The sequence below is a fragment of the Neoaquamicrobium sediminum genome, from assembly GCF_013240295.1.
GTDB classification, from domain to species: Bacteria; Pseudomonadota; Alphaproteobacteria; order Rhizobiales; family Rhizobiaceae; genus Aerobium; species Aerobium sediminum.
In genome coordinates, this window is record NZ_JABETK010000001.1 from 2262501 (window position 1) to 2318652 (window position 56152).

A 56152-nucleotide genomic window follows, 5' to 3' on the forward strand; every position below is an offset into this window, starting at 1 on the left:
GATGCGCCGGACGACCTCGGCTTGAGCCTCGTTTATGGTTCGATCGCCTCTGATCGGTTCGCCGTTGCCATCGAGCTTCTTTACGACGTCATAACCGTAGGCATTGCCGCCGCCCGATTTGCCGGCTTCCACGCGCCCGCGCTGACCTCTTCGCGTCTTGTCGGCCAAGTCCTTGAGGAAAAGCGCGTTCATCGTGCCCTTCAGGCCGACATGCAGGTGCGAGACCTCGCCCTCTGACAGGGTGAAGATCTTCACGTCCGAATAGGACATCCGCTTGAATAGACCAGCAATGTCTTCCTGATCGCGCGAGAGGCGATCCATGGCCTCCGCGAGGACGAGATCGAAGCGTCCGCGTGTGGCATCGGAGATCAGCGCCTGTACGCCGGGCCGCAGCAGCGAGGCGCCTGAGATGGCATGATCGGAGTATTCCTCGACGATGATCCAGCCCTGCTTCTCGGCATGGAGGCGGCACATACGGAACTGATCGGCGATGGAAGCGTCGCGCTGATTGTCGGAAGAGTAACGGGCGTAGATGGCGACCTTCAATGTGCGTCTCCCAAGGCGATCAGGAGCCGCGCGAGCCCTGCTTCTTGACTTTCTGCTCGTAGAACTCGCGAGCCGCCTGTCGCGCGAGAAACTCGACCAACCGGACGAGGCGAAGGTCGGGATCGCCCTCCGGCGTGAAGCTCAGCTCCGGCGCCTCGACGAGCAACGCCTCGAGCAGCTCTTCGCGCTCGCTCGGCACAGTCATTGATCTCGGTTGGCTTGCTTTCCGGCTCATAGACGCCAGAATTCACGCCGGATCGGCAATAAACAACTGAAATCACGTTGGAATATTCGGCGGTGTTGGGCTGGTTCATTCGCATCTCTGCGGGCTTCCGCGCATCGTGGCGGGCGCTGGCATAGCGAAATGACCTAGTTCGGCTTAGCGGTTTCGGCGCGTTGGGCATGTGAACTCCCGCCTCGCAACTCCGAGAGTCATGTGCGAACTCGGACACATCGCTCGTTGCGGTAATGATCTCGTACATCGCGCACCTCCAAAATAGCCTACTTGGCGGAGTCGTCCAGCGAAATTATCAGTATGAGATAGTCTCATACGAATTTTTCTTGTTAAAGGCCATGTTTCGACGCATACTGCCCAAATGAAGCATCTGAGCGACATCGCAGAGATTCTTAGCGGCATCCTTCCCCCGAAAGGCGTCGGCCGAGAAGCGGCATACGTACAGATCAAGGATTTGCGCGATTCCGACAGCGAGTTTCTTCGGGGGCGGCGCCAAAAGCAAGGCGGGCGACGCGTATTGCTGTGCGCGATCTTCTTGTGCCGTCACGTGGTGACCAACTCGCTGCGTTTCGTCCAACGCCGAACATGATCGGGGCCTTTGTTGGACTTGATGTCTACTTGGTCCGGCCTGCAACCCGGCGCGTCGATCCTGACTTCCTTTTCATTGCGCTCAACGACATCGCCGCTGTCCGGCAGCTGAAAGCCTCGGCGACGGCTGGCGCTTTGCCCCGCATTCCGAAGCACGCGCTGGAAGATGTCGTCCTACCCCTGCCGGCAATAGAAGAACAACGCCGCATCGCACGGCTCGGCATCCTCGCAGCAGACTGCGAGAGGCTTCAGCGCCAGCGCTTGGCCGCCGAGGCGAAACTCAACGCCGCCCTCATTTCACGATTGCTTAGAACCGCCGCATAGGAATGATCCCATGACCAGACCAGAAGACATCAACAACGCGGTATGGGCGGCGTGCGACACGTTTCGCGGCGTCATCGACGCGGAACAGTACAAGAACTATATCCTCGCGCTGCTCTTCCTGAAATACATCAGCGACGTCTGGAACAAGCATTATCAGGAAATGCTGGAGGAGTTCCGCGACCACCCCCAGCGCGACCTCCGCATCCGTCGCCGCCTTGAGCGCGAGCGCTTCAAGCTCAAGGAGATCGGGTACCGCAATGAAAAGGGCGAGGTCGTCGAGACCTTCCTCTCGAGCTTCGACAGCCTCTACGAGCGCCGCAATCGCGATAATGTCGGTGAACTGATCAACATGGTGCTCGACGCCATAGAACAGGCGAACGAGCCGAAGCTGAACGGCGTCTTCCGTAATATCGATTTCAACTCCGAAATCAGTCTTGGCCAGACCAAGGACCGGAACCGCCGCCTAAAGAACGTACTGGAGGACTTCGCCAAGCCGAGCCTCAATCTCAGCACCGTCAGCGAAGACGCGATCGGTGAAGCCTATATCTATCTCATCGAGCAGTTCGCGGCTGACGCGGGCAAAAAGGCTGGCGAGTTTTTCACCCCGCGCAAGGTTTCAGAAGTCGTCGCCAAGCTCGCAGCGCCGAAAGACGGTGCGCTGATCTGTGACCCGGCCTGTGGCTCGGGCTCGCTCTTGCTGCGCGCTGGCGAAGAGGTCGGGACGAATAACTTCCGGCTCTACGGTCAGGAGGCGAATGGGCAGACCGTCGCGCTCGCCCGCATGAATATGTTCCTGCACGGTCGCGATGCTGCCGACATCCGCTGGTGCGACACGATCAACGGCCCGACGCTGCTCGAAGGCGACCACCTGATGCGGTTTGACACGGTCGTCGCTAATCCCCCGTTCAGTCTCGACAAGTGGGGAGCGGAGAACGCGGAGGACGATCCGTTCCGGCGCTTTGCGCGAGGGGTGCCGCCGAAGTCCAAAGGCGACTACGCCTTCATCCTGCACATGCTGGCAATCGCCCGCCCTGGTGAGGGGCGTGTCGCCGTCGTCGCGCCGCACGGGGTTCTCTTCCGGGGCGGCGCGGAAGGGCGCATCCGTGAGAGCATCGTCCACGACAATCTCCTCGACGTGGTGGTCGGACTGCCCGCACAGCTCTTTCCTACGACAGGCATTCCTGTCTGCGTCATGGTGTTCGACCGGGCGCGCGAAGCCGGCGGCGCGCGCGAGAGCGAGCGCGACGTGCTCTTCATCGACGCCAGCCGCGAATTCGGCTCCGGGAAGCGCCAGAACCAGCTCCGCGACGAGGACGTCGCCAAAATCGTGTCAACCGCACGCGAACGCCGCGAGATCGAGCGCTATTCGCATCGCGCCTCCTTCGAGGAGATCGAGCGCAACAAGTTCAACCTCAACATCCCGCGCTACGTCGACACCTTCGAGCCCGAGCCGGAGATCGATATCCAGGCGGTGCAGAACGAGATCCGCGAGCTAGACCGCCAGCTCGCCGAAACCCGCGCTGAGATGAACCGCTATCTGAAGGAGCTCGGCATTGAAGTCTGACGCTGCAAATTACCGCGCGCGGCGCATCGGACGCACGCTGAAGCTTTTTCTCGTCGACGGATCGCCGACGGGTGTGATCACGGCCGAACTTGGCAACTGGTCAGGCAAGGCTGTTGTCGCGCCGCGAACCGCGCTGCCTGACCTCATCAAGCGCGAGGAAGCCTCGCGCACCGGCGTGTACCTGTTGATGGGTCCGGACCCGGACAATACTGCTCGCACCCTTGTCTATGTCGGTGAAAGCGACAGCGTGCGCACGCGGCTCGCCAGCCATGATTCCGACGATGCCAAGCAGTTCTTCACCCGCGTCTGCCTGATCGTTTCCAAGGACGAGAATCTCACCAAGGCACATGGACGTTATCTCGAAGCGCGCATCATGGCGCTGATCCGGGCAGCCTCGCGCGCCGTTCTTGTCAACGGGACCGAGCCCGAGTTTAAGGGGCTGCCGGAACCCGAAATCGCCGACATGGAAGGATTCCTGTCTGAAATCGAAATCTTGCTGCCTGTGCTTGGTTTCGATGTTCTGCGCCGCGCTGCGGAAAGCGGCGACGCTGACAGTCCGGCGCGCGCGGACGAACCGGTCTTCGCGTTCACTGAAGCCGGCACCGATGCCCGGGCGCGCGAGGCTGGTGGCGAGTTCGTCGTGCTCGCCGGTTCATTGGCGCGGGTGAAGGAAACCAACACCATCCATGATGGTGCAAAGGATCAGCGCCGCCAGCTCGTCGAGGACGGCGTCTTGGTGAGGACCGCCGATGGCCAGCACTATACCTTCGGCCGCGATGTCGCCTTTTCCTCGCCGTCTGGAGCTGCCGCCGTCGTCTACGGAGGAAACATCAGCGGCCCCGCGACCTGGCGGCGCGAGGGCGACGGGCTCACTTACAAGGACTGGCGTCAGCAGCAGCTCGCGCAGGCACAGGGAGGCGAGGAGTGAGTGCCTCCACAACGCTTGGAGACTTCTTCCGGGTTCGGAAGGAGAAGGGAGAGGCAGGTCTGCCCACGCTCTCCGTCACCATGAATGACGGGCTGGTCGACCGTGCCGACCTCGACCGGAAAATGGAGACGAACCTCGCACCCGAAGAACACCTGCGGGTCCGCGAAGGCGACATTGCCTACAACATGATGCGGATGTGGCAGGGCGCCTTCGGTCGGGCGGAGAAAGACGGAATTGTCAGCCCAGCATATGTCGTCGTCGAGCCACGCGAGAACATGGATAGCCGCTTCGCCGCACATTGGTTCAAGTCAGCGCGGATGATCTATCTTTTTTGGGCCTACTCGTACGGCCTCACGCAAGATCGTCTGCGCCTCTATGCCGACGATTTTTGTCACATACCTGCGGGTCCTCCTTCGTTGCCAGAGCAAAAAGAATTGCTGAAGCGCTCGATGCCTATGACCAAGCGATTGCGCGCGAAAACGCTTACGTTGCCGCTAAGAAACGTCAATTTAGCTGGCTCTATAAGGAAATATTTCCCGATTCCAGCGCGACCTTGCCGGATGGCTGGAAGGCTGAGCCGATTACCAGTGTTGCAAAGGTTCGCTTTAGCGGCGTCGACAAGAAATCCGCTCAGGGCGAGATAGAGGTTCGGTTGTGCAACTACATGGACGTTTTTAACAACCGTCGCATCACGGCAGACCTTCCCTTTATGGACGCGACGGCGACTGCCCGCGAGATCGAAGCCTTCGCACTGCAACATGGCGACGTTGTCTTCACGAAAGACTCTGAAACAGCCGAAGATATTGGTGCCAGCGCCGTTGTCGCAGAGCCTTTGGATAATATCATTTGTGGCTATCACCTCGGCATTGCTCGCGCGAAACCGAAACACGTCACTGGCGAATATTTAGCCTACGCCCTTAGACATCCTTGGGTGCGGGAGGAGTTTCGGAAAGCGGCAAATGGCGTCACTCGCTTTGGGCTGAACCTAGATGTCATGGACCAAGTCCATGTACTGGTGCCTTCTCTCGAAAGGCAGAAGGCGATTGCTGCTGCACTACATGCAGTCGAAGACGAAATCGCTATTCTGACAAAGCAAGCAGACGCTCTCCGACTTCAGAAGAAGGGAATCATGCAGCGATTCTTTGGCGAGGAAAGTCTCGTTGCGAACGAGGCCGCTGAATAATGGTGGCGGCCGGCGGCTACATCCTTCAGGTGCCGAAGGACAGACGTAAGCTGCTTCTCGACGAAGCCGAACACGGCGGTTCGTTCTATTCGCCGAAACCCTTTGTCTCGGAACCTGTTCCGCGCTTCGACCACAGCCGTCGCGCCCCGCTTGCCGTCTTCGCGTCCTTCGAGGATGGCTTCATCACGCACATCGCCGGCGGACGAAAAGGACAGTCAGCGGGCACAGGCCTCGTCCGTCTGAATCTCGAAGAACTCCAACCGCTGAAGCGGCCCGTGAGCTTCGATGAGATCCTTGCTGGTATCGACATACGCGTTGCCCGGCACGTCAAGCAGCGCCTGGAAACAGGCGGCCTGCTCCCGCCGAAGTCGCTCGGCGCATTTGTTGATCGTATCACGCAACTCGATGAGACCGTCAGCCCACGCCTTGCGCGCTATTCCGAGCGTCGCGCCCAAGCGCTGCGGCGGCTCGAGCCCCGTGCCCGCGAAAACCTCGCCTACCAGAAGGAAACGCTCGGCCTCGCACTCGAGATTGCTGGAATGTCGCGAGACGACCTTTTGGCGTGGACCCCGACGGACGCTCGACAGCAATCCTTCCTTGACGGACTTCCGGGCGCACAGGTTCGGGAAGATGCTATGCTTTTGTCCGACTTCTCGACCGTGCCGGGTTTTGAAGCTGTGGGCGAAACCACCCACTACGGCTCGAAGGTTTTCGCGAGCGAAGGGGACTCGTCGAAGCGGTTGACGGTGATCATGGCCAACCGTCTGCCCCTCGAACAACAGACCGGCGCCGACCTCATCTACTTCAACGAAGCCTACCGCAGCTTCGTGATGGTCCAATACAAGGCGATGGAGAAGCGCGAAGACGAGGTGGAATTTCGTTGGCAGGCGAAGGATCAGTTCTGCGACGAAGTTGAGCGGATGGAGAGCCTGTTGGAGGAGCTCAGGAAGCTCCCGAGCGGCGAGCACCCTGACGGGTTCCGTTTCTCGGACAACCCGTTTTTTCTGAAGTTTTGTCCGCGCGTTGTCTTCAACCCCGACGACAAAGGGCTCTTCAAGGGCATCTATCTACCTCTCGATTTATGGAAGCGGGCGGATGCCGCTGGTTTGTTCACGGGGCCGCGCGGCGGCAAGGTTCTGACCTTCAAGAACGTCGGTCGTCGAATCAACAATTCGGAGTTTGTCGGGCTCGTGGCCGGTTCGTGGGTAGGCACGTCGATAGAGCAATCCGCTGTACTCAGCGAGATTGTCCGGCAGGTGCTGGAAACCGGGAAGACCGTCACGATCGCAATCAAGCACACCCCGCCTCCTCATGCGCCCGAAATGGAGGCCGCCGGATGAGCAACACACAGAAGCTTTCAGTTCGCCTTTTGCGAGATGGCCTCGCCCCGGCCGACGCGGTCCGAGATGGCGTGGACCTGACGCCATGGGACAAGCTGGAAGGCGCACTCATTTCATTGGCAACGCTCGGCGGTGGCGCGCCGAAATGGGCGCGCTTCCTCGATCTGTCTGAAGACGAGAAAAAGAAGGTTTTCAACCACACAGCCTTCGGACTCGTGTTCGTCCAGGCGTCTGGACGCTGGTTCGCGGTGTCTTTTGGCATGGGTCACGTGAAGCTCGATCCTGCGGCGTTCGAGCAGGATTTTGGGCTGCGGGTTGTCCTCAACGCCGTTGACCCGAAGCAGTTGAAGAGCGCGGACGTGCGGACACCGGATGAGAATACCCTGTCCCGCCGTACGCAAACCAGCCGGGGCTCCGATCAGACTGCCTTCGCCATCGACATCGAGCGCGACCTTGTTCGTGGACTGGCAGGGACGCCCAAAGATGCAGGGTTCGGCTCCTATGTGGCCGGGACGGATGGCCTTACGCTCAACCGAAAGCTTGAGATCGCGGAGCTGGCCCAGGCCTGTGCGGACGCGTATGCGATCTACCAGAAGACCGACTACAAGACCGACTTCGGCTGGATCGATCAGATCCGCCACATCCGTGAGCAAGAATTGATCGACAAGCTGGACGCCAAGCTGGTCGAAGCTTTGGGGAAGGCGGTCGACGAAGGCGAGACCGACGGAATTCACCTCGCATTTCCGGTCATCTATGACCCTGAGAAATCAAGCCTCATCCGCTACAAGGGGTTTCGCAGCTGGCAGCTTTATGCCGACCTCGACTTGCCGGGTTACCTCGACGCATTGAAGGAGCGCGAGAAAGCCGGCTACTCGGACGAGGACCTCCGCAATCACACCGTCCACGAAGTCGATGATGATGGCCACGACTGTGGTGGGAAGTGGAAGTTGCGGGAATGCATCGTGTTCGAAACAGAACTCGATGGCTCGACCTACGTCTTCTCTGGAGGCCGCTGGTACCAGATCGACCAGAACCTCGCCAAAGAGGTACAGGATTTTTTCGACGCGACTAGCAAGGTCGGCATGCCTGCCGCTGAGGCTGACGAAACAGAAGAGACCTACAATAAGCGCGTCGCCGGTCTGGATGCGGACATGATCTGCTTAGACCGTCGGCTCATCAAGCCGACCGGTGCTGCGAGCAAGATCGAGGCCTGCGACTTTCTCGGCCGTGAGCGTCAATTGATCCACGTTAAGGACAAGACGTCCTCGTCACGACTCAGTCACCTTTTCAGCCAGGGGACCGTCTCCGCACGCGTCCTCGCGACCGACCCGCCGTCGCGCGACAGCGTCCGGAACGAAGTGATCGCGGTCCAGGCTGAAACCGGACAGACCGGCTACGAGGACATCATTCCGAATTCCGCAAATGACTTCACCCGTGGCGATTTCACTGTCGTCTACAGCGTCATTGCCGCATCGGATAAGCCGAAACTTCCCTTTTTCAGCTTGGTGTCGTTCCGCCAGGCTGCGCGCGAATTGCATGCTCTCGGCTACAAATGGGCTTTCGCCTGGATCGAGAAGCCAAAGTCTGGCGCGAAAGCGAAAGCTAAACGATCCACGAAGGGCACTGGAGAGGATGCGGAGGTCATAGAATGACCGAAAGCCCAAAATTCTCCCTTTCCGAAGCTGGTCGCGAGCAGCTTCAGGCGCTCATGACGCTGTCGGCGCTCGGCTGGCACTATGTCACGCGCGCGGAGGTCGATCGACAACGGCGGCACCGTCGCACTGGCGTCCTGCTTGAGGACACGCTGCGCACTCAGCTTGCAGCGCTTAACCGCATCCGCGCCAGCGGCCGCACGCATGCCTTCTCGGAGGGGAACATCGAGACGGCCGTCGAACGTCTCAAGGATGTCCGCTTCGATGGGCTGATGCGCACCAACGAGCGCCAGACCGACCTGATCCACCTTGGCGTCGCGCTGCCGCAGACGGTGGATGGACAGTCGCGCGAATGGCCGTTCCGCTACATCAATTGGGGCCTCGACGCGGACAGTATACGGGCGAACGCCTTCCATATGACGAGTGAGTTTCCGGTGGACTGGCCGGAGGGCGCGAGCATCCGCCCCGACATCGCTCTGTTCGTGAACGGCATTCCGTTCGCGGTCATCGAGGTGAAGCGGAGCCAGGAAAAGGTCGCGCAAGGCATCAGCCAGCATCTGCGCAATCAGAAGCCCGATCTCGGTGCGCCAAACCTGTTCTTCACGGCGCAGCTGCTCATCGCCGCGAATTCGCATGAGCCCCGCTACGCGACTGTCGGCACGCCGGCGAAGTTCTGGTCGGCCTGGCGCGAGCGCGAAGACGCGCCCGGTTACGTCGCCGAGGTCGTCAACCGCGCGATCGACACAACAGATCAAGACGCGATCTTCCAGGACTTCGGACTCCACCGCCGCAAGCATGACGGTCTGCGTGAGGCGGGGGACCGCTTCGTCACACCGCTCGACGAAATGCTGGTAAGTCTCTGCCGCCCAGAGCGCATCCTCGATCTCGCGCGCCGCTTCACGCTCTTCGACGGAGGTGTGAAGAAGGTGGCGCGCCATCAGCAATTTTTCGCGGTGAAGGACCTGCTGAAGCGTGTCGAGGCACGCGACGACGGCGGACGACGCGCAGGCGGCGTTGTCTGGCATACGCAGGGATCTGGCAAGTCGCTGACCATGGTGATGCTCGCGAAGTCTCTCGCGATGAGTGTTCCCACGGCGCGTGTCGTGCTGGTGACCGACCGAACCGATCTCGACGACCAGATCGATAAGACCTTCGCGGCGACTGGCCTGTCGCCCGAACGCGCCAAGACGGGCGAACACCTAGTCGAACTCATCGAAGCTAGGACGCCGGTCATCACGACCCTCGTTCACAAGTTCAAGGCCGGGCTAAACAAGCGCCGCGTGGTCGATGCAAGCACGGACATCTTCCTGCTCGTCGATGAGAGCCACCGCAGCCAGTACGGCGACATGGAAAGCCTGCACCAGAAGATGCGCGACGTGCTGCCGGGCGCTTGCTTAATCGGCTTCACCGGAACGCCGATTGCGAAGAAAGAGCGCAATACCTTCACCAAGTTCGGACCGCTCGTGCAGCCGGTCTATTCTATGAAGGATGCCGTCGCGGACGGTGCTGTCGTGCCGCTGCTCTATGAGGGCCGTCACGTCGAGGAGGATATCGACGAAGACGCGGTCGATGCCTGGTTCGACCGTGTGACCGTCGGCCTCAGCGAAACACAGAAAGCCGATCTCAAACGCAAGATGAGCCGCCCTCGGACGCTCATGGGCGTGTCAGCACGTCTGCGCTGCATCGCGTTCGACGTCAGTCGGCATTTCGCGGACAACTTCCAGTCTGACAGGCTGAAAGGTCAGCTCGTCGCGCCGTCCAAACGCGACGCGATCGCTCTGAAGAAGCTGCTTGACGAGTTCGGCGAGGTGTCCTCCGAGGTCATCATCTCCGGGCCGGATCAGCGCGAGGGCGAACACGCCATAGACGAGGAATCTGACGATGAGGTGGTGAAGTTCTGGCGCCGGATGATGGAGCGACACGGCGGCGAGGAGGGCTACAACAAGACCATAATATCAAAGTTCAAGGGGCCCGGCGAACCGGACATCCTGATCGTCGTCGACAAGCTGCTCACCGGCTTCGATGCGCCGCGCAACACAGTGCTCTACATGGCTAGACCGCTCCGCGAGCACGGCCTTTTGCAGGCCATTGCGCGCGTCAATCGTGTTTTCGACGAGGATGGCGCGCCTGAAAAACCCTTTGGCTTTATCATAGATTACTGCGGTGTGCTTCGTCACCTCGGCGAGGCATTGACCGCTAACGACGCGCTGCGGGACTTTGACGAAGCCGACCTGCAGCAGTCGGTCAGCGCAATCGCTGATGAAGCGCGTACGCTTCCCCAGAAGCACGCTGCACTCCTAGATCTCTTCGTTGGCGTTTCGAACGTCTACGACGAGGAAGCCTATGCACGAGAACTCGCAGACGATGCACTGCGCGATGACTTCTACCGCCGCCTCTCAGAGTTCTCCCGCACGCTGACCGTCGCTGTCAGCTCCCGCGTATTCATTGAGGAAACACCTGCGGACCGGCTGCAACGCTGGCGAACCGATGAAAAGCGCTTTCTCGCGCTGCGCGCCCATGTGAAGGCTCGTTACGCGGACGCGGTGGACTGGAGCGACTACGAGCGACGTGTGCGCAGTTTGCTCGACCAGCACGTCACCGCGCACGAGGTCACGACGATCGTGGAGCCCTTAGCCGTCTTCGACGATGGGGCAATCGAAGCGGCACGGAGCGAGAAAAAGCGCTCGGATGCGTCGATTGCGGACGAGATTGCGCACCGGACGCTCCGGACGATTGAGGAGAAGTGGGACGAGGACCCTGTCTTCTTCGAGAAGTTTTCCAAACTCATCCGCCAGACCATCGATGACTTCCGTCGCGGTCGCCTGGACGAGAAGGCCTATCTCGAACGCATCCGAACGCAGCGCGACAAGCTCGACGCCCGTGACGATGAAGACGATCCCACGCCGCATCAGCTGCGGGGCAAGGGCAACGAAACCGCATTCTGGGGGATTGCCAGAAAGGAACTGCGCCGCGTGGGGATCGATGATCCCCGCCTTTCAGTGCGTATTTCGCTGTCGCTAACCGAGATCATCGAGAAGCGTCGGCGCGTTGGATGGCAACATGACCGTGACATTCAGAATGACATGCGCAATGCGATCGATGACTTCTTTTTCGATGAGGTGATGGGCCCCGGCGGCGTGGACCTCGACGCAGCCGTGATGGACAGTATCGTCAATGAGGTGCTCTCGGCCGCACGGGTCCGCATGCAGGACGATGGCCGTGTCCGCTGATGCTTGTTTCCAATGGGGGCGACGACGGGTTACCTACCGCGTCAGTCGGGATGAGCGAAGACGTCTGAAGATCACCGTCGCGCCGTCCGGCATGGTGGATGTAACTGCGCCGGTCGATGCAACGGATGAGGAGGTCCATGATCGAGTTCGCCGCAAGGGTGGGTGGATCGCTGCGCAAATCGCTGACTTCGAGCAATACCGTCCGAGAACGCCACCTCGGCAATATATCAGTGGCGAAACGCACCTTCTGAGAGGCGTTCAATACAGACTTCGCGTTCGACAAGGGGCTGCATCCCGCATCTCTCTGAGTGGCGACAGGATTGTCCTTGAAACCCCGCACACCGAGAGCCTTATTCACAAGGCGGCGCTGCTGCACCATTTCTATCTTGAAGCACACCAAGAATTTCCGCTTCGCCTACTGCAACTGGCCCCGCTGTTTTCATCCGAAGGGATGGAGGTGCCGAAGTTGATAATCCGTCCGATGACAAAACGGTGGGGGAGTTTTACACCGAAAGGCAGCTTGGTGCTCAATCTAGATCTTATCCGAGCGCCGATACAGTGCATCGACTATGTCATTGTTCATGAGTTGGCACACGCTTTTGAGCCCGACCATGGGCCGCGCTGGCGCCGCCTGATGGACAAGGCGATGCCGGACTGGCGCGATCGCAAGCAAAGACTCGAGACAAAGCTCGTGTAGTTTCTCTTTCAGCGATGCCGCCCGCGCGATCAGCACAGTCTTGTGATATAACCTCTGCAGTTCTGCGAATGCGGTGAGGAATTGTCACACGAGTGCTGGGTGCGCTGCCTTCAACAATGAGATTTGAGGAGTTGCTAGCGATGTGATAAAACCTCTGCACTTCTCTATAAGAGCAGAGCAAATGTCATCCCGCAATAAGACACAGCGCGACACGGCCTGCGACCTCTTCCGCCAGACGGGGCTTGTCCGCATGCGCGATCTGCGCGAGGCCGGTGTCGGGGCCGAGACCGTTGCCCGCCTGGTTCGCGAAGGCGTTGTCATGCACGTGGCGCGCGGCCTCTATCAACTTGCCGACGCGATGCCGGATCCCCGGCGCAGCTTCGCCGAGGCCTCGGCCCTCGTGCCCAGGGGCGTGATCTGCCTCACATCCGCGCTGCAGTTTCATGAACTGACGCTGCAGATGCCCTCTGCCGTGTGGATCGCCATCGATCGCACCGGATGGAAGCCCAAGGTCGAATATCCCCCGATCCGCTTCGTGCGGTTCGGCAGTCAGGCCCTCAGGGAAGGCGTGAAACGGCATCTCATCGAGGGCATCGAGGTCCCGATCTTCGAGCCCGCCAAGACGATCGTCGACTGCTTCCGGTATCGCAACAAGATCGGGCTCGACATCGCGCTGGAAGGCCTTCGCGAAGGGCTGCACACCAAACGCGCCACGCCGGACCAGCTATGGGAATTCGCGCGCTCCGCCCGTGTCTGGTCAGTGATGCGGCCCTATGTCGAAGCGATGGTCGCCGATGGCGCGTGAGGTCCACAATATCGGCGCCTCGGTGCGCGCCCGGCTTCTGGACCGCGCCCGTGCGCAGAAGACGGATTTTCAGATACTCCTCACGCGCTACGCGCTTGAGCGGCTGCTCTACCGTCTCAGCGTCTCCGACCAACGCGAGCGGTTTGTCCTGAAGGGAGCGATGCTCTTCGCCGTCTGGCGAGACGATCCGTTCCGTCCCACTCGCGATCTCGATCTGCTCGGCCACGGCGACCCCGAACCCGCCGCAATTGCCGAGAGCGTCCGGTCCATCTGCTCGATGGCCGTGCCTGACGACGGCGTCGTCTTCGACGTTGCCGGTATCGAAGCCGCGCCTATCCGCGACGAAGCCGAATACGCTGGCGTGCGCGTCAAAACCAGTGCAACGATCGCAGGAGCGCGCGTGCCCATCCAGATCGATGTCGGATTTGGCGACGCGATCACACCCGGCGCACTCGAGATCGAATATCCCGCCCTCTTGGACGCGCCGGCGCCAGCGCTGCGCGCCTATCCGCCCGAAACCGTCGTCGCCGAAAAGACCGAAGCGCTTGTCTCGCTCGGTGTCGCCAACAGCCGCATGAAGGACTTCTATGATCTCTGGGTGATTGCACAGACGTTCACGTTTGAAGGCGGGGTCCTTGCGAAGGCCATCCAGCGCACCTTCGAACGGCGCCGGGCATCCTGGCCGGAACAGCTGCCCGCCGGCCTCAGCGACGCCTTTGCCCACGAAAAGGATACCCAGTGGCGGGCCTTCCTGGCGCGCGACCGGCTCGGAGCGGCGCCCGCTTCGCTCGTCGAAGTCAATGGCGATCTGCGTGCCTTCCTGCAGCCTGTGCTAGCTCGAGAGGAGCTGACTACATGGCCCTCCGGCGGCCCTTGGACGCACAAGGAGGCCGTCTCATGACGTCGCAGTTACCCCGCACACTACAGGAGGCAGAGGGAGAGCCGCGCGAGGCCGTCTTCATCAGTCACGCTGCGCCAGAGGACAATGCGTTCACGATCTGGCTGGGCGCCAAGCTTGCCGCCATGGGCTACGAAGTCTGGGCAGACGTGCTCAAGCTCAAGGGTGGTGACGACTGGCAACGCAAGCTCGAAAACGCGCTGCGCCACCGTGCCGGCAAGATGCTGCTCGTCGCCAATCCCCGAGCGGTGGACAAGCAAGGCGTGCGCAACGAGATTCAGATCGCCTCCGAGGTCGCGCGCAAGCTCGGCGACGCCGCCTTCATAATCCCTCTGCGTATGGAGCCATTCGAGGCACCCTTCCTGATCGCACATGCCCAATACATCGACTTCACCCGCGGCTGGGCGCACGGGCTTTCGGAGCTGCTAGAGACGCTGCAAGAAACCTATCGTGTCCCGCCCAATGCCGGGGGTGAGGAGAAGATCTGGCGCGAAATCCAACTCATTCACGGCAAGACGCTTGTCGCCGAACCAGAGCGGCTGATCTCAAACTGGCTCTCGATCGATCAACTGCCGACAAAGATCCGCTATTACGAATTCAAGGGGCAGGTGTCCGAGCGTCGAGCCCAGGCCCAGATGACCGAAGCGCCGTGGCCGTTGAAGCCGTTTCGCCGGGGCTTCCTCACCTTCGCTCGCATCCACGATCTGCAAGACCATTTCGGACCAAACCTTCCGATCAGGCCGAAAGAGGAGCGGCGCGTCGCGGGCTTTCTGGATAGTGGCTGGTCCAAGCTCGATATCGGACGGCTCGACGCCCGCAACCATTTCAGCGATCTCGCCCGCCAGGCGTTTGAAAAGCTGTTCGCTGAGCGCGGCCTTCTCCAATACGCGCTGTCAGGTACCCAGTCGGCATGGTGGCCTCCTGTCGATATCGCGCCGACGACGAAGATTGGCTTCCGCTGGGGGATGTCGCCGGTCTGCGCCAGATCCAAGGCGTATCGCTCAAGCGGCAGATGAACTGGCATTTTGCTGTGAGCGTCGCCGCGCGCTCAGCGCCTGTGCACCATGTTCGAATTGTCAGCCGCCTTGTCTTCACAGAAAATGGCCACAAGCCATTCGACGATCCCGCAAAAATGCATCGGCTCCGGCGCTCCTTTGCCAAAACCTGGCGCAACGCCCGCTGGCGCGACATGCTCCTCGCCTTCCTGCATTGGCTCGCCGAAGGGCGGAACTCGCTCTCCGTACCCGTCAGTTCCGAAGAAGGCATTGTTCTCGGATTGCCGCCGATGTCCTGGCAGGTGCCGGTCAGCCTACCAGTCGAGGACGAAGCCCCCGAGCCGGACGATGACGATCCCAGCGACGACGACGAGCCGGACGAAGCCGACGGTCCCAGCACGGCCGATGGCCCCGAGGAGGCGGGCGATGACGCCTAGGCCGCAACCATTCACGCCTCGGATGCTGTATCTTGAGGAACCGCAGTTGGAATTCCGCCACGGGCAGCGCCTCGTCTATCCCCGTGACGGTCTTTATCTCTACGGACCCGTCGGGGACACAAAGGAATTGCCGACCATCCGTTACGGGGTGATCGGCACACCGGACGGCGTGCGCCGCTTGAAGGCCTGGGCGAAGACCATGGCGGGCTTCATCGACATCCCGGTCCCGGGGCCGCGGTCGCGGGCCGTCGAACCGCAGCACGTGCCTTTCCCTGGCTTCGCCGAAGCCTTCCATGCCGACTGGCCGGTCGAACCGCCCTGTGTCGTTGACAATCTGGATCCCGAGGAGATCGAGCGAACCCTCCGGATCGCCAACCGCCATGAGGCCGTGCGCGGTACTGTTGATATGTTCGTGTCCCGCCTCGTCGCGGAGAACAACCGGCTAGAGAGCGCGCCGCAATTCTGGTTCGTCGTCATTCCTGAAAAAGTCTACGAACTCGGCCGACCGAAATCGACGGTGAGACGCGATGAGCGGGTCGCCGGTGCGGTGACCATCTCGCAACGCCGCGCGCGGGCGTTGCAAAGTCAACCGACCCTGTTCGGCGACGACGAGCGCGAGGCCGAGGTCTATCAATATGCAACGCATTTCCGCCGGCAGTTGAAGGCGCGACTCCTCAAGGAGCGGATCGTCACGCAGATCGTGCGCGAAACGACCCTGGCACCGGGCGATTTCCGCCGCGAGAGCGGAATGCCCATCCGGCGCGTCGAGGACCCTGCGACGATCGCCTGGAAACTCGGGACCGGCGCCTATTACAAGGCAGGCGGAAAGCCGTGGCAGCTGGCCGATGTCCGCCCCGGCGTCTGTTATGTCGGCCTGGTCTACAAGCGCAGCGAATTGACCAGCGACAAGCGGCATGCCTGCTGTGCGGCGCAGATGTTCCTGTCGGACGGCGAAGGCGTCGTCTTTCGCGGCGCTCTCGGCCCCTGGTTCCAGACCGACACGAAACAGTTCCACCTCGATAAAGACGCCGCCCAGAACCTCATCAAGATGGTGGTGGGCGAGTACACACGTCTGCACGACGGCCCCCCACCGAGCTCTTCATCCACGCAAAGTCCGCCTTTACGGATGACGAGTGGCGCGGCTTCTCATCCGCTTGCGGCAATGAAACGAACCTCGTCGGCGTTCAGATCGGTGACACCCGCGATGACCTGAAGCTCTACCGGCCCGGCGAGTATCCGGTTATCCGCGGCACGGCACTTCAGATCGGGGAACGTCACGCGCTGCTCTGGACGTCCGGCTACGTCCCGCGCCTCGATACCTATATGGGACCGGAAACCCCGAACCCGATCTCCGTGCGCGTTCTTCGGGGCGATTGCGCTTTGACGACCGTACTCGCCGACGTGCTCGGCCTCACCAAGATCAACTTCAATTCCTGCCTGCACAACGACCGGCTGCCGGTGACGATCCGATTCGCCAACGCCGTGGGTGATGTCCTGATCTCAGCGCCGATGGATGGAGAACCGAAGCTGCCGTTCAAATTCTACATCTAGTGCCGCATGGCAGCGCCAAGTTGATGACGCGACAGAACCGAGAACAAAAGATGGCTTTCTTCACACAGGACCAACTGGAGGCGATAGCAGGAGCGCTTGGCGACACAGATGCCGGCCTGACCGGCAGTGAAATTCAATACCTGCTTGCATCTAGCAGGATGGCGGATCCCGGTCCCATTACGAAGCGTGTCCGCATTTACAACGCCTTCGTCGAAAGCCAGAACAGCAAGAAGAATCGCACAAACATTCTCGAATTCATCCGCCTTGCGATGAAGCCGGCGCGCTACAGCCGTGAGCCGGAACGCTATGAACCCATGCGCGCGCTTCTGAACCAGGCCCTGGCTTTTGCCGGCCTTGTCGTTGACGACGCAGGCAATCTGACAAAAACCGATGCCGCGCATACGTTGCCGGAGGCACAGCGCCGTGCCCGAGATTTGAGGGCCGATCTGGAAGGACGGGGAGTCCATCCGGACGTTCTGAAATTTTGTCGGGCCGAGCTCCTTGCCGACAACTACTTCCACGCCGTTCAGGAAGCCGTGAAAAGCGTCGCGGACAAGATGCGCAACTGGACCGGATTGACCGATGACGGTGCCGCGCTCGTCGATCGGGCCCTCGGCGGTGATCCTCCGCTGCTGGCGATCAATTCGCGCACCACCGCGAGCGAACACAGTGAACAAAAGGGCTTTGCCAACCTGGTGCGCGGGACCTTCGGGATGTTTCGGAATCCCACGGCGCACGAGGCCCGCATTCGCTGGGTCATGACAAAAGAGGACGCAGAAGATCTGCTGACAATCGTTTCGCTGATCCACCGCCGCCTCGACCAGACTCGCATGCCGCCGCGGGTGTAGTTTGGCCTCTGCCGGCACATACGAGATCGCCTCACGCCATCAGATTGTCGTTCGCGAACCGCCTTAAGCCGAGGCCTCAGGATCCCTGCTTGACCGGATCATGGCGGCGCGCCAAGACACCTGGTACCCGCTCTTCGATCCAACCCGCGAGCTTCTCCACCTCTGTGATCGCCGCACCCAGATCCTCCTCGGTGATCTCGAGCCTGGGGGCAAGCAGAGTTTCGGGGTCGGCACCATCGTCGACCCACATCCTGAGCTCGCCTTCGCTCGCGAAAATCAGGTCGCGATGCCTCGTCAGGGTCTTGGGATCATGCCGGGCACCGAGCATTGACAGGTGCTCGCCATGCTGCGCGCGATTGCGCGCCAGCACGATCTGCTCAATGACGTCGAAACGTACCGGGCAATCTGCCCAGTCGGTTTCGAGCAGTTCGCCAAGCGCACCTTTGTACGCCGACAGGAAGCCCTCTTTCTTCGCGATCGCCCTGCCCTCCGCACTCAGGCGGAAGCCCAGCTGCTGTTCCAGTGCTTTGAAGTACAGCTTGAGGGCATCGGACAGAAGCGAAACCGCGGACCGTCCGACAACCTGTGACGCCTCATCGGCTTCGATCCACTCCTCGAGGTAGGCCGGTTCGCCGTACTCGGGATCAAAGGATGGCGGCGGCTCATCATAGGGGCTCTCCTCGGCGTCGATCTTCCGCTGAACCTCACGGAACGGTTTGACCCCCGTGGAATAGTAGCGCCCGATGAAGCGTGTCCGCAGACGCAGAAAGAACGCCGCGTCCACGTTCAGTCTTCCACTTTGACGGCCGCTTCGGAAATCGCGGCAACCTCGGCGCCCGGCTCATCCAAGCCCATATCTTCGGCCAACACCTCGTCAATCGCCTCTCGTTTCAGCCAATCGATCCATTGCTGCAGGAAAGCCCGGTAGTCGACCATTTTGATCCGGAGGAAGTGGAGCTTCGTCGGGTTGTACGACCTGTCCGTACTCACAAAGGCGAAGCGCCGCACTGGAGCCCCCGAATTCGAGCGGCCATGCTGATCCAGGTACAAGACACCGCCATGGGCCAAGGCGTTGCGGAGGATACGGCAGAAAGTGTCGGCGGAAAGGGATTTCGCATGTTCAATCGCCTCTGGTTTATCGAGTTGTGCCGCGACGGCATCAGGCAATCCCGCGACCGCGAGGTTCGGAAAGCTCGCCCCTTTTTCCAGCGACGCGTATTGCCACGGGCCGGTGAAGAACTTCGCCTCGTGAACCTCTCCCTTGAGGTCGATGGCACGATCGATGGCGTCTGCGAGTCTTGTGTTCAAGACCGCGTCATTCATGTGACCCTCGGCGTGCTTCTGCTTGTATTTCAGGATGCGTTCGATGGGCAGGATTACGATGGGCATGGAGACGGACAACAGAAATGTCGCCTTCAGTGGCAGCCTCGTTCCGTCTGAGTCGGTTAGCTGCTCGTACAGGTCGCGAAGGAGTTGATGCGCCCGCTTCGGCACCTCGAGACTGAAATGTGTAGGACTCCCCATGGGCTGACCCTCCGTTCGAACAGAATATGCCAGCATGGCACAGAACCGCGAAGACTTCAGATTGCCGAAAGACTGGGAAAGCTCGAAGCGGTTGGAGGGTTTCACAGTACTCACGTGTCCTGCCTTTGGATACGCACATCGTCTGCCCATCCAGAATGTCCTGGAGGGGGAAGGCCTTCCCCTGCGTCCGAGCCTGTAGTCTCGCCCGACCCCTTCTGCGGGGACACCCCGCAACGCCCCGAGAGTGAGAGTGCGGACCGGTTTATCGTGACGGGTTGAAAGCCGAGGGAGAGGCCCTTGGCGCCCGTCGCGGAGAACCGCGATGTCCAGACACAAGCGAAACGCCGGCGCCAGGCGCGACCGGTCCAATCTCTATTCCGAGATCACCGACAAGATCATCACCGAGCTGGAGGCCGGCCGGGTGCCCTGGGTCCAGCCATGGGGCACGGCGGCGGCGAAAGCGCAGCTCGGCCTTCCGAAGAACGCCTCGACCGGCCGAACCTATTCCGGGATCAACGTGCTTCTCCTGTGGGGCGCGGTAATCGAACGTGGCTTCACGGGCCAGAGCTGGCTCACCTTCCGCCAGGCGCTGTCGCTCGGCGGCAATGTCAAGAAGGGCGAGCGCGGCACCACTGTCGTCTATGCCGACCGCTTCGTGCCCGAAGACGAGAAGCGGCGCGCGCGCGAGACCGGCGAGGAAGTCCAGGCTATCCCGTTCCTGAAGCGCTTCACGGTCTTCAACACCGACCAGTGCGAGAACCTACCCGAGGATGTCGCGACCGCAGCGCCGCCGGTCCCGACGGGGCTGATCGAACCGCGCGTCGAGGCGCTGATCGAAGCCACCGGTATCGATTTCCGGATCGGCGGCGACCGCGCCTTCTACGTGCCGGCGCACGACTACGTGCAGGTGCCACCGCCGCAGGCCTATTTCGAGCCGATCAACTGGCATCGCACGGCGCTGCACGAACTCGGGCATGCCAGCGGCGCTCCCCACCGGCTCAACCGTGATCTCTCCGGCTCCTTCGGGTCGAAGAAATACGCCTTCGAAGAGCTCATCGCCGAGATCAACGCCGCCTTCTGCTGCGCCTCGCTCGGCATCGAGCCGACGGTCCGGCATGCCGATTACATCGGATCCTGGCTGGAGGTTCTGCGCGAAGACAATCGCGCCATCGTCCGTGCCGCCAGTCAGGCGAGCAAGGCTGCCGACTGGCTTCTGAGCTTCCTGCCTGAACATGACCAGCAGCGCGATGAGGAAGAACGCCCCCTTGACAGGAGGGTGGCATGATCCTCCTGACCGACGACCTGCGCGATCTCCTGCTCGCCAATGGTCGGCAGCGCGATGTCGACCATGTGCCGGTGGTCAAGTTCTTCGACCCGCTCGGCGCCGGCACCTGGCTCGCCACGGAGCTGGATGCCGACAACGATACCCTGTTCGGTCTCGCCGATCTCGGCTTCGGCTGTCCGGAGCTCGGCAGCTTCAGCCTGTCCGAGCTGACCTCGGTGCGCCTGCCCTTCGGCATGGGCATCGAGCGGGACATCCTGTTCGAAGCCGCATTCCCGCTATCGGTCTATGCCGAGGCGGCGCGTCAGGCGGGGAGCATCGTGGAGAGCGAACGGCTGCTCACGATCAGTGCCGCGCCCCTGCGGGGCGGACATTGACGTTCGTTCCGCTCCGTCGGTTCGGTCTTCTCGCTGTCGCGACGGCATCACGCTGGAGCAACTCACGGCCTTACCGTCTCGTCCGACCATTCGCGGAAGGAGCGGGTCCGGGAGGCGATCTAGCACAGCTGGTCGATGGAACCCAACCAGATCCGGAGAGGCTGGCCCTCACTCGCCCGCTTTCCTCTCATAGTGACGTCGTGACTTGGCGGCGTTGCCGCAGGTCGCCATATCGCACCATCGGCGGCGCCCCGCCTTCGACCTGTCGATAAAGAGCCAGCCGCAGTTGGCGCCGTCGCAGATGCGCAGCCGGTCGGTGTCTACTGTCCTGGCCAGTTCGAAAGCCTGATACGCGAGCCGGTCGGTGATGACGCCAAGCAGGAGCGCTTTCCTTTTCGGTTCAAGAACGAGACGTCCCTCTTTTATATTGGGCGCATGGCTATCGGCCGCCTTGCGCCAGCGCGAGAAGAGGCTCTCGATCACACGGCTATCCGGTGTGGTTTCGCGAGCGATGGCACAGAAATACTCATGAATGTCTTCGCGCAGAGACCGCGCCTGCCGAAGCGCCATGCCCGCCGCCTTCGGCTCGATTTCTGCTTGTCGCCTGAGGGCGGCACTTAATTCATCCGGAATCACGCCGGCCTGCCGCGCCCAGCCGGCGAGGCTATCATAGCCATCGAGCCAGTCGCGGGGGTTGCCGTTCCATCCAGCAATGGTGTTCGCAAAGTCTAGCGCCGGCTCGCCGCCGACGAAATCGGCGGGCGAGAAGGCATGAGATTCAATGCACACCGGTAAAACATGCTTCAACGGTTGACGACTTTCCAGTGCCTTATATAACCTTTATAATGAAGTTTACCGGTTGTATCGAAGGTTTCACAGATGGTCAATCGACGCCCCATTGTCGCCGCAGCCGCCGCACAGTTTCGCCTGATCACGGCGCCGACCAGTCTGGGACTGCGCCCTCCCGCACCGGGTGTTGAACCCGGCACATGGCGGGCGCCCGAAGTCCTGTTGAAAGCAGGACTTGAAGGCGCTCTCGGCAATCCGGATGTCACAGCGCTGTCGAAGCCCGCCTATCATGAAGAGGGTGAAGATGGTACGCGCATTCGAAACGGCCGCGCTATTCGCGAATATATGTTCGCCATCGCCGAGGCCGTAGGCGACGCGCTGTGCGTCGGCTCATTCCCCGTAGTCATAGGCGGCGACTGCACTGTCGTGCTTGGCGCCCTAATCGCGCAACGCCGCGCAGGAGGAAAAGGCTTGGTCCACGTCGACGGACACAGCGACTTCTTTCATCCTGGCAACTACGACACGACCTCACGCCTTGGCGCGGCGGCGGGTATGGACCTCGCCCTTGCCACGGGACGCGGCGAAAAGCTGTTAACCGAGTGGGACGACGTCGACGGACCACTCGTCGCGGAAGAAGACGTCATTCAGATAGGCGAACGCGAAGCAGTCCTGCCTGATTACGCCTTCCATGACATGGATGGCACAAGAATTTCCCGCATAATGATCGAAGACGTCCTGTTGGCGGGCGTGGACGATACCGCCGATCGTGTCGATGCGCATCTGGCGGAACGCGGGCTCGAAAAGGCCTGGCTGCATGTGGATCTCGATGTCCTCGATATGAAATTCATGCCAGCGGTCGATTGTCCGGGGTCACCGGGCCTCGATTTCGATCAACTGGCGTCGCTTGTTTCCGGCCTCGCGGAAAGCGACCGCATTGTTGGCGCTGACTTCACGATTTACGACCCCGACCGCGATCCGGAGGGAGCCTACGCCGGCTCAATCGTCGATGTCATTGCCAGAGGCCTCGCGCCCATCGCTCGGAAAAGCTTCGTCGAGAACCCTCCGCCTTCGATCTGAACCGCCGGGCGGCCCTGCGTCACGTTGAAATTCACCGCACCAGCCCCGTTTGCGGCCGAAGCTCCAGGCGGCCCTGTCTCTGAGTTTTCAAACGAGAGTGAGAGGGCTGCGCCCTGTTTCCGTGACGGGTTGGAAGCCGAGAGAGAGGCTCTCGGCGCCCGTCGCGGAGTAACTCACCATGGCAACCGCAAGCCAGAAGATCACGCTCAGCGCCTCGCGCGACATCCCCTTCAACAAGCTGGTGCTCAGCCAGTCCAACGTCCGGCGGGTCAAGGCCGGTGTCTCGATCGAGGAACTCGCAGAGGACATCGCTCGCCGCGGTCTCCTGCAGAGTCTCAACGTCCGCCCGGTCGTGGATAGCGACGGCTGCGAGACCGGCATGTTCGAGATTCCCGCCGGCGGCCGCCGCTACCGGGCGCTCGAACTTCTCGCCAGGAAGAAGCGCCTCGCCAAAACCACGCCGGTGCCCTGCATCGTGCGCGAGGTCGGCGGCGACATCTCCGCCGAGGAGGACTCCCTGGCCGAGAACGTCCAGCGCGCTCCGCTGCATCCGCTCGACCAGTTCCGCGCTTTCCGGACCCTCCGCGAGCAGGGTCTGAACGAGGAGGAGATCGCCGCACGCTTCTTCGTCTCGGTCAACATCGTCAAGCAGCGGCTCAAGCTCGTCTCGGTGTCGGAGAAGCTGCTCGACATCTATGCCGAGGACGGCATGACGCTGGATCAGCTCATGGCCTTCACCGTCTCGTCGGACCATGCGCGGCAGGAGCAGGTCTGGGAGGCGATCGAACATAACTGGTCGAAGGAACCTTATCAGATCCGCCGCATGCTGACGGAGAACACCGTCCGCGCGTCCGATCGGCGCGTGCGCTTCGTCACCGTCGATGCCTATGAAAAGGCCGGCGGCGCCGTCATGCGCGACCTGTTCCAGGACGACGACGGTGGCTGGATTGAGGACGTGCCGCTGCTCGAACGGCTCGTCGCCGACAAGCTCAAGGCCGAGGCGGAGACCATCGCCGAGGAAGGCTGGAAGTGGATCGAGGTCGCGGCCGATTTCCCTTACGGCCATACGCACGGGCTGCGGCAGCTCGTCGGCACGCCGGTCGTTCTGACCGACGAGGAGCGCGCGAGCCGCGAGGCCCTGCGCGAGGAGTTCGACCGGCTCGAAGCCGAATATGCCGAGGCCGACGAGTTGCCCGACGAGGTGGATGAACGGTTCGGCGAGATCGAGACGGCGCTGGAGGCCTTTGAGGATCGGCCCATGCGCTACGACCCTGCCGAGATCGGTCGTGCCGGCGTGTTCGTCGGCATCGGTCATGATGGCAGGCTGTCCGTCGATCGCGGCTATGTCCGTCCCGAGGACGAGGCGCCCGAGACCGATGATGACACCGGCGCGGGCGTCGATCGCAACACGGTGACCGGTTCTAGCGGCGCCGTGCAGGGCACGGTGATCATCGTGGGCGGTGAGGCTGAGAACTCTGATGAGGAGGAAGATTCGGTCAAGCCGCTGCCCGAGCGGCTCGTGACCGAACTCACGGCGCATCGCACGCTCGCCCTGCGGGACGCGCTGGCGAACAATCCGCATGTCGCGATGACGGCGCTCCTTCACAAGCTGGTGCGCGATACCTTCCGGCATGTCTCCTCGACCGGTTGCCTCGACGCCTCCGTCCGCCAGGTCTTCTTCCCCGTTCAGGCCGACGATCTGAAGGACAGCCCGTCCGCCAAATCCGTCGAGGAGCGGCAGGAGGGGTGGCAGGCAGACCTGCCGAGCGATGACGACGCGCTCTGGGTGAAAATCGACGGGCTCGACCAAGCAAGCCGCCTGGCGCTGCTCGCCCATTGCGTCTCGTTCGGCGTGAACGCGCTCTATGAGAAGGCCAGTCCCTACGGTGCGGGTCCGACGTCCCAAGGCATGCAGCAGCGCATCAACGCGGCGGATCGGCTCGCCCGTGCCGTGGGGCTCGACATGGTGGAGATCGGCTGGCGGCCGACGGTCGACAACTATTTCGGCCGCGTGACCAAGCCCCGCATCCTCGAAGCGGTGCGCGAGGCCAAGGGCGAAGAGACCGCGCAGCTCATCGACCATTTGAAGAAGCCGGACATGGCTAAGGAGGCCGAACGCCTTCTCGCCGACAGCGGCTGGCTCCCCGAACCGCTGCGCCTCTCCACGCCCGATGACGTGAACACCGACAATGACGGCGCCGAGTCCGATGCGCTTCCGGCCTTCCTCGCCGACGACGAGGACGCTGACGCCGACGGCGCCGACGATCCACAGCCGGTCGCGGCCGAATGAACCAAGGGCGGGGCGGCTCCGGCCGTCCCGCCGTGCATTCCCACCAATCTCCATCGCCCGGCCATCGCGCCGGGTTTTCTCGTTTCAAGAGGCCGCTATGGCTGACTATTTCACGCACTTCTCGTGCCTGCTCGATGTTGGCACGCCCGACGACACCGCCCGCGCGCTGGATTTGTACAACGACCTTTGTGCGGAAGGCGCCGCGGAAGACCCGCCCTCCGATGGCTTTCTCCTGTCGCTCGATCCCGCCCACGGAGGCTTGAACCTCTGGATGCGGGACGACGGCACCGGCGATCCGCAACGCGTCATCGACTTCGTCCTGCGCTGCGCGGACGCCTTCGCGCTCACCGGTCGCTGGGGATTTCAGTGGGCGAACACATGCTCGCATCCACGGGTGAACACCTTCGGCGGCGGCGCGCATGTACTCGATCTCGGACGCCGCGACACGGTCGCCTGGATCGGCACGCATGGCTGGCTCGACGAAACGATCAAGGGAGGCCGGCCATGAGCATTCCCGATCATGCCCGCGCCAATTTCCAGACGCTGCTGCGTGCGGCCGCCGATGGCAATCTCGCCCTGCTCGAGTGCACCGACGCCGCGACCGGCGCTCCGCGCTACGTCGTCTGCGCTGTCGGCCGGAACGGCGAGGATTTTCTCTTCACGCCGTTCGGGCATCTCGCCGAGGGCAACCCCTACGACGCCTACATCCCACCGGAGTCGGATGCGCCGTGAGAGGGAGAGACAGGCCGGGACGGGTTTGAGCCGATGCGGTCCGAGAGAGAGCGCCGGCCGGCTCGTCCCGTTCCCGCTCTCCTGAGGTTCCCTCCATGACACAGATCGCTTCAACGGCGGCTCGCGCCAGCGCCGGCAAACCGCTCTTCCCGGTCAATTCCATGCCCGTCCTGGCCGAGCCCGCCCGCCTTCTCCTGCCGCGTCTCGAACAGGGTCGCCGCATCGATGCGCCGGCCCTGCGCACCGCGATGGACGCCGCCTTCGGCGGCTCCGACACCGATGGCGTATGGGACTGGAAGACAGCTTACGATGCCTGTGAGGGCGCGGCGGTCCTGTTCCTGCGTAAATACGGAAAGGCGCTTTTGCGCAAAGCCGGGTCTCCGGCCGCCGCGCTCCCGCTGCTCGCAAAGATCGCCGATCTTCTGCCCTCGCACACGCGCCGCTCCGAGGAGAGCGAAGTCTTTCAGCAATTCTCGACGCCGCTCGCGCTGGGCCTTGCCGCAGCGACCGCCGCCGCCATCACGGCCGACGACATTGTGCTGGAGCCGTCTGCCGGCACCGGCCTGCTCGCCATTCTCGCCGAGATCGCCGGGGGCACCCTCCGCCTCAACGAAATCGCCCAGACGCGCGGCGACCTCCTGTCTTCTCTCTTTCCGGCTCTATCCGTTACGCGCTTCGACGCGGCCCAGATCGATGACCATCTGGACGCCAATATCGTGCCCAGCGTCGTGCTGATGAACCCGCCATTCTCGGCAATGGCAAACGTGTCGGGACGCATGGCCGACGCCGCCTATCGCCATGTCGCCTCGGCGCTGGCGCGCCTGGCGCCTGGCGGACGGCTCGTCGCCATCACCGGCGCCAGCTTCGCGCCCGGTGCGCCCAGATGGCGGGACGCCTTCGTCCGGCTGCAGGAGCACGGCCGCGTCGTCTTCACTGCCGCCATCGATGGCACCGTTTATGCGCGGCACGGCACGACCATCGACACGCGACTGACGGTGATCGACAAGATCGCGGCCGAGGATCCGGCCGTGTTTCCCGAATCGCCGGGTATCGCGGCCGATGCGGCCACGATGCTCGCCTGGGTCCAGGCGCTCGTGCCGCCGCGTTCGCCCGTAGCGCTGCCGACAGGCTCCCCGCATGTGAACCGCCCGGCTCTCCTGAACGAAGCAATCTCCAGGCGGGTCGATACCACGCGGGCGCCGATCCTGTCCGCGCCGGAGGGTGCAGTGCTCGACTACGAGACCATCGACTGGACACCGCCGCTGGGCGCGCGGCTCACAGATGCGCTTTATGAAAGATACGCGCTTCAGTCGATCCGTATTCCCGGGTCTCAGGCGCATCCGACCAGGCTCGTGCAATCCGCGGCCATGGCCTCGGTCGCCCCGCCAAAGCCGAGCTATCGTCCGCATCTGCCGGCAGATTTCGTCGAGACCGGCGTTCTGTCCGACGCCCAGCTCGAAAGCGTGATCTATGCAGGCGAAGCCCACAGTCAGCACCTCGCCGGCGCCTGGACCGTCGATGAGACCTGCGATGTCGTCACCGCGGCCGCGGATGATCAGGACGGCGCTGTCCGCTTCCGGCGCGGCTGGTTTCTCGGCGATGGCACCGGCGCCGGCAAGGGCCGCCAGGTCGCCGGCATCCTGCTCGACAACTGGCTCAAAGGCCGCCGCCGCGCCGTCTGGGTCTCCAAGTCCGACAAGCTGATCGAGGACGCGCAGCGCGACTGGACGGCGCTCGGCCAGGAGCGACTCCTGGTCACGCCGCTGTCGCGCTTTCGCCAGGGCACGCCGATCCGCCTCTCGCAGGGCATCCTTTTTACAACCTACGCCACGCTGCGCTCCGACGAGCGCGGATCGAAGGTTTCGCGGGTCCGGCAGATCGTCGATTGGTTGGGCAAGGACTTCGATGGAGTGATCGTTTTCGACGAGAGCCACGCCATGCAGAACGCCGCCGGATCGAAGGGCGAACGCGGCGACCAGGCCGCCTCGCAACAAGGCCGTGCCGGGCTGCGTCTGCAGCACGCATTGCCCGATGCGCGCGTGGTCTATGTCTCGGCGACCGGTGCCACCGCGGTCCACAATCTCGCCTATGCCCAGCGGCTCGGCCTATGGGGCGGCGAGGATTTCCCCTTCGCCACCCGCGCCGAATTCGTCGAGGCGATCGAGGATGGCGGGGTCGCGGCGATGGAGGTGCTGGCGCGCGATTTGAAGGCGCTCGGCCTCTATCAGGCCCGCTCGCTCTCCTACGAAGGCGTCGAATATGAGCTGCTCGAGCACCAGCTCACCGACGAGCAGCGCCGCATCTATGACGCCTATGCTGGCGCCTTCGCGATCATTCATGGGCATCTCGACGCCGCCATGCAGGCGACCAATGTCACCGGCAGCCCAGAAAGCGGTGGAGCCACGCTGAATGCGCAGGCGAAATCCGCCGCGCGGTCCGCCTTCGAAAGCGCCAAGCAGCGCTTCTTCAATCACCTCATCACGGCGATGAAAACGCCGTCGCTGATCGCTTCCATCAACACCGACCTCGCCGCCGGCCATGCCGCCGTCATCCAGATCGTCTCGACCGGCGAGGCCCTGATGGAACGGCGTCTCGCCGAGATCCCGACCGAGGACTGGAACGACGTCCAGGTCGACATCACGCCGCGCGAATATGTGCTCGACTATCTGGCGCACTCCTTCCCGGTGCAGCTCTACGAGCCCTTCACCGACAGCGAAGGCAATCTGTGCTCGCGGCCGGTGTTCCGCGACGGCCAGCCCGTCGAAAGCCGCGAGGCCGTCGCCCGGCGCGACCGGCTGATCGAAAAGCTTGCTTCGCTGCCGCCCGTGCCCGGCGCGCTCGACCAGATCGTCCAGCGCTTCGGCACCGATGAGGTGGCCGAGGTGACTGGCCGCTCTCGCCGCATCGTCCGCAAGGGTGATCGCCTCGCCGTGGAAGGCCGCGCCGTCGCCGCCAACCTCGCCGAGACCACGGCCTTCATGGACGACGCCAAGCGTATCCTGGTTTTCTCGGATGCCGGCGGCACCGGGCGGTCCTATCATGCCGACCTCGCAGCGAAGAACCGGCGGCTGCGCGTGCACTATCTGCTTTTGACGTATTCCTCGTTGGATATCCTTAGCGCGGTACGGCCGCAGAGTCGACGGTTACGGGAGACTTGGCCGCGACACTTACGGCCGGGATCGGCTGCTGCTGTGTTGGCGGAGGGCGTAGCCCGGAGCCAACACAGCAGCAGCCGATGGCCTTTCAAATTCTGGGGTGCAGGGGGTTGCGGGAGCGAGCCTTATGGAGATCCTCAACTTGTCGCGGGCCGGACGGCGCGGTTGAGAGCAGCATAGTTTCGAGCCGCCCTGTTGAGATAGTATCGCAAGCTACGCCAGTCGGAATGCCCAAGTTCTTCTGCGGCGTCGATCAAGATCTGGTGGTCATCGAACAGGATGTCGGAACTCCCCTTTGCCAATGCATACAGCCGGAAGACGACTTCCTCCGCAAAGCAGGCACGCAATCGATGGCCGCTACCCCGAACGTCAGCCACGACGAAGGCATCCTTGACGATATCTCCGACTGCCTTGGCGGTTAATCCATCTTTGGTTTTCAGCGACAGCCACAAATATCCGTGAAACACCGGCCCGGAAGACTGCACCTTGGCGCGTTCCGACCATATAAAGTCGAGGGTCTGGTGGAGTAGTTGAAACGGCACCTTGATTTCGCGGGTCTTTCCGCCCTTCTCTATGATCTCTGCGGTGACGAATGTGCGGCCGCTCTGACGGAAGCGTTCCACCGCGCCGCGCATCTCCGTACGAGATTTCGATGATGTGCCTGCGCGCGTAAAATGTTCGTTGGGCGCGAGAATGCCCTCGGCGACCAGCGACGCCCGCAAGCGTTCGATCGTCAACGAGGCAACGCCCGCACGACGTAAGCCCACGTCTCGCATCCAGCGTGCGATCAGCCAGTTCCTCGCGGCGAGATAGGGATTATCCGGACTGGAAAGCACATCCAGCACCTGTTCGACCGCATCATCCGACGGCGTCGGGCGGCCACCGTTTTTGGCTTTTGCGCTATAACCGAACGTCACCTTGCCTGTGCTGGGGTCAGATAAACGGGCATCCAGACGCGCAACATAGTTTGCCGCGCGCCATTCCTCATGGCCCTGCGAGTAGCTGTGTTCCTGAAGCAGGTAACGATGGAAGCGTGAGATTACGTCGAGGCAGCGCGACAGGCGGCGACGCGTTCTGGCTCCCGGGTTTCCGAGCCTCAGACGTTCGAGTTCCGTTCCTGTCCAGCTGACAATCGAGTCGAGGCTTATGCTGCTCGTCGCGGGTTGCCCGAGTACGAAGTCCCACCAGGCGCAGAGAATATAAGCCTCATCTTCAATACTTCCCGGCGCCAGATGGCGCTGAACGGCCTGGGCGCGCAAATAGTCGAAGATCGGTTCGACCAACGCCCCGCCAGGATCGAGAACGAGCGGGAATCGCGGTAGACGATGCTTTTGCAGCACAAAGTCTTCGGATGCCCGCACGATCCTGGTACGGCCTAAGCTGGCCTTCATCGGATCGGCACAATGCGGGCGAGCTCGGATCGCGCTTCCGCAAGTTGGGCCTGGGCGATCTCCTTCAACTGTCGCTCACGGGTCAGAGCTTGTCCCATAAGTCGGTGCTCGCTGGAGAGGACAGCCATTTGCTGGGCGAGCGCCTGGACCTCTCGTTTCAGAGACTGAAGTTCCGTGCCCGGTCGTTGTACGGGTTTCAAGAGCTTGGCCGCAACCGTATCAAAACGCGCGCGCAATTCTGGATAATGACCGGACGGGGCCGGAGCTGCCAAATTGGGATTCGACCAGGCGGTGAGCCCCCGTTCCATATCGACCCAACGGGCAAGTTCTGCTGGCCCGCGTGGGCAATATTCTCCCTCCGGAAGGCCTCCCTTCGCAGCCCAGGATTCGAGCAATTCAACTTTGCGCTGAAAGGATTCCCTGGCAGCAGATGGTTTCATTTCTGATCGACTCCATGGAAACGGGCCAGGTGATCTTCGGCCGCTTGCCGTCTTTCGGCCATCCTGGCTGCCAGCACTGTTCCCGGGCACATGAGGCAAGCGCTATTGGCGCTTTCTATCACCTTTTCCCAGTATCTCCTGTTCTCGGCCAACTGCACATTGTGCGGGCATCCGGCGCAGATCAGATCTTCAGCGTACCGTAAATCGGGACCTTGGCGTCGTTGTGCCTCCGGATTCTTTCTTCGGGCCGCAATCACACAGCCCGCCACGCTGAGGTCCTTTTCCGAGTTACCACACGCGCAATAGGAATGGCCCTGGCCATTCGGTTCCAGACTTTGCGCCCCCGCAAACTCAATGAGCAGTCGATCGAATGTCGGCCCGTCTGCACCGTAGTCGCCGACCTCGGCGCGTGCTTGCCAATCAGCCTTGAGACGTTGAAGGTCGTTCAGGATCCTTGTCCCGGCCCTGCCGCTGAGTTGCTCATGACCATCGAGTGCCCGACGATAGATCTCGAGACGGAAGTCGAGGCCGACCTCCTCGAATGTTCGCAGCCTCAGGTCTTCGCGTGCAAGCGCACGCCTGGCCTGTTCAAGGTCTGCTCGGGCATGGTCGACAAGCTTGAAGAAACCTCCGAACCGCGCTTCGGTGATGTACGAACGGGTGCTGTCCGGATCATAGTGGCAAAGATATTGGGATAGGGCGGTCAGCGAGCGGTCCCGATACCGATAATAATAGACGACCGCGAAAAACCGACGGAACTGGTGTGGAGCGAAGGACCAATAAGTGCCGTCGGGAAGCGCAGGCACCTTCATCTCCTCGGCAAAGGCCAGCAAGCCGCGGCTGATGTTGGGGGTCTGGACCGACGGGGCCCTGGCGAATGGGTTGTGTAACTGTAGCAGCCACCGTGATCCGGATTCCTTGCGTGCGGTTGCACTCAGCCACATCAATATCTCCACGGCTTTTGCTACCGCCGCCGGGGCCGGAATCCGCTCCCGACCGCGGACGCTTTTGGCGATGAAGGTCTTGAGCCAAAGCTCACCGCCATCATCCTCCAGGCAATCATCTCGTAAGCTGAGAATTTCCTCGATCCTTCTTGCCGAGAAGGCCGCGATGACGATCACGCACGCAGTGGGAAGCAGGCGCAGGAAGATATGGTGGAGGCTGGTCGTGACATTGTTGATAGCCGCGCCATCGAAATGGCCGATGCTGGGAATGCCCAGTGCTCCATCCTCGCGCACATGCTTGAGCGCCGGACTGTTCCAGATGTCGTGGACCAGTTTTGCACGACGCCATTTGCCAGGCTCGTTCCTGAACCCTCGCTCGGCATGACGGACGTCATCGACAAGTGTCTTCAGATCGTCGGCGTAAAACAATACCCATCGAAGTGCGCGATCAATGAGAAAACAGGTTTGGGTTGCCGGCGCGGTCGGGGTTTTGGAAAGCGGTGCACCGAGCTTCCTGGCTAACCGGGCGGAGTCGATCCTTCTGTTGAATGGTCTATATCCAATCGGATCATGTGTGAGTTCTTCCTGGAGGCGGCCAAGTCGTTCCCAAACGCGCATATAGCGATCTAAGGATTGCCCACAGAATGTCTGATCTCTCTTGCGATTGTTTACCCGGTTATGAAGACAGGGGGTGATTTTGAGGCCGTTCTCAACGGCCCAATCAGCAAAAATCTTCGCCGCATTGTCCGATAGCTGTTTGCTATATTCGAAACCGGCCAGCCTGCTGGCCGCTTCGACGGAGAAAGTATTCGGGTCACTTTGTTGAACAGGCGGAGCGCGGCCGGCATGACGACATCTTTTAACGGCTTCTCGCGCCGCAGCTTCAGATCGGATCAGTCCTTCCATGCCGGCGTGCTTCAGGCTGTCGCAAAACTCCTCGAACCAGGCCTGTGTCAGATCCGACATGCCAGGAAGCCCACACGCGGTGCGCCAACGAAGGAATGCAACGAACCCCGCATATTCCTCCCGGATGGTCGAGGCAGAGCGGACCCAGGCATTCGGCCCGGTAAGCGCGTAATAGACGTATTTCTTGGCGGTAAGGAGATCTCGCCATTCGGCGTAGTCCGTCAGGCGTCGGTCTGGTGCGATCAAGATGTCGAACCGGATCGTCGTGCTCGCGTGCCGGCGTATCGTCGGGTTGTCGAGCTCAACCAACCAGGCATTATCCTCGAGAGTGCCGTCCTTGAGCCAGAGCGGCCTCGGGTTTTGCAGGAACTCGCAAAAGGCGGCAGCACCTGCCTCGCGGGCGTGTCGTGGCGGTTGATGGACCCGGCTCACCATAACTCGATGGCCCGCACAGTGCCCGCCGTCAGGCCGGCATCGACTTCGGCCTCCATCATCCTGAGAGCGCGACGGTGATGGGAGGACCGCAACCGATCAAGAATGACTTCGCAGAGAGCCTGGAAATTCAGCCAGACCTCGGCCCATCTTGCAGGATTGTTCGCCTTGAACGCTTCCTCCTGCCGGCCAAGAGATCGTTGGAAAAGGACAAGCGCCCGGATGCTATCGTTGCTCGGCCGGAACTGCCGGAAATGACAAGTCGCGCATTTGTCGATGGCCATGCAGGGTCCTGTATCCTCGTTGTTGGACGTCTTGGGGGCCGTGCAGAGAAAGCCCAGGCCCGTGGTTCTGGCGTGGTCCAAGGCGCTCTCGTGCGTCATCGATGTTCCAAGGGTATCGGCCGCTCCTTCGATGGGTTCGATGAGGCCCGCTTCTAATGCGGCTAGGAATGTCCGCATTTTTGAGGCAAGAAGGGCTTTGAACCACGGACGGCTCAGATACCGCATGGTGGTGGCTGAGTTCTTGTGCTGAGCCAATCGCGCCGCGACCGTATGTTCGAAATTGGCGCGCGCCGCTTCCAGTTGAAGGACCGTGGGCCGGATCATCTGGCGACGTAGCGGTAGCCGGCCAATGACGGGGTGCTCGAAATTCTCGGCCAGCATCGCCTGCCAGTGGTGATCGATGGCAGCGGTTGTCATCGGACCGATACGGTTGCGGTCGGATTTATATCCAGGCACGATCCAGAGCTTATCGGCAGTGGGCAATTCGAGGTATCGGGCCGTTGCCCGAATGCGCTCCGACAGCTTCTGCCAGGCGCGGATCGCTTCGGCACCGCTGAGATCGCCGTCGTTGTGGCGGACGTCAATGTCGGCGCCTTCCCAAAGGGTGCCTTCCTGGATTTCGCCACGGGCGCGCAATTTTGCCGCGGCGACGGTGATGATCCGGACTTTGCCCCGGTGAATATCACCGATGAAGGGATCTGCGGCGAGCCGGTCACAGGTCGATACATTGAATGCGGTGTCGATCATGACGATGGTTTGCGCAGCGAGCAGCAACCGAACGTTGCCCTCAACGTGACTGACGGCTTCCGTCCAGCCACCGAGCGCCGTGCCATGGCAGCCCAGCATCGTATTCTTCCAGTCGTTGAAACTCCGTCGATGCGGTTCCGCCAGCGCGAGATAGCGCACCATGATGGCCATGCCTCGCTGTCTGGCATTGGCACGATTCTCGTCGGAGAGCGTGGCTCTTCGGACGTGAAGCGCGCTCAAATCCTGGAGGAGGTCCTCTGGTGTCCGCGGTGTCGGTAGATCCCGCGCTGCTGTGAAAGCCTGACCAGTTTCCCACTTGGCTATTCCGGCGCGCAGAGTACGCACGCAGATTGCCCGCAGCGCATAAAGTCGTTCATCGTTGAGACGGATGACTTCGCGCCAGTCGAGCTGGTCGTATTTCGGTCGTACCCACCCTTGTAGATCCGTCGGCAGTTCGACCTTGTTGAGTTCGCCGAATGATGGAATGTTCCGTCCCGTCAGTTGCCCCCGGGCAACGGGTGTAAATCTACCGGGATCGCTCCAGAGGCCGGCGCGGGACAGCCGCCGCAGGCAACTGACAACGGCTTCGAGGAGAGCTTTCCTGGAAAGCAGGTTGGTGTTGTTGATGATTTCGAAGCACTCGATGTCGCGTAACCGTGACGCCCAAGCCTCGCCCACCTCGTACATGAGCATTTTCGTCAAGCGCTCTGACCGCCCGAGCTGGATCGAATTGAAGAATAGGGCCTCTGCAGATTCTGCGCATATTTCGGCCCTCAGAGCCACCCAGCGGAGAAAGCGGACGAACGCCCGAAAATAACCCGCAGTTGTCGACGCGGTACAGCCGATGAATTGCTGCTCCCACGCAGACGCGAGGCGCTTGGCCGCCGCGGTGCCATAGAGCGGAACCACCACGGCGAAATCGAAAATCCTGCCGTCGACCTTGACTTCGAAGCTGTCCAACGTACCCTCCAATCAAGCCTGTGAGGATACATATCGAGTCGAGCAGATTCGCTAAGCGGCTGTGTTGATAGCGAAAATCTGATTCGATATCGATCGCAAAACGCCAAAAATCTGCTGGAGCCGGGCTGGAAAGCTGACGCCGCGATCCAGGGCCTGGGGCGCACCAACCGCACCAATCAGGCACAGCCGCCGCTCTTCCGGCCGGTCGCCACTGACGTGAAGGCGGAGAAACGCTTTCTCTCCACGATCGCCCGCCGCCTCGATACCCTGGGCGCCATCACGCGCGGCCAGCGCCAGACCGGCGGTCAGGGCCTGTTCCGCGCCGAGGACAATCTCGAAAGCGCCTATGCGCGCGCCGCGCTGCGACGGCTCTATCTCCTGATCGTCGCGGGCAAGGTCCAGGGTTGTTCGCTCCAGACCTTCGAGGAGTCGACCGGCCTCAAGCTCACCGACGCCAATGGCATCAAGGACGAGCTGCCGCCGATCACCACCTTTTTGAACCGGCTCCTGGCGCTCACCATCGATCTGCAGAACATCCTGTTCGCGCGTTTCGAGCAGCTTCTCGCGGCGCGGATCGAAGGCGCAATCGCCAGCGGCACCTATGACGTTGGACTGGAGACGCTGCGCGCCGAACGCTTCACCGTTCTCGATCGCCAGGCCATCCACACCCATGCCGCGACGGGCGCGGTGACGACGCTGCTGACCATTGCCCAGCGCGAGCGCAACCGCCCGGTCACGCTCGATGACGCGCTCGACCATCTGGCCGATCCGCGCGCCGCGTCGCTGGTCAACGAGCGCTCCGGGCGCGCGGCGGTGCGCGTACCCACCACCAGCCTCATCAATGATGACGGCTCGGTCGAACGGCGTGTGCGGCTGATCCAGCCGATGGAGACGACCAATGTGCCCGTTGCGATGATGGGCGATACCCATTGGGTGGAGGCAGATCGCGCCACGTTCACCAAAGCCTGGGAGGCGGAGGTCGCTTCGGTGCCCGAGTTCACCGACAGCACCATCCACATGGTCGCCGGCCTCCTGTTGCCGATCTGGAAGCGCCTGCCGAACGAGTCGACGCGCGTCTACCGGCTGCAGACCGACACCGGCGAGCGGATCATCGGCCGGCGTGTCTCGCCCGCCTGGGCCGCGACCGCCACCACAACCGGTACGACGGCGCTCGCCCCGGACGATGCCTTCGCCGCGCTGATGGACGGCCGCACGATCCTCGACCTCGTCGAGGGACTGCAACTTCGCCGCGCCCGCGTCATGGGCGCGAACCGCATCGAGCTCACCGGCTTCACCGACACCATGCGCGACCGCCTCAAGACCTACGGCCTGTTCGGCGAGATCATCTCCTGGAAGCTGCGCCTGTTCGTTCCGACCGACATCTCCGGCACCGCGATCCTTGCCAGGCTTCTGGAGCGCTTTCCGATCGAGCGCGTCGCCGAGCGGGAGGCTGCATGATGACCCGCGACGCATCCGAACTCGCACACCGTCTCGGCCAGCAGGCCGAGGCCGTGTGCCGCGAATACCTGTCTGCCGGACGGCGCGAGGGCCGCTACTGGATGGTCGGCGACGTTCGCAATACGCCAGGGCGCTCGATGTTTGTGCGCCTCGTCGGTCCGGGATCCGGCAAGGGCGCGGTGGGCAAATGGACCGATGCCGCCACCGGCGAGCATGGCGATCTTCTAGACGTCATTCGCGAGAGCTGCGGCCTTGTCGAATTCAAGGACGTTGCCGACGAAGCACGGCGCTTCCTCGCTCTGCCACATGCGGTACCGGAACCGGCATCATCATATCGACGGAAGACGCCCGTACCGACGGGTTCGCCACTCGCAGCGAAGCGGCTGTTTTCGATGGCTCGGCCGATCACGGGCACACTTGCTGAATCGTATTTCCGTAATCGCGGCATTACGGCTTTGCACGGAACCGAAGCGTTGCGATTCCATCCGCGCTGCTATTACCGGTCCGACGAGCATGCGCCGACGGAGATCTGGCCGGCACTGATCGCCTCCGTCACCGATCTCGATGGACACCAGACGGGCGCACATCGTACCTGGCTCGATCCGAACGGGTTTAGCGAGGCGAGGCTCGGCAAGGCGCCGATCGACACGCCGCGACGGGCAATGGGCGACCTCCTCGGCAATGCGGTGCGCTTCGGCGGGGCGGGCGAGATCATGGCCGCCGGCGAAGGCATCGAGACAATGCTGTCGCTACGATGCGTCCTGCCCGACATGCCGATGGCGGCCGCGCTCTCCGCAGCCCATCTCGCCGCCATCCTGTTTCCGGACACGCTACGCCGGCTCTACATCGTGCGCGACGACGATCCGGCGGGCGACGGCGCGCGGGATACCCTCGTCCAACGGGCAGATGCGCTCGGCATCGAGGCACGGCCGCTCTCACCGATGCTGGGCGATCTCAACGAGGATCTGCGCATGCGCGGGCTGGATGCGCTCACGGCATCGGTTCGGGTCCAACTCGCCCCGCAGGATGTCGCACGCTTTCTGAAGACCGCTCAGTTGGCCTGAACAGGAAACGGCGTGGCGGGGCCGGTGTCGCCGCCGTCACGCGCGGGCTCTCCCATCGATGTCGCAGAGGGCCGCGCCCCGGCCTTCTTCAGAGGGCGACCGGACGGCAGGCGGGCCGGTCCGGCAACGGCTGCGGCCGACGATTTTCCGGCGCGGCCTCTCGGCCGCTTTCCATCGCGAGGCAAAATCGCCGGCCTCCGCCATCCTCCGCTCACGCTCCGGCCCGTCCGCTGCCGCTCCCGGGTGCAGGACCGGACCGCCCGCCGTCTTCCGGCGCCATGAAGGCCGCGGCGGGCGCGGCCAACCGACAAGGGAGCATCACCATGGCACATGAAGACGACGATATCTTCGAGCCGCACCACCAAGCCTCTCCGACCGAGCATGCACTGAGCGAACTGCAGCTCTACGGCTACCGCCACGACGGGCACGGCCCGGACCCGCGCCTCGTCCCGGAGGACAACGTTATCGCAGGCGCTGTCTCCGACATCTTCGACGCCCTCATCGCAACCATGGCTGACACGGCACTCGATGGCGAACTCGACGATCTGCTCTGGTCGACCGTCAACATGTTCCACCGTGCCGCCGACCGGATTGAGCGCAAGCTCGACGACAACGAACAGGCGCAGAAGCGCGGGCAGCGCGAACAGGACGGCTCCGAAATCAAGGCGGTCGAACTGGAACGCCTCATCGAGACCGGACAAGGCCTAATCCAACGCCGCGACAGTCTGGAAGTTTTCCGCGACAGCGCCGCCGAACTGTATCTGCGCACGACCGGCTCCCCCTGGTCGCCACGCACCGGCTCGCAGGTGAACCATCGTGCACTGACGTCGGCGATGATCGACAGTCGCGATTTCATCGCCGAGCGCAAACGGGCCAAGCGTGAAGTGCTGTTGCCCGCAGGGCCGAAGGTCGCTGTTTCAGGTGGAGCCGACTTCAATGATCACAAGCTGATCTGGGACAAGCTCGACCAGGTCCGTGCCAAGCATCCCGACATGGTACTGATGCACGGTAAATCGCCGAAAGGCGCCGAGAAGATTGCCGCCCGGTGGGCCGATCACCGCAATGTCACCCAGATTGGTTTCGCGCCGGACTGGACGAAGCACGGCCGCGCCGCACCGTTCAAGCGCAATGACCAAATGCTTGACGTCCTGCCGATCGGGGTCATGGTCTTCCCTGGCACTGGCATTCAGGAGAACCTCGCCGACAAGGCCCGCAAGCTCGGCATTCCGGTTTGGTGGTTCGGATGATTCGTGGCCTATGCACGCTTGGCGGACAAATTTGCCAATACTTGCATTCGAAATCGAAGACTCCGTCTGTTTGTCTGATATGTTCCTACTTTTTCACTGAGCGGAAATGCGGATGCACAGTACAAATTATCATGACACCCTCATTACCGTATCGGCGGATTGTCCCGTGACGGCGGCATCACCTCCGGCGAAACCTGGAACAATTGCGGGACGCCAATTCGCCCTGCTGAACGCTGCTCCTTACGAGATGACTTCGGATGAATTGCTTCTCGCTGTTGAGAACGAGCGCAAGGGTCCGGTGAGCGCTGCCACGTTCTTCTCAACGCCAAAGGCTTGCCTCCGCGCCTCGCCACTGGTGAAGAAGCATGGCTATGGCCTGCATCACGACCGGGACGGAAGGATTGCACTAGTCCCGATGGAAAGCGAAGAATACGCACGACTCTTGGCAGCAACTTCAGTAGAAAAACTCGCCGGAATGCGCAGTTCGCGAGCCTGACATCGCGCGGGGACGATCAGAGCTTCCGACTATCCCAGAGCATGCGGATGCTGGCCTCACGATCTGAGCAGACCTTCCTCTCGCAGCTCAACAGCGAGCGTGGTATTATTCTGAGTTGTGCCATGGTGGTGGTGGAGGCGCGACCGTTTGAATCTCATCTTACGGAGACGCCACCATGATTATTGCGATTCTCGGATCCATCGCTGCAATCGGCGCCATCTGCTGGCTGCTGTTCACGCTCGCCACCTATGCCTTGCCTGCGCTCGGTGGCGTGGCGGCCGGAATGTGGGCCTATCAGACCGGCGCAGGCCTGCCCGGCAGCGTCCTTGTCGGACTCGTCGGTGCGGCCCTTGTGTTCGGCATCGGGCAATACCTCATCCTGTTCGCCCGGCCCGTGTGGCTGAAACTCGCCACCGCGCTCGCCTTCGTCGCGCCGGCGGCGATTGCCGGCTTCCACGCCACCCACGGCATCGTCAAACATCTCATGCCATCGGAGACCTGGCAGACCATCTTCTCCGTGATCGGCGCGGTGGCGGTCGGGATCACAGCCTTCGTTCGCGTGACCTCCATGGCCTCGACCGGACCTGGCGGGCAGACTGCGGCCAGCGTCTGAACGCCATCGCAGGCAGGGACGGGAGGTAAGCTCTTCCACCGCGCCCCATATCGAAGCCTGAGGGAGTCGGACATGCGGTATGCGGGACGGATCTTCAGTTTCAGTCCCGGATCGGCGCCTGCGGACGGCATGGCATAAGCTGTCCCGACTGGCGCAGCCAGAGATGCACGGGAGATGCTTGTGGAACCGTATCCGGCGGCAGCGCCGGATACGAAGCGAACTGCCTGCAGGGCAGCAGACGATTTGTGTCCCTTCGCCGGCCAAGAGAGTGAGCGCACGGTGTCGCCACTGTCTCCTTGAACGATCCCCGAGAGCCGACCGCTCCAAACGGCCTCTTCAATGGGCTGATCTGGCCGAAGACCGGCTGCGCCTCGATCGCCTATGGCACAATGGCGCCCGTCGGGTTTCTTCCCCTGCCGGCTGCGCCGCCATTCCTCGCGAGACAAGAAACCCGCCGGATCGCCATCCTCCGCTGACGCTGCGGTCGCACGCGATGCGCCGTCGATCGCCTCCGGCCTCTCCGATCGCCATCGAGGCCGCAATGGTGCGGGCTCGAAACCAGCGATCAAGGAGAACTACCATGGCAACCATCGGCACCTTCAAGAAGTCCGGCAACGAATACACCGGCGAAATCGTCACCCTCAATGTGCAGGCCAAGAACGTCCGCATCGTCCCCGAAACCAACCACACCAGCGAGAACGCTCCCAGCCACCGCGTCCTGGTCGGCCGCGCCGAAATCGGGGCCGCCTGGTCCAAGCAGTCGAACGAGGGCCGCGACTATCTCGGCCTCAAGCTCGACGATCCGAGCTTCACCGCCCCGATCTACGCCAACCTCTTCGACGACGAGGACGGCGACGGCTACAGCCTCATCTGGTCCCGCCCCAGCCGCCGCAATGGCGACTGAACCCGCGCGAGTCCCGCCCGGCAACACCGGGCGGGGCCAACGCCGCCGAGAACGACTAGAATAGATGGGGTATTTGGCATGCTCTTTCAGGCTGCCTTTGAACGGGCGGACCTTGTAAAAGGGCCGGCGATTTCGCGAAACTTCTGCCGCTGCGCCTCTGGATCGCTTGAGGATGGCTTCCGCGACACAGTCATCGGCACGATTCTGCAGGATAAGTACCTCCACTTGGGCCAAAGCGGAGTGCGGTTTCGGTCTTCAAGGCGGTCTACATCGAAAAGCGCGATGCGCCGGGTCGGCGGATCGAGCAACGTGCCGCTCGGCTTCTTCTCCCTGACCGAGAACCTGATTATGATCGCCATGACGATCTGGATCGCTCTGCCTAGGGTAGCTCGGCGGTCAAGGCGAGAGTCAGTTCGCCTGCGACACGTTCTCCTGGTAGGCCCGTTCGCGTTCCGGCCATGTGCTCTTGATGAAGTCGAGAACGGCGCGGATCTCCGCGTCGCTCAACACGTCTGCGAAGCCGGGCATGTCACTCTCGTATCCGCCACCGACGATGGCGGCGGTGCCCTCCTTGACGATGCGGAAGAGGACCTCGTCGGAATGGTGCCACGTATGGCCGGTCTCGTCATGCGGCGGTGCGGGCGATCGGCCGGAGGGAAGCTGTGTGCGCCAGTCGGGCTGGCCCTCCAGATCAGCGCCGTGGCAGGCGGCGCACTGATCCGCATAGATCTGCCGTCCTTGCGCGATGACCTCTGCCGACGCGACGGAGTTGGATGCGGTACCGGCATGATGCCAACCGGTAAAGATCGCGAGGATCACGCCTCCGACAACCAGGCCGATCCCGACAGTATTTCGGAGAGTTTTTCCCAAGACGTCTGTCCCCGATCATTGCGAAATATCAGTCGCGTCCCGCCGAGACCACGTTGTGCCAGCGGTGAGGCGCGCCACGGCAATAGACATTCTCGTGAGCAATGCCTATCTTTGAATGATGATCGCCCGTCTCGTCTCCATGCTAGCCATACTTGCGATCACCGTGGTGACAACGGTGGCCCCTGTGCATGCGGCGCGCATGAACATGAAATTTAGTCCGGAGCACGCGATCCACGTCGGCGAGATGATGCACTCTCCCGGCCTTGCCCAGCCGGTTTGTGAAGGTAAACAGCACTGTGGATCGGCCGATGCCGGGATGTGCGAGTTCGTCTGCGCAGGTCTTTCGGCCTTCCTGACATCGCCAGTCGGAGAATCCGGACACGCCTACGGTCCCGTCAGCCATGACTTCCCGTTCGAGGCAAGCCACGTCGGCCATCCGCCAGGACTGAACGAACGACCTCCCAAGTTCCGTCTCCTCTGATCGCGCCCGGGCCGACGCCCGCGGCGTCCCATCGGCATTGATGAACGGGACGGATGTCCCGAGGAGACGACCATGAACACCCTATCGCGCCGCGGCTTTCTTGCCGCAAGTGCTGCCGCCATTGGTGCGGCGCACATGCCCCGTCTTGCCTTCGCGCAGACCGTGGCCCCAATCAGCCTCTCCGCTGCAACCCGGACGCTCGACATTAACGGGCGCGCGGCCACGGTCTTCGGTCTTGCCGGTCCCGGCGGTCAGGGGCTTGTCCTCGACCCCGGCCAGAAGTTCCGTGTCGATCTGACCAACGATCTCGACGTGGGCACGATAATCCACTGGCACGGCCAGATTCCGCCAAATGCTCAGGATGGTGTGCCCGACATGCCGATGCCGCTACTCGCGGCGGGCGAGACTCGATCCTATGATTTCGAGGCGCGGCCGGGCACACACTGGATGCACAGCCACGTACCTACCCAGGAAATGCAGCTGCTGGCCGCGCCGCTGATCGTGCGCTCGGCCGAGGACGTCGCCGCCGACCGGCAGGAGGTCGTGATGTTCCTGCATGACTTCTCCTTCAGGGCCCCCGAGGAGGTTCTGGCGGAGATCAACGGCGGTCATGGTGGCGGGCACGGCGCAGACCATGGCGCCGGTGCAGTGCCCGATCAAGGCGCGCCCATGGAAGGCATGGGGGCGATGCAGGGCATGAATCATGGCGCCATGGGCGGCATGCCGATGGGCAACATGTCCGGTATGGGCGGGATGATGGGCATGGGCCGCCAGATGGGCGGCATGGCCATGGACCTGAACGATTACGACTGGGACGCCTATCTCGCCAACGACCGGACCCTGTCGGACCCCGAGGTGGTGCAGGTCGAGCGTGGCGGGCGCATCCGGCTCCGGGTCATCAACGCCGCAGCGGCGACCGTGTTCTGGATCGACACCGGCGGTGCCGAGGCGCGACTGGTCGCGGTGGACGGGCACGCCGTCCAGCCTGTCCCGGGTACGCGGTTCGGGCTGGCGATGGGCCAGCGGCTGGATATCGAGATCGACCTGCCGAACGAAGGTGGCGCCTGGCCGATCCTCGCCCTGCGCGAAGGCGCGCGGGAGCGCACCGGCCTGATCCTCGCCACGCAGGGTGCCGAGGTCCGGCGCCTGGATGCCGTGGCTGAAACCGAGGCACCCGCGTTCGACACCGATCTTGCGCAGGAGGCGCGCCTCATCGCCCGCGATGCCTTGCCGGACCGGCAGGTGGACCGCGGCCATATGCTGATGCTGGGCGGCTCGATGCAGCCCTATGTCTGGACGATCAACGGCGCCGTCTGGGGCCAGCACCAGCCGATCATCGCGCGCAGCGGCGAGCGGGTCGTTCTGTCGTTCCACAACATGTCGATGATGGCCCACCCGATGCATCTGCACGGGCATGTGTTCCAGGTCGTCGGCCTGAACGGGCGCCGCGTCGCCGGGGCCCTGCGCGACACGGTTCACGTGCCGCCGATGGCGATGGTCGATGTCGCCCTCGACGCCGGCGAGGCTGCGCGCTGGATGCTGCATTGCCATCACATGCCGCACCTTGCGACCGGCATGATGACCGAGTTCGCGGTCACGGCATCAGCCTGACCCAGGTGGGGCGTCCGGACAGGGCGCCCCGACGTGCCGGAACCGACCCCAGCTGTCCTGCCCCATGTTGTCGTGAGGGCCGGTCAAAGGCGTACCCTACGGGTGAAAATCAGGAGGATGAGATGATGAACTGGAACGACATGGGCTCCGGAATGGGTTTCGGAATGGGATTTGGCTGGCTCTTCGGCCTGCTGATCCTCGCGCTGGTGGTTTTGGCCATAGCGGCGCTGATCAAATATCTTCGAAAATAAGAGAAAGGACTTCTCAATGGCTTACACAATCAATCGCATGATCCCGGACACCGGTATCGACGATGTCGACGCCCGCACGCGCAAGGCGCTGGCGGACCATGGCTTCGGTGTCCTGACCGAGATCGACGTCAAGGCGACGATGAAGAACAAGCTCGATGCCGAGATGCCCGCCTATCGCATCCTCGGCGCCTGCAATCCGAAGATGGCGCATCAGGCCATCGGGATCGAGCCGCGTGTGGGCGCGATGCTGCCCTGCAACGTGATCTTGCGCGAAGTCGAGGGCGGCGTGGAGGTCAGCGCCATCGACCCGGTGGCATCGATGCAGGCGATCGACAACGCCGAACTGACGGCGGTCGCCGGTGAGGTGCGCGACCTTCTGGCGAAGGCCGTCGCGGCCGTCTGAGATGGGCCTGCGCGCAATCATTCTCGTGGCGATGGCGATCCTCGGGATCGCCATGCTCGGTATCTGGCAGTTCGCGCCTGCAGTATTCGCCGATCTGCACAGCCTGATGGACGGCGAGCGCCTGGAGATGCTTGTCGCGCGCGCGGGTCTCTGGGGGCCGATCCTTGTCGTCGCGCTCATGACCCTGGCGGTCGTCGCCAGCCCAATCCCGAGCGCGCCCATCGCGTTGGCCGCCGGGGCGGCCTACGGGCATCTATGGGGGACGGTGCAGGTCGTGATCGGCGCGGAACTCGGTGCGCTGATCGCCTTCGGTCTCGCGCGGGTTCTGGGGCACGACGTCTTGCGGCGCGTATTCGGTGATCGTGTCGATGCCGGCCTGCTCGGATCGCAGACCGCATTGACCGCGACGGTGTTCGCCAGTCGCCTGATGCCCTTCGTGTCCTTCGACATGATCAGCTACGCCGCCGGGCTCAGCCGCCTGCACGCGTGGCGGTTCGCCCTCGCGACACTGGCCGGCATTGTCCCGGCAAGCTTCCTGCTCGCCCATTTCGGAGGGGAAGCGGTGAGCGGAGACCTCGGCCGGGCGACTTGGGCAGTTCTCGGCCTCGGCCTTGTGACGGGCTTGCCGCTGCTCTGGGTGGCGATGAGGAAAAGGCCGGAAAAGGAAAATCCATGACGAAAAGCGATTACGAGAGGAACAGCATTACCCTTCCTGGCGCGGTGGCCATGGGAACGGGTGTGATGATCGGCGCGGGCATCTTCGCCTTGACCGGACAGATCGCCGAACTCGCCGGACCGTTCTTCCCGCTCTCGTTCGTCGTGGGCGCCATCGTGACCGCCTTCAGCGCCTATACCTACATCAAGATGTCGAACGCCTATCCCTCTGCCGGCGGCATCGGGATGATCCTGAAGAAGGCCTACGGACCGACGACGGTCGCGGCGGGCGCCGCCCTACTGATGGCGCTGTCGATGGTCATCAACGAAAGCCTCGTCGCGCGTACCTTCGGCACCTACACGCTGCGGGCGTTCGGCGGCGATCCGGACAGCGTGCTGGTGCCAATCCTCGGCGTCGGGCTGATCGTCCTCGCCTGGCTCGTGAACGTCTCGGGCAGCCGGTCGGTCGGGCTGTTCTCCATCGTTATGGCTGTTCTCAAGGTGGGCGGCATCGCGCTGTTCGGGGCGGCCGGTCTGTGGGCCAGCGGCATCTCGTTCGAGGCGTCGGCCGGAGATTCTAGCGCAAGCGGGTTCGTCGCGTCGCTCGCGCTGTCCATCCTCGCCTTCAAGGGGTTCACGACCATCACCAACAGCGGCGCCGAGGTCACCGATCCGCACCGCAATGTGGGCCGGGCCATCGTCCTCGCCATCGCCATCTGCGTCGTCGTCTATCTGCTGGTCGCCTTCGCCGTCGGCTCCAGCCTGCCGCTCGACCGCATCGTGGCGGCGAAGGACTATGCGCTGGCTGAAGCGGCCCAGCCCGCCCTCGGGCAGACCGGCTTCTACCTGACGGTGGCGCTGGCGCTGGTGGCCACTGCCTCGGGTCTGATCGCCAGCGTGTTCGCAGTCTCGCGGATGCTGGCGATGCTGACGGACATGAAGATGATCCCGCACAGCCATTTCGGGATGCCGGGCACTATCAAGGACCACACGCTCGTCTACACCGTCGTGATCGCGGGCTTCCTGACGGTCTTCTTCGACCTCAGCCGCATCGCCTCGCTCGGGGCCTTCTTCTATCTGGTGATGGACATCATCATCCACTTCGGCGTGTTCCGGCATCTGCGCGAGGAAATCGGCGCTCGGGGTTGGGTGTTGCTGACGGCGATCGCCCTCGATGCCGTGGTGCTGTCCGCCTTCGCCGCGATGAAGTGGCAGTCCGACCCCCTCATCGTCGTCCTTGGCGCGATCGGCATGGCGCTGGTGTTCCTTTTCGTGGGGGTGTTCCTGGCGCACAATCCGGTCCGGGAAGGCGCTCACGACCATCACTAAAATGGGCTTGAGCTTCCAACCGCCGGAAGCCGCATGCTGAAACGAGATATCGAAAGGTAGGCAGAACATGGAGCACGATCATCATTACCCGGCGCCCGACATTCCGGCGGGGATCGAGACGGCAAAGGACCCGGTCTGCGGGATGACGGTCGCAGTCAAGCCCGACGGGCGTCGCGCGGAGTTCCAAGGCGAGACATTCCATTTCTGCTCGGAGAAATGCCAGACGAAGTTCAAGGCGGATCCGTGGTTCTACGCCTCGGGCCGGGCTGCCGGACAGAAGAAGGCGGTTCCGGCCAACGTCCAGTACACCTGTCCGATGCATCCCGAGATCGTCCGCGACGCGCCGGGTGCCTGCCCGATCTGCGGCATGGCGCTCGAGCCGATGGTACCCTCCGACGAACCCAGCGAGGAACTGACCGACTTCACCCGCCGGATGTGGATCTCGGCGGCGGCAGCAGTACCGCTCATCGTTCTGACGATGGGCGAGTTGGTGGCGCTGCCGGTGCGCGACTGGATCGGGCACCAGACAGCGAGCTATCTCGAATTCGTTCTCGCGACGCCGATCATCCTGTGGGCGGCGCTGCCGTTCTTCCGGCGCGGCTGGGATTCGGTTGTGAACCGCAGCCCCAACATGTGGACGCTGATCAGTCTCGGCGTGGCGGCGGCATATCTCTACTCGATCGTCGCGACCTTCCTGCCGGGCGTGTTTCCGGAACAGTACCGGATGGGCCACGGCGTCGGCACCTACTACGAGGCGGCGGTCGTGATCGTGGCCCTGGTTTTCGTGGGCCAGGTGCTCGAACTGCGCGCGCGCGAACGCACCGGAGACGCGATCCGCGCGCTCCTGGATCTGGCGCCCAAGACCGCGCGGCGCATCCTGCCGGATGGGTCGGAATACGACGCGCCCCTCGAAAACATCATAGAGGGCGACCGGCTCCGGGTGCGTCCCGGCGATGCGGTTCCGGTCGATGGAACGGTGATCGAAGGCCGCTCGTCGCTGGATGAAAGCATGCTGACCGGCGAGTCGATGCCGGTCGAAAAAGGTCCGGGCGACACTGTGACCGGGGCCACGATCAACAAGAACGGCAGTCTCGTGATCGAGGCGGGCAAGGTCGGGTCCGACACGGTGCTCGCACAGATCGTGGCCATGGTGTCGAACGCGCGGCGGTCGCGCGCGCCGATCCAGGGGCTGGCCGACCGGGTTTCGGCGGTCTTCGTGCCGACCGTGGTGGCCATCGCCATTGTCGCCTTCGTCGTCTGGCTGATCTTCGGCCCGGAACCCGCGCTGGTCTTCGCCATCGCGTCGGCGGTGTCCGTCTTGATCATCGCCTGTCCCTGCGCGCTTGGGCTGGCGACACCGATCTCGATCACCACGGCGGCCGGGCGCGGCGCACAAGCGGGTGTGCTGATCAAGGACGCCGAGGCGCTGGAACGCATGGCGGGGGTCGACACGCTGATCGTGGACAAGACCGGCACACTGACCATGGGCAAGCCGAAACTGACGGATACGGTCGCGCTTGGAGATCTGACCGAGACGGATCTGCTGTCGCTGGCCGCAGCTCTGGAGCGCGGCTCTGAACACCCGCTCGCCGAGGCGATCGTCGAGGGCGCCGAGGCGCAGGGTGCGCCGCGTCAAGAGGCCAAGGACTTCGAAGCAGTCACAGGCAAGGGCGTGCGCGGAAAGGTCGGCGAACGCGCGGTGACGCTCGGCAATGCCGCGATGATGCAGGAAATGGGTCTTGAAACCGGTGAGGCTGAAGCCAGGGCCGATACTCTGCGCGCCGAAGGGAAGACGGCCATGTTCATAGCCGTCGATGAGGCGCTTGTCGGAATCGTGGCTGTGGCCGACCCGATCAAGGACTCGACGGCTCAGGCGATCCGCGAACTGCACGCGCAGGGACTACGGGTGATCATGGCGACGGGCGACAACGAACGTACGGCGCAGGCGGTGGCGGGCAAGCTCGGGATAGACGAAGTGCGGGCGGGCATCCTGCCCGAGGCCAAGAAGGACCTGATCGACCGGCTGCGCCGCGACGGCCACAAGATCGCCATGGCGGGCGACGGGGTGAACGACGCGCCCGCGCTGGCCGCCGCCGATGTCGGCATCGCCATGGGCACCGGGGCCGATGTTGCGATGGAAAGCGCAGGCATCACCCTGCTGGGCGGTGACCTGATGGGCATCGTCCGGGCGCGCAAGCTCGCTCGCGCCACCCTGCGCAACATCAAGCAGAACCTCTTCTTCGCCTTCGCTTACAACGCTCTTGGCGTCCCTATCGCAGCAGGACTGCTCTACCCCGTCACCGGCCTTCTGCTATCGCCGATGATCGCGGCGGCGGCGATGAGCCTGTCCTCCGTCTCGGTGATCACCAACGCCTTGCGGCTCAGACGGGTCGATCTCTGACCTGCCAGTACACAACAACCTCGAAAGGAAATCAGATGATCCAAGACCGTTTTTCCCGCCGCACGCTCCTGATCGGCGGAGCTACACTGCTGGCTGCATCGCCCTTGGGGGCGCTGGCGCAAGACGCCGGACCGGCGATCCATGTGATGAAGGATCCGAATTGCGGCTGCTGCTCGGCCTGGATCGAGATCCTGGAAAACGACGGTTTCGCGGTCACGACCGAGCAGAGTGCCGGGACCGCGCTCATGCGCTACAAGCTGGACAGTGGCATCCCGCAGGAGATGGCCTCCTGCCATACTGCGCGGGTCGAGGGCTACATGATCGAGGGTCACGTCCCTGTGGCCGACATTCGCCGCCTGCTGGGCAAGCGCCCTGACGCAGTGGGCCTCGCGGTGCCCGGCATGCCCTATGGATCGCCCGGCATGGGGCCCGAGAACGAGCGCGAGGCCTACGACGTGTTCCTGATCCATCGGAATGGCAGCACGGACGTCTTCTCCCACTACGCCGCCGCTTGAGTCCTGGGTCCGCCGGCTGGCCAGCGAAGGTTGCACAACGGCACAATGTCGTCGTTGTGCAACGAAGAACGACTGAAAGAGTCAACAATCCTGCGAAGTTGATCGCAACGGACGGATCTCGGGGCGCCGAGGCCACAAGAAGGCGATCACCGCGTTGGCGCGCAAAATCGCCGTGATCCTCCATCGCATGTGGGTCGACGAAACGGACTTCGACTGGGTTCAATTCAGGTCGAGGCACCTCCCCGCAAGGGGACGGGGAACGGCGAGCGCGCATATACGACTTGACCGCCGAGGCCGAGGCCGAGGTGATGTCGCAAGTTAAATTGTCCCGCCGCTTCCGCTGATCCCATCCTGTGGCGGTCTTGTGCCGACACGAAGAGAAGCTGATCCTCGCGGGTGTGCCGCTCAAACCTTGTCGTCGGGCTCGACCAAATCGACGTGGCTGACGCCGAGGGCTTGGGCCAGTTCGTATAACGTGATCACAGTCGGATTCCTACGGCCGCGTTCCAGGCTGCTCAGGTACTGCTGGCTGAAACCGGAACGTGCTTCGACATCTTCCTGGGTCAGGCCTTTCTCCCGACGCAGGCGGGCGAAGTTCCGGCCGACCAGTTTGCGCATATCCATGCGCAGGAAGATCGCGATTTACATACTTTGAGTTTATCAACTATAGTATGTAAATGAACCACTGGGGAGTGTGGGAAACCACGCTATCCGGTTGGTCCGAATAGAGAAGTCGTAGTTCTGGCGTGCGTATTCGTGACTGTAGGAGGTGATGATGCATGATCACCGCCCGACAGTCGCGGGCCGCGCGCGCTACTGGGTTGGACGCAGGAGACGCTCGCTGACAAGGCCCGAGTATCGCTGACCGCTCCCAAGCGCCTCGAATCGGAAAACGATCTGAGGGTGTACGAGAGCACGCGTGATCAGGTCCGCCGGGCCCTCGAAGCCAATGGCGTCGTTCTCCTCAACTCCGCCCGGGGCGAAGGGGTGATGATCGTTCATGCCGCGGCGAAGCAGGATCAGGAAACGACGGCCTGAAAAGAACCTGCCGAATGGTGTGGCGCCTGTCCCTCACAGCGATTTCGCGGTGCCTCTGCACAATCCTGGTGAGTTTGCGTTAACCATAGCCGGTTGCGGCGCCGCGCCGAGACACGGGAGTGCACATGGGCAAAGTCGATTTCCTGGATGAGCCACCGAAGAGTGAGCACGTGACCGACTATGATCGCGACCATGTCGTGACCTACCTGCGATTGCTCGACGCCGAAGCGGACGCTGCACACTGGCGTGAAGTCGTTCGCGTCGTCTTCGGTCTCGACCCCGACAACCAACCCGAACGCGCTCTGCGAGTTCACGAATCCCATCTCGCTCGTGCGCGGTGGATGACGGAGAACGGTTACCGCGACCTCCTGCGGTCTGCCTACCACTAGACGCCCGAGGTGATGCACAGAGCGCATCGCCATATGCCGGTTGCCCCGCTATCCAGACGTCAACTTTGCCGCGATCTTCCAAGGGCATGCGGATCCACTGCACAGGCTCGAGGAGGCAAATCGGGATGGTGGCGCAGGACAATTGGCGAGACGCCGAGACATATCGATACCTGAATGACCTGAACTCGGCGGAACTCGCCTGGGAATTCCTCCGGCGCAATTCTGACTATCAGCGAGAAGTCGCGGCTTCGGATCCATCGGATGATCATGCCATAGCGGCGCTGAGCGCGCACTGGGGGTTGCGCTTTCCCGATACCTCCGATCCTGCCCGCCACAAACGCCGACATCTTCTGGAGCCCCGCTGTCGATCCGGCCGCAATCATTCTGACGCCAATAGTCGTTCCAGGCTTGATCACGGCAACGATCGCCGTCGATCCGATCAGCGCCAGGTCGGCTGAGGAAGGCCTCTATCTCCGCTTTGTCGTGGCCGGCGAGCGCTTCGCTGCCATTGCGCTCGACGGCAAAGCACCTCGCGGCCCCGTAGCCGTCCTCACGCCCGTCGATCCGCTTCTGCATGATCGCGTCGATGCGCTGTTCCGCTTCCGGGACGCTCTCGTTCATCATCGGGCGGCACCTGACGATCGCCTCACCGCCCAGCGCAAGCGCCATCTCATCGAAATGCTCCGGGCGATCGATGGCCGGCGGGCCGGCGCCACATATCAGGACATCGCGGAGGCCGTGTTCGCCGCAGAGCGCGACACCGCGATTTCGTGGAAGTCGATGCCGCTGCGCGACGTCGTGATGCGCCGGGTACGCACCGGCTTCGACCTTGTGGCTGGCGGCTATCGCACACTGCTCCACAAGCACCGAGCCCGATGACGCCAAAGTCCGGCGTAGCTTCCCGATAGGTCGAGCCTCGCCCCCGTTCCCTCCGACTTGATGCGACGTTCGAGAGGGTGTGATTCTTTTTCGACATCGTCGCACTCCCTCGCGCCGTTCCTCCTCCGCCACCGTAATCGCCATTCGCCGCTGAACCGCAGCGGTCACCGACTACACCACGGAGGCCTTGTCCATGCGAACCAATCACGCCGCACTGCCGCCGCGCTTCCTGCGCACCAAGGAAGCTGCTCAATTTCTCAGCCTCTCCGCCCGCACCCTGGAAAAGCACCGCACCTACGGAACCGGTCCAGCGTACCGAAAACTCGGTGGCCGCGTCGTCTATTCGGTCGATGACCTCGAAGCCTGGGCGGCGCGCGGCGCCGTGACGTCCACATCGGACCCGCGCGGGCGCGTGCTGCCCGCCAAGCCCCAGACGCTCCCCGACAGTCCGCAACCCGGCCGCCACGCGCGCTGAGCGCGAGCAGGTTCGTGAATGATGGCGCGACGCCGATCCCTGTCGGAGCGTGGACAGCTCGATCTGTTTCGGGCGCTTCCAGGCGACTTCGCGCCACGAGACGCGCAGGATCTCATGGCCTATCCCTTCTTCTCTCTGTGCAAGTCCCATCGCATCGCGCCGATCGATTTCTCCGCCGGCGGCGTCTCGATCCGCGTCGAAGCCGTGCCGGACCACGGCATGGCCACCATCTGGGATGCGGACATCCTCATCTGGGCCGCAAGCCAGATCGTCGAAGCGCGCGATGGGGTTTCCGAACGTCGCGCCTGATGGCGGCGACGCCCTATGAAATCCTGACCTTCGTCGGCCGCGGCACGTCGATGCGCGACTACCAGCGCCTCAAGGCTGCCCTCGACCGTCTCCAGTCCACCACCATTTCTACTTCGATCCGGCAGCCGAGCGAAGGCCGGCGTCACCGGTTCTCCTGGATCAACGAATGGCAGGAGCGCACCGACCACCAAGGCCGGCCGGACGGCATCGAACTGATCGTGCCGGACTGGTTCTATCGCGCCGTGCTCGACGACGGGCTCGTGCTCACCATCGACCGCGCCTATTTCGGCCTGACGGGCGGGCTCGATCGCTGGCTCTATCGCCTGGTGCGCAAGCATGGTGGTCGCCAGCGCCGTGGCTGGCGCTTCGACTTCCGCCATCTCCACCAGAAATCAGGCAGCCTGTCGCCCTACAAGCGCTTCGCCTTCGAGCTGCGCCATATCATCCGCCGCCAGCCGCTGCCCGGATACTCGCTCTTTCTCGAAGTCGAGGCGGGTGGTCGCACGCTGCTCGCCTTCGAGCCGACCCCGGCCTGTGGAAAGCCTGTGGACGGCGTCGTGCTATCGGGAACCCACACTATCGTGCCATCGGGAACCCGCGGCTCGTGCTATCGGGAACCCGAATGCCGTCCAAAGCGTGGAACAAAAAGACAAATCGCGCCCGTAACTTAGAGTCTAACAAAGAATCTAACTCTGTAGAGGGCGCTCGCGATGTGGAAAACATCGCTCAAGTCCCGGCGCCAAGCCCCTCGAAAGCGCGTGAAGCCAACGCTTCTGCGCCATGCCCAGACACGCCAACCCTGCCTCTCGACGACCGTCTGGGAGGCAAGCGATGATCGTCGCGTTGCTCAATCAGAAGGGCGGCACTGGCAAGACGACGCTCGCCCTGTATCTCGCCGGTGAATGGGCTCAGCGCGGGCATCGCGTCACGCTGATCGACGCCGACCCGCAAGGTTCGGCCCTCGACTGGTCCGAGCAGCGCGTCCGTGAACATCTTCCACGCCGCTTCGGCGTCGTTGGCCTGGCACGCGATACGCTCCATCGCGAGGCGCCCGAGCTCGCACGCAACGTCGATCACATCGTCATCGACGGCCCGCCGCGTGTCGCCGGGTTGATGCGTTCGGCCCTGCTTGCCGCCGATCTCGTTCTCATTCCCGTACAGCCGTCGCCACTCGATGGTTGGGCGTCGGCCGAGATGCTATCGCTCGTCAACGAAGCGCGCATCTACCGGCCCGAACTCGTCGCACGCTTCGTTCTCAATCGGTGCGCGGCGCGCACCGTGCTCGCACGCGAAACAGCCGAGGCGCTGGCCGATCACGACCCGCCGGTTCTCTCCGCCACCGTCGGGCAGCGCATCGCCTTCGCTGCCGCCGCGCAAACCGGCCGCCTGGTCTCGGAAATCGACAATGCCGCGGCGGCCGCGCGCGAGATCGGAGCCCTAACCGATCAGATCGCCGGCATCGGCGCCGGAAAGTCCTCGCCATGAGCGATCGCCCGAGCCGCCGCGCATTCGCCGCCAGACCGGCCGATTCCGAGCAATGGATCAAATCCGCCGATGCCGCCTCCCGCCGCGGCAGAACACCCGGCTACACCGCGCGCCTGACCATCGACATCACGCCCGAGCAGCGCGGCCGCATCAAGATCGCCGCGTTCCAGCGCGGCGTCACGGTCGCCGACATGCTGCGCGACCTCTTCGCGCGCGAATTCCCAGAAGACGAAGGAGACCCCTCATGACCGGCACCGCGGCCCCCGCGTTGGCGGCGACCCGATGCCGTCTGCCCACAATCCTGATGCGCTCATCCATGTGGAACTGATCTGGATCGAGAAGCGGATCGAATACTGGATTCGCTTCGGCCGCGAGACCGGCGAGCGGATCATCGACCGACGCCGGCGCGTCGTGTCCTTCCGGCCCGGCGCCATTTTCGCCTTCGTGCGATGGGCGGCCAACGACTACGGCACCGTCATCTCGCGCATTGACATCGTGCGTACCGTCACACCGGGCGCCGCCTATCAGACACTACCCTTCGTGCGCCCCGGTGGCGAAATCCTTCTCAAGATCGAAGGCTGGCCAAAGGTCGAAAAGGTGCTCCAGCACATCGACGCGGTGGAAGCCACAGGGGTCGATCCCTGCGATGCCGCCCCCGATCACTGGCGTCATGTCGCGCACCGGATGAGCGCCGGCCAGGAGCCGCGCGCCTACACGCAGCAGCGCCATCAGGCATGGCTCAAGCGGCGGAAGATCGAGCAATGACTCGCGTCGGCTATGTCAAGGCGACCTGTTTCGCTGTGCTGGCCGTTGCCGCGGCTGCCCTCGTTCCGACATCGCTCAAACTCGTCTGGAACGTGTCGGCCAGCGCGCCGATCGGGCTCTATCGGATCGGGCCCGTCGAACGCCTCGAAGTGCCCGATCTGGTTGCGGTGATACCGCCCGAGCCGCTCGAGGACTTCATGGTCGAGCGCGGCTATATCGGCCGCGACGTGCCCATCCTGAAGCACGTCCTCGGCCTGCCGGGACAGCGCGTGTGCCGCACCGGCCGCACCATCACGGTCGACGGAATCGCAATGGGCGAGGCGCTCGACCGAGATCGGCGCGAGCGCCCGCTGCCGGTCTGGAGCGGCTGCCGCGTCGTCGCGGCCGACGAGCTCTTCCTCATGAACTGGCAAGTCCCCGACAGTCTCGACGGCCGCTATTTCGGCCCGCTTCCGGCCACGACCGTCATCGGTCGGGCCATCCCCCTCTACACCGACGAGGACGGCGAAGGCCGCTTCGTCTGGCGCGCGCCGACGCGGTGACGACGCACGCCTTCCTGCAACCTCATCGCATCCAGAAGGAGGTTTCATGCCCCAGATCGGTCAATTCACCCGCACGCCAACCGGCTATATCGGACGTATCCGCTCCTTGTCGTTCGACTGCGAACTCACCTTTGTCAGCGCCGACAGTCCCGACAGCGAGAATGCGCCCGCCTATCGGATTCATCTCGGCGATGAGGACGGACCCGAGGTCGGCGCCGGCTGGAAACATACCGGCGAGCGCGCCGGGACCTTCATCTCCGTCGTCCTCGATGACCCCGCCTTTCCGTTCCCCGTGCGAGCCCGGCTGTTCCAATCGGACGAGGACGGACGTGACTGGGGCCTGCACTGGACTCGCCCGAAAAAGCGCGACGAGCAGGACTGATCGATGTCGCTCATCGGTCCGTCAGCAACATTGCGGCAGTGCGGCCCCTGCGGCCGCATTGCCCTCCTTCTCCTTTCCGGCCTGGTCATCACCACCCTCGACATCGGCGGCGCATCCGCACAACCGGCACCGCCCAGACGACACGAAGTCCGCGATCCCATTGCCGCACATATTGCGGAGGCGGCGCAGCGCTTCGGCATTCCCGAACGCTGGATCGTCGCCGTCCTGGGCGCCGAAAGCGCCGGCGATACGCACGCAGTCTCACATGCCGGTGCGAGAGGCCTCATGCAGGTCATGCCCAGTACCTGGGATGCCTTGCGCGCCCGTTATCGGCTCGGTCTCGACCCATTCGATCCGCGCGACAACATCCTCGCGGGCGCGGCCTATCTGCGCGAAATGTACGACCGCTATGGCACCATTCCGGCGATGCTGGCGGCCTA

The 56152-nt window shown here is 62.9% G+C and carries 56 protein-coding genes and 5 pseudogenes (2 of these 61 only partly in view); 50 read left to right on the plus strand and 11 right to left on the minus strand.

Translation table 11 applies throughout. The features are described 5' to 3' along the window. On the minus strand, positions 1–546 hold the start of the coding sequence (locus tag HK436_RS11235) for a recombinase family protein (protein WP_173190118.1). It extends 1107 nt beyond the left edge of the window; the window shows 546 of its 1653 coding nt (coding positions 1–546); the start codon lies at positions 544–546; its stop codon lies off the left edge, out of view. A 19-nt stretch (positions 547–565) separates the two neighbouring features. Then, the gene (locus tag HK436_RS11240) at positions 566–751 is read right to left on the minus strand and encodes a hypothetical protein (RefSeq protein WP_244648662.1); all 186 of its coding nucleotides are present in this window, start codon (positions 749–751) and stop codon (positions 566–568) included. Positions 752–1303: 552 nt separating this feature from the next. On the opposite strand from HK436_RS11240, the gene HK436_RS11245 reads away from it, so the two are divergent. The 16 genes from HK436_RS11245 to HK436_RS11310 all read left to right on the plus strand — a co-directional run bounded on the left by HK436_RS11245 (position 1304) and on the right by HK436_RS11310 (position 17821). Further along, a complete protein-coding gene (locus HK436_RS11245) occupies positions 1304–1693 on the plus strand; it encodes a restriction endonuclease subunit S domain-containing protein (protein ID WP_173189683.1) in 390 nt (129 codons plus the stop codon). A 10-nt stretch (positions 1694–1703) separates the two neighbouring features. After that, complete coding sequence (locus tag HK436_RS11250) at positions 1704–3257, plus strand: type I restriction-modification system subunit M (protein WP_173189685.1); 1554 nt, start codon at positions 1704–1706, stop codon at positions 3255–3257. Then, entirely contained in the window at positions 3247–4185 is a 939-nt protein-coding gene (locus tag HK436_RS11255; RefSeq protein ID WP_173189687.1) for a GIY-YIG nuclease family protein, read from the plus strand. The genes HK436_RS11250 and HK436_RS11255 overlap by 11 nt, the downstream gene beginning before the upstream one ends. After that, positions 4182–4829: a restriction endonuclease subunit S domain-containing protein gene (locus tag HK436_RS11260; protein WP_173189689.1), complete on the plus strand. Its 648-nt coding sequence runs from the start codon at positions 4182–4184 to the stop codon at positions 4827–4829. Before HK436_RS11255 ends, HK436_RS11260 begins: the two co-directional genes overlap by 4 nt. 20 nt (positions 4830–4849) lie before the next feature. Next, positions 4850–5368, plus strand: a complete 519-nt coding sequence (locus HK436_RS11265; protein WP_173189691.1) for a restriction endonuclease subunit S — start codon at positions 4850–4852, stop codon at positions 5366–5368. Further along, the gene (locus HK436_RS11270) at positions 5368–6708 is read left to right on the plus strand and encodes a hypothetical protein (RefSeq protein WP_173189693.1); all 1341 of its coding nucleotides are present in this window, start codon (positions 5368–5370) and stop codon (positions 6706–6708) included. Before HK436_RS11265 ends, HK436_RS11270 begins: the two co-directional genes overlap by 1 nt. Further along, on the plus strand, positions 6705–8360 hold the full coding sequence (locus tag HK436_RS11275; protein WP_173189695.1) for a DUF6119 family protein: 1656 nt from the start codon (positions 6705–6707) through the stop codon (positions 8358–8360). Before HK436_RS11270 ends, HK436_RS11275 begins: the two co-directional genes overlap by 4 nt. Further along, a complete protein-coding gene (locus HK436_RS11280; RefSeq protein ID WP_173189697.1) occupies positions 8357–11590 on the plus strand; it encodes a type I restriction endonuclease subunit R in 3234 nt (1077 codons plus the stop codon). Before HK436_RS11275 ends, HK436_RS11280 begins: the two co-directional genes overlap by 4 nt. Further along, entirely contained in the window at positions 11580–12287 is a 708-nt protein-coding gene (locus HK436_RS11285) for a M48 family metallopeptidase (RefSeq protein ID WP_173189699.1), read from the plus strand. The genes HK436_RS11280 and HK436_RS11285 overlap by 11 nt, the downstream gene beginning before the upstream one ends. Before the next feature lie 181 nt (positions 12288–12468). After that, positions 12469–13092, plus strand: a complete 624-nt coding sequence (locus tag HK436_RS11290; RefSeq protein ID WP_173189701.1) for a type IV toxin-antitoxin system AbiEi family antitoxin domain-containing protein — start codon at positions 12469–12471, stop codon at positions 13090–13092. Continuing rightward, complete coding sequence (locus HK436_RS11295; RefSeq protein ID WP_173189703.1) at positions 13082–13993, plus strand: nucleotidyl transferase AbiEii/AbiGii toxin family protein; 912 nt, start codon at positions 13082–13084, stop codon at positions 13991–13993. The genes HK436_RS11290 and HK436_RS11295 overlap by 11 nt, the downstream gene beginning before the upstream one ends. Beyond that, on the plus strand, positions 13990–15006 hold the full coding sequence (locus HK436_RS11300) for a toll/interleukin-1 receptor domain-containing protein (protein WP_206680502.1): 1017 nt from the start codon (positions 13990–13992) through the stop codon (positions 15004–15006). Before HK436_RS11295 ends, HK436_RS11300 begins: the two co-directional genes overlap by 4 nt. Then, positions 15003–15422 (plus strand): hypothetical protein, encoded by a 420-nt coding sequence (locus HK436_RS30530; protein WP_206680503.1) that lies wholly within the window; start codon positions 15003–15005, stop codon positions 15420–15422. The genes HK436_RS11300 and HK436_RS30530 overlap by 4 nt, the downstream gene beginning before the upstream one ends. 127 nt (positions 15423–15549) lie before the next feature. Next, positions 15550–16635 (plus strand): argonaute/piwi family protein, encoded by a 1086-nt coding sequence (locus HK436_RS11305; RefSeq protein WP_244648664.1) that lies wholly within the window; start codon positions 15550–15552, stop codon positions 16633–16635. 110 nt (positions 16636–16745) lie between these two features. Continuing rightward, positions 16746–16973 carry a hypothetical protein gene (locus HK436_RS31330; protein WP_244648666.1) on the plus strand — a complete coding sequence of 76 codons (228 nt, stop codon included), beginning with the start codon at positions 16746–16748 and terminating at the stop codon, positions 16971–16973. Positions 16974–17023: 50 nt separating this feature from the next. Next, positions 17024–17821: a TIGR02391 family protein gene (locus tag HK436_RS11310; RefSeq protein WP_173189705.1), complete on the plus strand. Its 798-nt coding sequence runs from the start codon at positions 17024–17026 to the stop codon at positions 17819–17821. A gap of 76 nt (positions 17822–17897) precedes the next feature. Here the strand turns inward: HK436_RS11310 and HK436_RS11315 are convergent, their stop codons facing one another. Both HK436_RS11315 and HK436_RS11320 read right to left on the minus strand, forming a co-directional pair. Beyond that, positions 17898–18605: a hypothetical protein gene (locus tag HK436_RS11315; protein WP_173189706.1), complete on the minus strand. Its 708-nt coding sequence runs from the start codon at positions 18603–18605 to the stop codon at positions 17898–17900. Between the two features lie 2 nt (positions 18606–18607). Further along, entirely contained in the window at positions 18608–19459 is an 852-nt protein-coding gene (locus tag HK436_RS11320; protein ID WP_173189708.1) for a hypothetical protein, read from the minus strand. Between the two features lie 208 nt (positions 19460–19667). Between HK436_RS11320 and HK436_RS11325 the strand changes: the two genes are divergently transcribed. Beyond that, positions 19668–20630: an ArdC family protein gene (locus HK436_RS11325; protein WP_173189710.1), complete on the plus strand. Its 963-nt coding sequence runs from the start codon at positions 19668–19670 to the stop codon at positions 20628–20630. Then, the gene (locus HK436_RS11330) at positions 20627–21004 is read left to right on the plus strand and encodes a DUF2958 domain-containing protein (protein WP_173189712.1); all 378 of its coding nucleotides are present in this window, start codon (positions 20627–20629) and stop codon (positions 21002–21004) included. Before HK436_RS11325 ends, HK436_RS11330 begins: the two co-directional genes overlap by 4 nt. Positions 21005–21172: 168 nt before the next feature. On the opposite strand, the gene HK436_RS11335 is transcribed toward HK436_RS11330, so the two are convergent. Then, on the minus strand, positions 21173–21793 hold the full coding sequence (locus HK436_RS11335) for a CGNR zinc finger domain-containing protein (protein WP_173189714.1): 621 nt from the start codon (positions 21791–21793) through the stop codon (positions 21173–21175). A gap of 90 nt (positions 21794–21883) precedes the next feature. On the opposite strand from HK436_RS11335, the gene HK436_RS11340 reads away from it, so the two are divergent. The 5 genes and pseudogenes from HK436_RS11340 to HK436_RS11360 form a co-directional block, all read left to right on the plus strand. Then, complete coding sequence (locus HK436_RS11340) at positions 21884–22870, plus strand: arginase family protein (protein WP_173189716.1); 987 nt, start codon at positions 21884–21886, stop codon at positions 22868–22870. A gap of 178 nt (positions 22871–23048) precedes the next feature. After that, positions 23049–25160, plus strand: a complete 2112-nt coding sequence (locus tag HK436_RS11345; RefSeq protein ID WP_173189718.1) for a ParB/RepB/Spo0J family partition protein — start codon at positions 23049–23051, stop codon at positions 25158–25160. 97 nt (positions 25161–25257) lie between these two features. After that, positions 25258–25668, plus strand: coding sequence for a hypothetical protein (locus HK436_RS11350; protein WP_173189720.1), 411 nt, complete (start codon positions 25258–25260; stop codon positions 25666–25668). Then, on the plus strand, positions 25665–25892 hold the full coding sequence (locus tag HK436_RS11355; RefSeq protein WP_173189722.1) for a DUF6117 family protein: 228 nt from the start codon (positions 25665–25667) through the stop codon (positions 25890–25892). Before HK436_RS11350 ends, HK436_RS11355 begins: the two co-directional genes overlap by 4 nt. Positions 25893–26053: 161 nt before the next feature. Next, positions 26054–28985 (plus strand): annotated as a pseudogene (locus tag HK436_RS11360) (strawberry notch-like NTP hydrolase domain-containing protein); the annotation flags it as partial. Positions 28986–29184: 199 nt separating this feature from the next. Here the strand turns inward: HK436_RS11360 and HK436_RS11365 are convergent. From HK436_RS11365 to HK436_RS11380, 4 genes are all read right to left on the minus strand, one after another. Next, positions 29185–30330: a site-specific integrase gene (locus HK436_RS11365; RefSeq protein ID WP_173186677.1), complete on the minus strand. Its 1146-nt coding sequence runs from the start codon at positions 30328–30330 to the stop codon at positions 29185–29187. Between the two features lie 104 nt (positions 30331–30434). Further along, positions 30435–30878, minus strand: coding sequence for a hypothetical protein (locus tag HK436_RS11370; protein WP_152567572.1), 444 nt, complete (start codon positions 30876–30878; stop codon positions 30435–30437). After that, a complete protein-coding gene (locus HK436_RS11375) occupies positions 30875–33163 on the minus strand; it encodes a site-specific integrase (RefSeq protein WP_037554237.1) in 2289 nt (762 codons plus the stop codon). The genes HK436_RS11370 and HK436_RS11375 overlap by 4 nt, the downstream gene beginning before the upstream one ends. Beyond that, positions 33157–35151, minus strand: a complete 1995-nt coding sequence (locus HK436_RS11380; protein ID WP_173186685.1) for a hypothetical protein — start codon at positions 35149–35151, stop codon at positions 33157–33159. The genes HK436_RS11375 and HK436_RS11380 overlap by 7 nt, the downstream gene beginning before the upstream one ends. A 24-nt stretch (positions 35152–35175) precedes the next feature. On the opposite strand from HK436_RS11380, the pseudogene HK436_RS11385 reads away from it, so the two are divergent. The 7 genes and pseudogenes from HK436_RS11385 to HK436_RS31335 all read left to right on the plus strand — a co-directional run. After that, a pseudogene (locus tag HK436_RS11385) lies at positions 35176–36609 on the plus strand (strawberry notch C-terminal domain-containing protein); the annotation flags it as partial. Beyond that, positions 36606–37673 carry a DUF7146 domain-containing protein gene (locus tag HK436_RS11390; protein ID WP_173189724.1) on the plus strand — a complete coding sequence of 356 codons (1068 nt, stop codon included), beginning with the start codon at positions 36606–36608 and terminating at the stop codon, positions 37671–37673. The pseudogene HK436_RS11385 and the gene HK436_RS11390, both read left to right, overlap by 4 nt. Before the next feature lie 323 nt (positions 37674–37996). Then, the gene (locus HK436_RS11395) at positions 37997–38920 is read left to right on the plus strand and encodes a DUF2493 domain-containing protein (protein ID WP_173189725.1); all 924 of its coding nucleotides are present in this window, start codon (positions 37997–37999) and stop codon (positions 38918–38920) included. Between the two features lie 112 nt (positions 38921–39032). Beyond that, positions 39033–39416 (plus strand): DUF6157 family protein, encoded by a 384-nt coding sequence (locus HK436_RS11400; protein ID WP_173189727.1) that lies wholly within the window; start codon positions 39033–39035, stop codon positions 39414–39416. Positions 39417–39591: 175 nt separating this feature from the next. Next, positions 39592–40029: a hypothetical protein gene (locus tag HK436_RS11405; RefSeq protein ID WP_173189729.1), complete on the plus strand. Its 438-nt coding sequence runs from the start codon at positions 39592–39594 to the stop codon at positions 40027–40029. A 580-nt stretch (positions 40030–40609) separates the two neighbouring features. Next, positions 40610–40933 (plus strand): DUF736 domain-containing protein, encoded by a 324-nt coding sequence (locus HK436_RS11410; RefSeq protein WP_173189731.1) that lies wholly within the window; start codon positions 40610–40612, stop codon positions 40931–40933. Between the two features lie 242 nt (positions 40934–41175). Then, positions 41176–41308, plus strand: a pseudogene (locus HK436_RS31335) (glutaredoxin); the annotation flags it as partial. 33 nt (positions 41309–41341) lie between these two features. Here HK436_RS31335 and HK436_RS11415 read toward each other — a convergent pair. Further along, a complete protein-coding gene (locus tag HK436_RS11415; protein ID WP_372057504.1) occupies positions 41342–41752 on the minus strand; it encodes a c-type cytochrome in 411 nt (136 codons plus the stop codon). Positions 41753–41918: 166 nt separating this feature from the next. Between HK436_RS11415 and HK436_RS11420 the strand changes: the two genes are divergently transcribed. The 8 genes from HK436_RS11420 (at position 41919) to HK436_RS11450 (ending at position 49448) form a co-directional block, all read left to right on the plus strand. Beyond that, on the plus strand, positions 41919–42284 hold the full coding sequence (locus tag HK436_RS11420) for a hypothetical protein (RefSeq protein ID WP_206680505.1): 366 nt from the start codon (positions 41919–41921) through the stop codon (positions 42282–42284). A 72-nt stretch (positions 42285–42356) separates the two neighbouring features. Beyond that, positions 42357–43895, plus strand: a complete 1539-nt coding sequence (locus HK436_RS11425; protein ID WP_173189735.1) for a multicopper oxidase family protein — start codon at positions 42357–42359, stop codon at positions 43893–43895. A 122-nt stretch (positions 43896–44017) separates the two neighbouring features. Next, positions 44018–44146, plus strand: coding sequence for a hypothetical protein (locus HK436_RS32375; protein ID WP_280515606.1), 129 nt, complete (start codon positions 44018–44020; stop codon positions 44144–44146). A 16-nt stretch (positions 44147–44162) separates the two neighbouring features. Continuing rightward, positions 44163–44549 (plus strand): DUF302 domain-containing protein, encoded by a 387-nt coding sequence (locus tag HK436_RS11430; RefSeq protein WP_173189737.1) that lies wholly within the window; start codon positions 44163–44165, stop codon positions 44547–44549. Position 44550: 1 nt separating this feature from the next. Continuing rightward, a complete protein-coding gene (locus HK436_RS11435) occupies positions 44551–45225 on the plus strand; it encodes a TVP38/TMEM64 family protein (protein WP_173189738.1) in 675 nt (224 codons plus the stop codon). Beyond that, positions 45222–46532, plus strand: a complete 1311-nt coding sequence (locus tag HK436_RS11440; RefSeq protein ID WP_173189740.1) for an APC family permease — start codon at positions 45222–45224, stop codon at positions 46530–46532. The genes HK436_RS11435 and HK436_RS11440 overlap by 4 nt, the downstream gene beginning before the upstream one ends. 67 nt (positions 46533–46599) lie before the next feature. Continuing rightward, a complete protein-coding gene (locus tag HK436_RS11445) occupies positions 46600–48933 on the plus strand; it encodes a heavy metal translocating P-type ATPase (RefSeq protein ID WP_173189742.1) in 2334 nt (777 codons plus the stop codon). A 35-nt stretch (positions 48934–48968) separates the two neighbouring features. Continuing rightward, positions 48969–49448, plus strand: a complete 480-nt coding sequence (locus HK436_RS11450) for a DUF411 domain-containing protein (RefSeq protein ID WP_173189744.1) — start codon at positions 48969–48971, stop codon at positions 49446–49448. Between the two features lie 405 nt (positions 49449–49853). Here HK436_RS11450 and relB read toward each other — a convergent pair whose 3' ends face one another. Next, the gene (gene relB, locus HK436_RS11455) at positions 49854–50072 is read right to left on the minus strand and encodes a type II toxin-antitoxin system RelB family anti-toxin (RefSeq protein WP_173189746.1); all 219 of its coding nucleotides are present in this window, start codon (positions 50070–50072) and stop codon (positions 49854–49856) included. 155 nt (positions 50073–50227) lie between these two features. Here relB and HK436_RS11460 point away from each other — a divergent pair. From HK436_RS11460 to HK436_RS11510, 12 genes and pseudogenes are all read left to right on the plus strand, one after another. Further along, positions 50228–50486, plus strand: a pseudogene (locus HK436_RS11460) (helix-turn-helix domain-containing protein). Between the two features lie 125 nt (positions 50487–50611). Next, on the plus strand, positions 50612–50875 hold the full coding sequence (locus HK436_RS11465) for a DNA -binding domain-containing protein (protein WP_173189748.1): 264 nt from the start codon (positions 50612–50614) through the stop codon (positions 50873–50875). Positions 50876–51000: 125 nt separating this feature from the next. Continuing rightward, positions 51001–51333 carry a transcriptional regulator domain-containing protein gene (locus tag HK436_RS31345; RefSeq protein WP_244648670.1) on the plus strand — a complete coding sequence of 111 codons (333 nt, stop codon included), beginning with the start codon at positions 51001–51003 and terminating at the stop codon, positions 51331–51333. Beyond that, positions 51284–51754, plus strand: a complete 471-nt coding sequence (locus HK436_RS11470; protein WP_244648672.1) for a DUF2285 domain-containing protein — start codon at positions 51284–51286, stop codon at positions 51752–51754. The genes HK436_RS31345 and HK436_RS11470 overlap by 50 nt, the downstream gene beginning before the upstream one ends. Positions 51755–51947: 193 nt before the next feature. Then, positions 51948–52229 carry a helix-turn-helix transcriptional regulator gene (locus HK436_RS11475; RefSeq protein WP_173189750.1) on the plus strand — a complete coding sequence of 94 codons (282 nt, stop codon included), beginning with the start codon at positions 51948–51950 and terminating at the stop codon, positions 52227–52229. A gap of 18 nt (positions 52230–52247) precedes the next feature. Further along, positions 52248–53373: pseudogene (locus HK436_RS11480) on the plus strand (replication initiator protein A). Beyond that, on the plus strand, positions 53370–54023 hold the full coding sequence (gene parA / locus HK436_RS11485) for a ParA family partition ATPase (RefSeq protein WP_173189752.1): 654 nt from the start codon (positions 53370–53372) through the stop codon (positions 54021–54023). The pseudogene HK436_RS11480 and the gene parA overlap by 4 nt, the downstream one beginning before the upstream one ends. Then, entirely contained in the window at positions 54020–54271 is a 252-nt protein-coding gene (locus HK436_RS11490; protein WP_173189754.1) for a ribbon-helix-helix protein, read from the plus strand. Before parA ends, HK436_RS11490 begins: the two co-directional genes overlap by 4 nt. A 34-nt stretch (positions 54272–54305) precedes the next feature. Then, the gene (locus HK436_RS11495) at positions 54306–54788 is read left to right on the plus strand and encodes a DUF2840 domain-containing protein (protein WP_173189755.1); all 483 of its coding nucleotides are present in this window, start codon (positions 54306–54308) and stop codon (positions 54786–54788) included. Further along, positions 54785–55330, plus strand: coding sequence for a S26 family signal peptidase (locus tag HK436_RS11500; protein ID WP_173189757.1), 546 nt, complete (start codon positions 54785–54787; stop codon positions 55328–55330). Before HK436_RS11495 ends, HK436_RS11500 begins: the two co-directional genes overlap by 4 nt. A 46-nt stretch (positions 55331–55376) precedes the next feature. After that, complete coding sequence (locus tag HK436_RS11505) at positions 55377–55712, plus strand: DUF736 domain-containing protein (RefSeq protein WP_173189759.1); 336 nt, start codon at positions 55377–55379, stop codon at positions 55710–55712. A 3-nt stretch (positions 55713–55715) separates the two neighbouring features. Continuing rightward, a protein-coding gene (locus HK436_RS11510; RefSeq protein WP_173189761.1) for a lytic transglycosylase domain-containing protein crosses the window boundary here: on the plus strand, positions 55716–56152 show its 5' portion. 331 nt of this gene lie beyond the right edge of the window; the window shows 437 of its 768 coding nt (coding positions 1–437); it begins with the start codon at positions 55716–55718; the stop codon falls past the right edge of the window.

What these genes read in the sequence shown, in the direction of transcription:
- HK436_RS11240 (WP_244648662.1), bottom strand. Translation starts at nt 751, where the DNA reads ATGACTGTGCCGAGCGAGCGCGAAGAGCTGCTCGAGGCGTTGCTCGTC.
- HK436_RS11250 (WP_173189685.1), top strand. Translation starts at nt 1,704, where the DNA reads ATGACCAGACCAGAAGACATCAACAACGCGGTATGGGCGGCGTGCGAC.
- HK436_RS11265 (WP_173189691.1), top strand. Translation starts at nt 4,850, where the DNA reads ATGGACGTTTTTAACAACCGTCGCATCACGGCAGACCTTCCCTTTATG.
- HK436_RS11270 (WP_173189693.1), top strand. Translation starts at nt 5,368, where the DNA reads ATGGTGGCGGCCGGCGGCTACATCCTTCAGGTGCCGAAGGACAGACGT.
- HK436_RS11275 (WP_173189695.1), top strand. Translation starts at nt 6,705, where the DNA reads ATGAGCAACACACAGAAGCTTTCAGTTCGCCTTTTGCGAGATGGCCTC.
- HK436_RS11280 (WP_173189697.1), top strand. Translation starts at nt 8,357, where the DNA reads ATGACCGAAAGCCCAAAATTCTCCCTTTCCGAAGCTGGTCGCGAGCAG.
- HK436_RS11290 (WP_173189701.1), top strand. Translation starts at nt 12,469, where the DNA reads ATGTCATCCCGCAATAAGACACAGCGCGACACGGCCTGCGACCTCTTC.
- HK436_RS11295 (WP_173189703.1), top strand. Translation starts at nt 13,082, where the DNA reads ATGGCGCGTGAGGTCCACAATATCGGCGCCTCGGTGCGCGCCCGGCTT.
- HK436_RS11300 (WP_206680502.1), top strand. Translation starts at nt 13,990, where the DNA reads ATGACGTCGCAGTTACCCCGCACACTACAGGAGGCAGAGGGAGAGCCG.
- HK436_RS30530 (WP_206680503.1), top strand. Translation starts at nt 15,003, where the DNA reads ATGAACTGGCATTTTGCTGTGAGCGTCGCCGCGCGCTCAGCGCCTGTG.
- HK436_RS31330 (WP_244648666.1), top strand. Translation starts at nt 16,746, where the DNA reads ATGGGACCGGAAACCCCGAACCCGATCTCCGTGCGCGTTCTTCGGGGC.
- HK436_RS11310 (WP_173189705.1), top strand. Translation starts at nt 17,024, where the DNA reads ATGGCTTTCTTCACACAGGACCAACTGGAGGCGATAGCAGGAGCGCTT.
- HK436_RS11325 (WP_173189710.1), top strand. Translation starts at nt 19,668, where the DNA reads ATGTCCAGACACAAGCGAAACGCCGGCGCCAGGCGCGACCGGTCCAAT.
- HK436_RS11330 (WP_173189712.1), top strand. Translation starts at nt 20,627, where the DNA reads ATGATCCTCCTGACCGACGACCTGCGCGATCTCCTGCTCGCCAATGGT.
- HK436_RS11340 (WP_173189716.1), top strand. Translation starts at nt 21,884, where the DNA reads ATGGTCAATCGACGCCCCATTGTCGCCGCAGCCGCCGCACAGTTTCGC.
- HK436_RS11345 (WP_173189718.1), top strand. Translation starts at nt 23,049, where the DNA reads ATGGCAACCGCAAGCCAGAAGATCACGCTCAGCGCCTCGCGCGACATC.
- HK436_RS11350 (WP_173189720.1), top strand. Translation starts at nt 25,258, where the DNA reads ATGGCTGACTATTTCACGCACTTCTCGTGCCTGCTCGATGTTGGCACG.
- HK436_RS11355 (WP_173189722.1), top strand. Translation starts at nt 25,665, where the DNA reads ATGAGCATTCCCGATCATGCCCGCGCCAATTTCCAGACGCTGCTGCGT.
- HK436_RS11370 (WP_152567572.1), bottom strand. Translation starts at nt 30,878, where the DNA reads ATGAAACCATCTGCTGCCAGGGAATCCTTTCAGCGCAAAGTTGAATTG.
- HK436_RS11375 (WP_037554237.1), bottom strand. Translation starts at nt 33,163, where the DNA reads ATGGTGAGCCGGGTCCATCAACCGCCACGACACGCCCGCGAGGCAGGT.
- HK436_RS11390 (WP_173189724.1), top strand. Translation starts at nt 36,606, where the DNA reads ATGATGACCCGCGACGCATCCGAACTCGCACACCGTCTCGGCCAGCAG.
- HK436_RS11395 (WP_173189725.1), top strand. Translation starts at nt 37,997, where the DNA reads ATGGCACATGAAGACGACGATATCTTCGAGCCGCACCACCAAGCCTCT.
- HK436_RS11400 (WP_173189727.1), top strand. Translation starts at nt 39,033, where the DNA reads ATGCACAGTACAAATTATCATGACACCCTCATTACCGTATCGGCGGAT.
- HK436_RS11405 (WP_173189729.1), top strand. Translation starts at nt 39,592, where the DNA reads ATGATTATTGCGATTCTCGGATCCATCGCTGCAATCGGCGCCATCTGC.
- HK436_RS11410 (WP_173189731.1), top strand. Translation starts at nt 40,610, where the DNA reads ATGGCAACCATCGGCACCTTCAAGAAGTCCGGCAACGAATACACCGGC.
- HK436_RS11420 (WP_206680505.1), top strand. Translation starts at nt 41,919, where the DNA reads ATGATGATCGCCCGTCTCGTCTCCATGCTAGCCATACTTGCGATCACC.
- HK436_RS11425 (WP_173189735.1), top strand. Translation starts at nt 42,357, where the DNA reads ATGAACACCCTATCGCGCCGCGGCTTTCTTGCCGCAAGTGCTGCCGCC.
- HK436_RS32375 (WP_280515606.1), top strand. Translation starts at nt 44,018, where the DNA reads ATGATGAACTGGAACGACATGGGCTCCGGAATGGGTTTCGGAATGGGA.
- HK436_RS11430 (WP_173189737.1), top strand. Translation starts at nt 44,163, where the DNA reads ATGGCTTACACAATCAATCGCATGATCCCGGACACCGGTATCGACGAT.
- HK436_RS11435 (WP_173189738.1), top strand. Translation starts at nt 44,551, where the DNA reads ATGGGCCTGCGCGCAATCATTCTCGTGGCGATGGCGATCCTCGGGATC.
- HK436_RS11440 (WP_173189740.1), top strand. Translation starts at nt 45,222, where the DNA reads ATGACGAAAAGCGATTACGAGAGGAACAGCATTACCCTTCCTGGCGCG.
- HK436_RS11445 (WP_173189742.1), top strand. Translation starts at nt 46,600, where the DNA reads ATGGAGCACGATCATCATTACCCGGCGCCCGACATTCCGGCGGGGATC.
- HK436_RS11450 (WP_173189744.1), top strand. Translation starts at nt 48,969, where the DNA reads ATGATCCAAGACCGTTTTTCCCGCCGCACGCTCCTGATCGGCGGAGCT.
- relB (WP_173189746.1), bottom strand. Translation starts at nt 50,072, where the DNA reads ATGGATATGCGCAAACTGGTCGGCCGGAACTTCGCCCGCCTGCGTCGG.
- HK436_RS11465 (WP_173189748.1), top strand. Translation starts at nt 50,612, where the DNA reads ATGGGCAAAGTCGATTTCCTGGATGAGCCACCGAAGAGTGAGCACGTG.
- HK436_RS31345 (WP_244648670.1), top strand. Translation starts at nt 51,001, where the DNA reads ATGGTGGCGCAGGACAATTGGCGAGACGCCGAGACATATCGATACCTG.
- HK436_RS11475 (WP_173189750.1), top strand. Translation starts at nt 51,948, where the DNA reads ATGCGAACCAATCACGCCGCACTGCCGCCGCGCTTCCTGCGCACCAAG.
- parA (WP_173189752.1), top strand. Translation starts at nt 53,370, where the DNA reads ATGATCGTCGCGTTGCTCAATCAGAAGGGCGGCACTGGCAAGACGACG.
- HK436_RS11490 (WP_173189754.1), top strand. Translation starts at nt 54,020, where the DNA reads ATGAGCGATCGCCCGAGCCGCCGCGCATTCGCCGCCAGACCGGCCGAT.
- HK436_RS11495 (WP_173189755.1), top strand. Translation starts at nt 54,306, where the DNA reads ATGCCGTCTGCCCACAATCCTGATGCGCTCATCCATGTGGAACTGATC.
- HK436_RS11500 (WP_173189757.1), top strand. Translation starts at nt 54,785, where the DNA reads ATGACTCGCGTCGGCTATGTCAAGGCGACCTGTTTCGCTGTGCTGGCC.
- HK436_RS11505 (WP_173189759.1), top strand. Translation starts at nt 55,377, where the DNA reads ATGCCCCAGATCGGTCAATTCACCCGCACGCCAACCGGCTATATCGGA.